The sequence below is a fragment of the Stenotrophomonas aracearum genome (assembly GCF_031834615.1).
Taxonomy (GTDB): Bacteria; Pseudomonadota; Gammaproteobacteria; order Xanthomonadales; family Xanthomonadaceae; genus Stenotrophomonas; species Stenotrophomonas aracearum.
In genome coordinates, this window is sequence record NZ_CP115543.1 from 3232521 (window position 1) to 3290191 (window position 57671).

General features: G+C 65.0%; 39 protein-coding genes and 1 pseudogene (2 of these 40 cut by a window edge). 16 read left to right on the top strand and 24 right to left on the bottom strand.

Features of this window, described 5'->3' with window-relative positions:
- Positions 1-1227: the 3' portion of a glucosylglycerol-phosphate synthase gene (gene ggpS, locus PDM28_RS14705; protein WP_311184703.1), read on the top strand. Its footprint begins 1017 nt before the window's first position; 1227 of the gene's 2244 nt are visible here — the last part of the coding sequence; its start codon lies off the left edge, out of view; it ends in the stop codon at positions 1225-1227.
- Here ggpS and blaL2 read toward each other — a convergent pair whose 3' ends face one another.
- Positions 1228-2127: a L2 family extended-spectrum class A beta-lactamase gene (gene blaL2 / locus PDM28_RS14710; RefSeq protein ID WP_311182597.1), complete on the bottom strand. Its 900-nt coding sequence runs from the start codon at positions 2125-2127 to the stop codon at positions 1228-1230.
- Positions 2128-2419: 292 nt separating this feature from the next.
- Here blaL2 and PDM28_RS14715 point away from each other — a divergent pair, with 292 nt between their 5' ends.
- On the top strand, positions 2420-3286 hold the full coding sequence (locus tag PDM28_RS14715) for a LysR family transcriptional regulator (RefSeq protein WP_311182599.1): 867 nt from the start codon (positions 2420-2422) through the stop codon (positions 3284-3286).
- 25 nt (positions 3287-3311) lie between these two features.
- Here PDM28_RS14715 and PDM28_RS14720 read toward each other — a convergent pair whose 3' ends face one another.
- Complete coding sequence (locus PDM28_RS14720; protein ID WP_311182600.1) at positions 3312-5165, bottom strand: ABC-F family ATP-binding cassette domain-containing protein; 1854 nt, start codon at positions 5163-5165, stop codon at positions 3312-3314.
- A gap of 341 nt (positions 5166-5506) precedes the next feature.
- On the opposite strand from PDM28_RS14720, the gene PDM28_RS14725 reads away from it, so the two are divergent.
- The 4 genes from PDM28_RS14725 (at position 5507) to PDM28_RS14740 (ending at position 14326) form a co-directional block, all read left to right on the top strand.
- A complete protein-coding gene (locus tag PDM28_RS14725; RefSeq protein ID WP_311182601.1) occupies positions 5507-7909 on the top strand; it encodes a TonB-dependent receptor plug domain-containing protein in 2403 nt (800 codons plus the stop codon).
- 87 nt (positions 7910-7996) lie between these two features.
- Positions 7997-9697, top strand: coding sequence for a YbaL family putative K(+) efflux transporter (gene ybaL, locus PDM28_RS14730; protein WP_102945242.1), 1701 nt, complete (start codon positions 7997-7999; stop codon positions 9695-9697).
- Between the two features lie 40 nt (positions 9698-9737).
- The gene (locus PDM28_RS14735; RefSeq protein WP_311182603.1) at positions 9738-11735 is read left to right on the top strand and encodes a M28 family metallopeptidase; all 1998 of its coding nucleotides are present in this window, start codon (positions 9738-9740) and stop codon (positions 11733-11735) included.
- A gap of 119 nt (positions 11736-11854) precedes the next feature.
- Positions 11855-14326 (top strand): M13 family metallopeptidase, encoded by a 2472-nt coding sequence (locus tag PDM28_RS14740; RefSeq protein ID WP_311182604.1) that lies wholly within the window; start codon positions 11855-11857, stop codon positions 14324-14326.
- A 52-nt stretch (positions 14327-14378) separates the two neighbouring features.
- On the opposite strand, the gene clpB is transcribed toward PDM28_RS14740, so the two are convergent.
- A complete protein-coding gene (clpB, locus tag PDM28_RS14745; protein WP_311182605.1) occupies positions 14379-16964 on the bottom strand; it encodes an ATP-dependent chaperone ClpB in 2586 nt (861 codons plus the stop codon).
- Positions 16965-17149: 185 nt separating this feature from the next.
- On the opposite strand from clpB, the gene PDM28_RS14750 reads away from it, so the two are divergent.
- The gene (locus tag PDM28_RS14750; protein ID WP_311182606.1) at positions 17150-17860 is read left to right on the top strand and encodes a glutathione S-transferase; all 711 of its coding nucleotides are present in this window, start codon (positions 17150-17152) and stop codon (positions 17858-17860) included.
- Positions 17861-17956: 96 nt separating this feature from the next.
- Here the strand turns inward: PDM28_RS14750 and PDM28_RS14755 are convergent, their stop codons facing one another.
- From PDM28_RS14755 to PDM28_RS14765, 3 genes are all read right to left on the bottom strand, one after another.
- A complete protein-coding gene (locus tag PDM28_RS14755) occupies positions 17957-19549 on the bottom strand; it encodes a SulP family inorganic anion transporter (protein WP_311182607.1) in 1593 nt (530 codons plus the stop codon).
- A gap of 89 nt (positions 19550-19638) precedes the next feature.
- Positions 19639-21360, bottom strand: coding sequence for a thiamine pyrophosphate-dependent enzyme (locus PDM28_RS14760; protein ID WP_311182608.1), 1722 nt, complete (start codon positions 21358-21360; stop codon positions 19639-19641).
- Positions 21361-21469: 109 nt separating this feature from the next.
- Positions 21470-21958, bottom strand: coding sequence for a DUF3574 domain-containing protein (locus PDM28_RS14765; protein WP_311182609.1), 489 nt, complete (start codon positions 21956-21958; stop codon positions 21470-21472).
- A gap of 192 nt (positions 21959-22150) precedes the next feature.
- Between PDM28_RS14765 and PDM28_RS14770 the strand changes: the two genes are divergently transcribed.
- The 5 genes from PDM28_RS14770 to PDM28_RS14790 all read left to right on the top strand — a co-directional run bounded on the left by PDM28_RS14770 (position 22151) and on the right by PDM28_RS14790 (position 30188).
- Positions 22151-24598 (top strand): TonB-dependent receptor plug domain-containing protein, encoded by a 2448-nt coding sequence (locus PDM28_RS14770; protein WP_311182610.1) that lies wholly within the window; start codon positions 22151-22153, stop codon positions 24596-24598.
- A 100-nt stretch (positions 24599-24698) separates the two neighbouring features.
- A complete protein-coding gene (gene otsB, locus PDM28_RS14775; RefSeq protein ID WP_311182611.1) occupies positions 24699-25454 on the top strand; it encodes a trehalose-phosphatase in 756 nt (251 codons plus the stop codon).
- 26 nt (positions 25455-25480) lie between these two features.
- Entirely contained in the window at positions 25481-27262 is a 1782-nt protein-coding gene (locus PDM28_RS14780) for a glycoside hydrolase family 15 protein (RefSeq protein ID WP_311182612.1), read from the top strand.
- Entirely contained in the window at positions 27259-28626 is a 1368-nt protein-coding gene (otsA, locus tag PDM28_RS14785; RefSeq protein WP_311182613.1) for an alpha,alpha-trehalose-phosphate synthase (UDP-forming), read from the top strand. Before PDM28_RS14780 ends, otsA begins: the two co-directional genes overlap by 4 nt.
- A gap of 299 nt (positions 28627-28925) precedes the next feature.
- On the top strand, positions 28926-30188 hold the full coding sequence (locus PDM28_RS14790; protein ID WP_311182614.1) for an OmpA family protein: 1263 nt from the start codon (positions 28926-28928) through the stop codon (positions 30186-30188).
- Positions 30189-30264: 76 nt separating this feature from the next.
- Here PDM28_RS14790 and pgeF read toward each other — a convergent pair whose 3' ends face one another.
- Both pgeF and rluD read right to left on the bottom strand, forming a co-directional pair.
- A complete protein-coding gene (pgeF, locus tag PDM28_RS14795; protein ID WP_311182615.1) occupies positions 30265-31053 on the bottom strand; it encodes a peptidoglycan editing factor PgeF in 789 nt (262 codons plus the stop codon).
- Positions 31053-32048 carry a 23S rRNA pseudouridine(1911/1915/1917) synthase RluD gene (gene rluD, locus PDM28_RS14800; RefSeq protein WP_311182616.1) on the bottom strand — a complete coding sequence of 332 codons (996 nt, stop codon included), beginning with the start codon at positions 32046-32048 and terminating at the stop codon, positions 31053-31055. Before rluD ends, pgeF begins: the two co-directional genes overlap by 1 nt.
- A gap of 116 nt (positions 32049-32164) precedes the next feature.
- On the opposite strand from rluD, the gene PDM28_RS14805 reads away from it, so the two are divergent.
- Positions 32165-33049: an outer membrane protein assembly factor BamD gene (locus PDM28_RS14805; RefSeq protein WP_102945229.1), complete on the top strand. Its 885-nt coding sequence runs from the start codon at positions 32165-32167 to the stop codon at positions 33047-33049.
- 62 nt (positions 33050-33111) lie between these two features.
- Here the strand turns inward: PDM28_RS14805 and PDM28_RS14810 are convergent, their stop codons facing one another.
- From PDM28_RS14810 to sucC, 4 genes are all read right to left on the bottom strand, one after another.
- Entirely contained in the window at positions 33112-33501 is a 390-nt protein-coding gene (locus PDM28_RS14810; RefSeq protein ID WP_311182617.1) for a hypothetical protein, read from the bottom strand.
- Positions 33502-33569: 68 nt separating this feature from the next.
- A complete protein-coding gene (locus PDM28_RS14815) occupies positions 33570-35204 on the bottom strand; it encodes an NAD+ synthase (protein WP_311182618.1) in 1635 nt (544 codons plus the stop codon).
- A 252-nt stretch (positions 35205-35456) separates the two neighbouring features.
- Complete coding sequence (gene sucD, locus PDM28_RS14820) at positions 35457-36332, bottom strand: succinate--CoA ligase subunit alpha (RefSeq protein WP_017356169.1); 876 nt, start codon at positions 36330-36332, stop codon at positions 35457-35459.
- Positions 36333-36353: 21 nt separating this feature from the next.
- Positions 36354-37523, bottom strand: a complete 1170-nt coding sequence (gene sucC / locus PDM28_RS14825) for an ADP-forming succinate--CoA ligase subunit beta (protein ID WP_070209517.1) — start codon at positions 37521-37523, stop codon at positions 36354-36356.
- Between the two features lie 276 nt (positions 37524-37799).
- On the opposite strand from sucC, the gene PDM28_RS14830 reads away from it, so the two are divergent.
- The 3 genes from PDM28_RS14830 to PDM28_RS14840 all read left to right on the top strand — a co-directional run bounded on the left by PDM28_RS14830 (position 37800) and on the right by PDM28_RS14840 (position 41938).
- Complete coding sequence (locus tag PDM28_RS14830) at positions 37800-39413, top strand: sensor histidine kinase (RefSeq protein WP_311182622.1); 1614 nt, start codon at positions 37800-37802, stop codon at positions 39411-39413.
- 64 nt (positions 39414-39477) lie between these two features.
- On the top strand, positions 39478-40863 hold the full coding sequence (locus PDM28_RS14835; protein WP_102945225.1) for a sigma-54-dependent transcriptional regulator: 1386 nt from the start codon (positions 39478-39480) through the stop codon (positions 40861-40863).
- A 568-nt stretch (positions 40864-41431) separates the two neighbouring features.
- Positions 41432-41938, top strand: coding sequence for a hypothetical protein (locus PDM28_RS14840; RefSeq protein WP_311182623.1), 507 nt, complete (start codon positions 41432-41434; stop codon positions 41936-41938).
- A 1211-nt stretch (positions 41939-43149) separates the two neighbouring features.
- On the opposite strand, the gene PDM28_RS14845 is transcribed toward PDM28_RS14840, so the two are convergent.
- From PDM28_RS14845 to PDM28_RS14900, 12 genes and pseudogenes are all read right to left on the bottom strand, one after another.
- On the bottom strand, positions 43150-43329 hold the full coding sequence (locus tag PDM28_RS14845; protein ID WP_311182624.1) for a hypothetical protein: 180 nt from the start codon (positions 43327-43329) through the stop codon (positions 43150-43152).
- Positions 43330-43374: 45 nt separating this feature from the next.
- Positions 43375-43698, bottom strand: coding sequence for a hypothetical protein (locus PDM28_RS14850; RefSeq protein ID WP_311182625.1), 324 nt, complete (start codon positions 43696-43698; stop codon positions 43375-43377).
- Positions 43699-43757: 59 nt separating this feature from the next.
- On the bottom strand, positions 43758-44111 hold the full coding sequence (locus PDM28_RS14855) for a hypothetical protein (RefSeq protein ID WP_311182626.1): 354 nt from the start codon (positions 44109-44111) through the stop codon (positions 43758-43760).
- 155 nt (positions 44112-44266) lie between these two features.
- On the bottom strand, positions 44267-44992 hold the full coding sequence (locus PDM28_RS14860; RefSeq protein WP_311182627.1) for a hypothetical protein: 726 nt from the start codon (positions 44990-44992) through the stop codon (positions 44267-44269).
- Between the two features lies 1 nt (position 44993).
- On the bottom strand, positions 44994-45449 hold the full coding sequence (locus tag PDM28_RS14865; RefSeq protein WP_311182628.1) for a hypothetical protein: 456 nt from the start codon (positions 45447-45449) through the stop codon (positions 44994-44996).
- 607 nt (positions 45450-46056) lie between these two features.
- Positions 46057-49677, bottom strand: a complete 3621-nt coding sequence (locus PDM28_RS14870) for an RHS repeat-associated core domain-containing protein (protein WP_311182629.1) — start codon at positions 49675-49677, stop codon at positions 46057-46059.
- 467 nt (positions 49678-50144) lie between these two features.
- On the bottom strand, positions 50145-50528 hold the full coding sequence (locus tag PDM28_RS14875) for a DUF6869 domain-containing protein (protein WP_311182630.1): 384 nt from the start codon (positions 50526-50528) through the stop codon (positions 50145-50147).
- The gene (locus tag PDM28_RS14880; protein WP_311182631.1) at positions 50518-50808 is read right to left on the bottom strand and encodes a hypothetical protein; all 291 of its coding nucleotides are present in this window, start codon (positions 50806-50808) and stop codon (positions 50518-50520) included. The genes PDM28_RS14875 and PDM28_RS14880 overlap by 11 nt, the downstream gene beginning before the upstream one ends.
- A 133-nt stretch (positions 50809-50941) precedes the next feature.
- Positions 50942-51598 (bottom strand): hypothetical protein, encoded by a 657-nt coding sequence (locus PDM28_RS14885; protein ID WP_311182632.1) that lies wholly within the window; start codon positions 51596-51598, stop codon positions 50942-50944.
- The gene (locus PDM28_RS14890; RefSeq protein ID WP_311182633.1) at positions 51589-56409 is read right to left on the bottom strand and encodes an RHS repeat-associated core domain-containing protein; all 4821 of its coding nucleotides are present in this window, start codon (positions 56407-56409) and stop codon (positions 51589-51591) included. The genes PDM28_RS14885 and PDM28_RS14890 overlap by 10 nt, the downstream gene beginning before the upstream one ends.
- A 163-nt stretch (positions 56410-56572) precedes the next feature.
- A complete protein-coding gene (locus PDM28_RS14895) occupies positions 56573-56866 on the bottom strand; it encodes a hypothetical protein (RefSeq protein ID WP_311182634.1) in 294 nt (97 codons plus the stop codon).
- Between the two features lie 509 nt (positions 56867-57375).
- Positions 57376-57671: pseudogene (locus tag PDM28_RS14900) on the bottom strand (RHS repeat-associated core domain-containing protein) (its annotated part continues 1928 nt past the right edge of the window); the annotation flags it as partial.

A 57671-nucleotide genomic window follows, 5' to 3' on the forward strand; every position in this document is an offset into this window, starting at 1 on the left:
GAGGTGGACATCTTCTACAAGCGCTTCTCCAAGGAAGCGTTCTGGCCAATGCTGCATGCGTTCTGGGAACGCGCGCGGTTCCGCGAGGACGACTGGCAGGTGTACCTGCAGGTGAACCGCAAGTTCGCCGAAGCGGTTGCCGCCGAAGCCGCGCATGGCGCCACGGTGTGGATCCACGACTACAACCTGTGGATGGTGCCGGGCACGCTGCGCGAACTGCGCCCGGACCTGAAGATCGCCTTCTTCCACCACACCTATTTCCCGTCGGCCGATGTGTTCAACGTGGTGCCGTGGCGCCGCGAGATCATCGGCAGCCTGCTCAGCTGCGACTACATCGGGTTCCACATTCCGCGCCAGGTGGAAAACTTCGTCGACGTGGTGCGCGGCGCGATGCCGGCCGAACGCCTGGCCTGGGAAAGCTGCGCGCCGCGCTTCCTGACCTACGGCTGCGCGGTGGGGCTGGACACCATGACCACGCGGCTGCGCGTGGGCGACCGCGACGTGGCGCTGGGTGCGCACCCGGTCGGCACCGACCTGCGCCGCATCCATGCCGTGCTGGCGCGCGGCGATGTGCGCAACGACATCTTCAAGCTGCGCCGCGAGATCGGCGCGCGCAAGCTGGTGCTGTCGGTGGAGCGGCTGGACTACACCAAGGGCACGCTGGCCAAGCTGGAGGCGTTCGAACGCTTGCTGGAGCAGCATCCGGAGCGGCAGGGCAAGGTCACCCTGCTGATGGTGTGCGTGCCGGCGGCGCGCGAAATGACCGTGTACCGCACGCTGCAGAACCAGATCGAGCAGGCGGTGGGCCGGATCAACGGGCGCTTCTCGCGGCTGGACTGGACCCCGGTGCGGTTCTTCGCGCAGGCGTTGCCGTTCGAAGAAGTGGTGGCGCATTACGCGGCGGCGCAGGTGATGTGGATCACGCCGCTGCGCGATGGCTTGAACCTGGTGGCCAAGGAGTTCGTGGCCACGCAGGGGATCGAAGGCAGCAACGGCGTATTGGTGTTGAGCGAGTTTGCCGGGGCTGCGGCTGAATTGAAGGGCGCGGTGTTGACCAATCCGCATGACCCGGCCGATCTCACCGCCGGGTTGCTGCAGGCGTTGTCGATGCCTGATGAGGAAGCGGGTGGGCGGATGCGGCAGTTGTTCGGCAGCGTGGAGTATTACGACGTGGACCGGTGGGGACGGGAGTTCCTGGAGGCTGTGCGGGATTCGGGGAACGGTTGATCACCCGCGCATCAGCCGCTCCGCGATAACCGCCACCTGCCGCAACACGTCATTGCGCCCGGCATCATCCACGCTGGCACCCTGCAGGTAACTGGTCAGCACCCACGGCGCGCCACCGGCCAGCGGCCACAGGATCGCGATGTCGTTGGTGGTGTCCTCGCCGTTGCTGCCGGTCTTGTCGCCCACCCGCCAGGCGGGCGACACACCGGCACGCAGGCGCGCGTCGCCGGTCTCGTTGTCGATCAGCCAGTCGGCCAGCTGCAGCCGCGACGGCTTGCTGAGCACATCGCCCAGCACGAAGCGCTGCAGGCTGGCCGCCATCGCGGCCGGACTGGTGGTGTCGCGCGGATCGCCCGGCGCGAAATCGTTCATTTCCGGCTCCAGCCGGTCGTTGCGGGTCACCGCGTCGCCGTGCCCGCGCAGGAACGCGGTCACCCCGGCCGGCCCGCCGACCACGCCGAGCAGCAGGTTCGCGGCCGGGTTGTCGCTGGTCACCATGGTGGCGCGGCACAGGTCGCGCACGGTCAGGTCCTTGCCCACATGGCGCCTGGTCACCGGCGCGTGCGAGAGCATGTCCTGCTGGCGCACCGGCAGGCGCCGGTCGAGCGACAGCGTGCCCTTGTCGGCCAGGTGCAGCACGGTGGCCGAGAGCACGAACTTGAAGGTGCTGCACATCGGGAAGCGCTCGTCCTGGCGGTGGCCGACCCGGGCACCGGTGGCGGTGTTGAGCAGGGTCACGCCCAGGCGGCCGCCGCTGGCTTTTTCCAGCGCCGCGAAGTCGCTGGCCTGCGGCCTGGCACCGGCCAGTACGGTCGGCGGGGCCTTGGCCAGGACCGTGGCGGCAAAGGCAGACGCGGCGGCGGCACCGGTCATCTGCAGGAAGTGGCGGCGGGCGAGCATGGGCGGTTCCTTGGTGGGCAGGGCTGCAGTATCGGCATGGGGATGGACCGGGCACCAGCGCGAATTCCGAAGAAGAGGCATTAGTCCTCTTCATGTCTGGACGGCGATCAACGTGGTAGCGCCGGCCGTTGGCCGGCCCAGGCGGTCCTTCAGGCAGACGGATGGACCCAGCCATTGGAATGTGTCCAGCACCGCCTGGGCCGGCCAGCGGCCGGCGCTACCAGATCCACCCGCCACCATGGCATGGTCGGAACAGGTACCATCCGACATCAACATTCCTCACGGCTCGCTGATGCTTCGCCCCCAGCTCCCGCTCAATGCCCTGCGCGCCTTCGAGGCCGCGGCCCGCCACCAGAACTTCACCCGCGCGGCGCTGGAGCTGTGCGTAAGCCAGGCCGCGCTGAGCCATCAGATCCGGGGGCTGGAGGAACGGCTGGGCGCGGTGCTGTTCCATCGCCTTCCTCGCGGGGTGGCGCTCACCGACGAGGGCGCACGCCTGTACCCCGTGCTCAACGAAGCGTTCGACCGCATTGCGGTCAGCCTGGACCGCTTCGTCGGCGGGCATTTCCGCGAGGTGCTCGGGGTCGGCGTGGTGGGCACCTTCGCCACCGGCTGGCTGCTGCCACGGCTGAAGGATTTCAATGCGCGCCACCCGGATATCGAACTGCGCATCCAGACCCACAACAACCGCATCGACCTGGCCGGCGAAGGTTTGGACCTGGCGATCCGCTTCGGCGACGGAGATTGGCAGGGCCAGGTGAGTACACCGGTGCTCGAGGCGCCGTTCGCGCCGGTGTGCGCGCCGGCATTGGCACGCGGGCTGCGCCATCCGCGCGATCTGGCCGGTGTTCCGTTGCTGCGATCGTACCGCAGCGATGAATGGCCGCAGTGGCTGGATGCCGCCGGCGCGCCGGAACTGGAAGCACGCGGCCCGGTGTTCGATTCCTCGCTGACCCTGGCCAGCGCCGCAGCAGCGGGCGCCGGCGTGGCGCTGCTGCCCCTCAAGATGTTCGAGCAGGACCTGGCAGAGGGTCGACTGGTGCAGCCATTCGCAGCGACGCTCGCGCTGGGCAGCTACTGGCTGACCCGCCTGCGCTCACGCCCTGAAAGCGACGCAGCGCGCCGATTCCGCGAATGGCTGCAAACGCAGGACCGGTAGTGCCACGCCCTGCGTGGCAGCCGCGTCACGCCATCAACTCCATCCACGCGGCTTCGGCTTTTTCCAGCTGCTGCGCGGTGGCTTCGCGGTCGCGGCCGATCACCGCCATGCGCGTTGCATCGGCATAGACGGCCGGGTCGGCCAGCTGGCGGTCGAGCTCGGCCAGCGTGTTCTCCAGCTCGTTGACCTTCGCTTCGGCACTGGCCAGCTTGACCGGGTTGACCGCCTTCTTCGCCGGCATCGGCGGGGTCGGCGGCACCGGGTCCGGTGCGGCCGCAGCCATCTTCTGCTTGGTGCCCTGCGCGGCCGGGCGCGAACGCAGCCAGGCGGCGTATTCGTCCAGGTCGCCCGCGAACGGCTCGACCACGCCGTCGGCCACACGCCAGAAGGTGTCGCAGACCAGGCCGATCAGGTGGCGGTCGTGCGAAACCATCACGATCGCGCCTTCGAAGGTCGCCAGCGCTTCGGCCAGCGCTTCGCGCATTTCCAGGTCAAGGTGGTTGGTCGGTTCGTCGAGCAGCAGCACGTTAGGCTGCTGCCAGGCGATCATCGCCAGCGCCAGGCGCGCGCGCTCACCGCCGGAGAAGCCATCCACCGGCTCGAACGCACGGTCGCCGGCGAAGTTCCACTTGCCGAGGAAGTCGCGGAACGCCTGGTTGTTGCCGTCCGGCGAGATCTCGCGGAAGTGGTCCATCGGCGACTGGCCTTCGTGCAGCGACTCCACCGTGTGCTGGGCGAAGTAGCCGATGCGCAAGTCCGGGTGCGCCGAACGCTCGCCGGCCACCGGCGCCAGCTCGCCCACCAGGGTGCGCACCAGCGTGGTCTTACCCGCGCCGTTCGGCCCCAGCAGGCCAATGCGCTGGCCCGCTTCCAGGCCGAAGCCCACGTTGTGCAGGATCACCGCATCCGGGCTGTACCCGGCTTCCACGTCGTTGAGGCGGATCAGCGAGAACGGCAGCTTGGTCGGCGGCGCGAACTCGATGCGGAACTCGCGCTCGGCGCGCACCGCTTCGGTACCGGTCAGCTTGGCCAAACGCTTCATGCGGCTCTGCGCCTGGGTGGCCTTGCTGGCCAGCGCCTTGAAGCGGTCGATGAAGCTCTGCAGGTGGGCGCGCTCGGCCTGTTCCTTTTCATGCGCGATCTGCTGCTGGCGCAGCTGCTCGGCGCGCTGGCGCTCGAAGTCGGTGTAGCCGCCCGGGTACAGCTTGGCGCCGCCACCGTGCAGGTGCAGGGTATGGGTTGCCACGTTGTCCAGGAACTCGCGGTCGTGCGAGATCAGCAGCAGCGTGCCGGGGTACTTCAGCAGCCACTGTTCCAGCCAGAACACCGCGTCCAGATCGAGGTGGTTGGTCGGTTCGTCGAGCAGCAGCAGGTCGCTGGGCATCATCAGCGCGCGCGCCAGGTTCAGTCGCGCGCGCCAGCCGCCGGAGAAGGTGGAAACCGGACGCGAATGGGTGTCGGACGGGAAGCCCAGGCCGTGCAGCAGCTTGCCGGCGCGCGACTCGGCGTCGTAGGCGCCCATCTCGGCCATCTTCTGGTGCGCATTGGCCACCGCTTCCCAGTCTTCGCGCGCGGACGCCTCTGCTTCCTCGCGCAGCACCGCAGCCACTTCGGTGTCGCCTTCCAGCACGAACTGCAGCGCGGGATCGGGCAGCGCCGGAGTTTCCTGGGCCACGCTGGCAATACGGATCTTGCCAGGCAGGTCGACATCGCCCTTGTCCGCCTCCAGCTCGCCCTGCACGGCCGCGAACAGGCTGGACTTGCCGGCCCCATTGCGGCCGACCACGCCCACGCGGTAGCCCGCATGCAGGGTCAGGTCGACGTTGGACAACAGCAGCCGCTCGCCGCGGCGCAAGGCGAAGTTACGAAGGGAGATCATCTGGGGGGTCCATATAACGGAATGGAATGTGCTGGTAAGCACCTTTCCTGCGACGTAATTCTACCGTTAACGAATACTTGACGGGCCCCGGGATGCGCGGCAGGCCTCGTCTCTCTCCCACGATCCTGCCCGCGCCCTCCCCGGGACCCCAACGCCCCGGCAGTCGGATCGACGTAACTTGTTGCTTTTGCAACGGTTTCATCGAAAACGTCTATTTGACAGCCAGTAAAAAAGCCGTTAATCCATTCATTGCGCACCGCAATAACCGCCCTCGCAGACCCGCCTCCCCGCAGTCGTGATGTCGTCCGGTGCCGCCTCGTCCCCACCGGAGCTTCAGCCTGATGAACCGCAAGACCCGTACGCTTGCCGCCGCCGTTGCAGTCGTTCTCGGCACTTCCGCCTTCGCCGCAGCCGCCCAGGACGCCCCTGCCGTACCCGCGCGCAGCGGTGCGCAGACCCTGGACACCGTGATCGTGACCGGCACCCGCGTGGCCGACCGTACCGTCGCCGAGTCGCAGTCACCGATCGACATCATCACCCCTGAGGCGCTGCAGGCCACCGGCACCACCGAGCTGGCCACCGCGCTGGCCCGCGCCCTGCCCTCGCTGAACTTCCCGCGCCCGGCGCTGACCGACGGCACCAGCGGCATCCGCCCGGCGCAGCTGCGCGGCCTGTCCCCCGACCAGGTGCTGGTGCTGGTCAACGGCAAGCGCCGCCACACCTCGGCGCAGATCAACGTCAACGGCAGCATCGGCCGCGGTTCCTCGGCGGTAGACATCAACGCGATTCCGATCGCCTCCATCGAACGCGTGGAAGTGCTGCGTGACGGCGCCTCGGCCCAGTACGGCTCGGACGCCATCGCCGGCGTGATCAACATCGTGCTGAAGGGCTCCAGCTCGGGCGGCAGCCTGGCCCTGGACGCCGGCCAGTACTCGGCCGGCGACGGCAACAAGTACCAGCTCTCCGGCGACACCGGGATCGGCTTCGCCGACGGCCGCGGCAGCGTGCACGTGGCGGGCCAGATCACCCAGCAGGACGAAAGCAACCGCGCCGGCCCCTACCAGGGCACCGCGCCGAACACCGGCAACTTCCCCAGCATCGGCCAGACCACCTTCGTGGTCGGCGATCCGCAGGTGGACGCCACCGCCGCCTCGGCCAACGCCAGCTTCCAGTTCAGCGACCATGTCTCGGCCTACGCCACCGCGCTGGCCAGCAACCGCGACATCACCTCGTTCGCGTTCTACCGCTCGCGCACCAACAGCGGCCAGGGCGCGCTGTTGGCGCAGACCTACCCGGACGGCTTCGTGCCGGAGATCAACCAGTACTCCAAGGACCGCTCGCTGGTGGCCGGGGTCAAGGGCGATACCGACAGTGGCTGGACCTGGGACGTGAGCTACAACCACGGCACCAACAAGATCGACTTCCACACCCGCAACAGCATCAACTACGCGCTGGGCGTGACCAGCCCGCGTTCGTTCTACGCCGGCGCGCTGGAATACACCCAGGACATCGGCAATGTGGACATCACCAAGCAGCTGGACTGGGGCCTGGCCTACCCGGTCACGCTCTCCTTCGGTGGCGAGTACCGCCGCGAGAAGTGGGAGCAGAGCGCCGGTGAGCCGAACTCCTACTTCGGCACCGGTGCGCAGGGCTTCGGCGGCTTCACCCCGCTCAACGCCGTGGACGCCGACCGCGACAACTACGCGGTCTACGCCGGGTTGGAAGCGGACCTGACCGACAAGTTCTCGGCCGGCGTCACCGGCCGCTACGAAGACTATTCGGACTTCGGCGACAAGTTCTCCGGCAAGGTGTCGGCGCGCTATGCCTTCACCGACAAGGTCGCGCTGCGTGCCACCGCCTCGTCCGGCTTCCGCGCCCCGTCGCTGGCCCAGCAGAGCTACCAGGCAGTGACCAGCACGATCGTCAACGGCGTGTTCGTCGAACGCGGCACCTTCCCCACCACCAGCCCGGCCGCGCAGGCACTGGGTGCCAGCCCGCTGAAGGCGGAAAGCTCCACCTCCTACAGCGTCGGCCTGGTGCTGCAGCCGGTGGACCGGCTGTACCTGACCGTGGATGCGTACCAGATCGACATCGACGACCGCATCATCCTGTCCACCAACATCACCACCAACGCGGCCACCAACGCGCTGCTGGGCGGGCTGGGGCTGCCGCAGGTCACTGCGTTCTCGTACTTCACCAATGGCGTGGACACCCGCACCCGCGGCGTGGACGCGGTCTCCAGCTACACCATTCCGTTCAGCGCCAGCTCGCTGGAACTGACCGCGGCGTACAGCTACAACGACACCGACGTGAAGAAGTTCATCGCTTCGCCGGCTGCGTTCGGTGCGCTGGGCCTGACCCAGTCGCTGATCGGCCGTGACGAAGTGGGCCGCATCGAAGACAGCTACCCGCGCGACAAGACCATCCTCAGCGGCACCTGGCGCACCGACCACTGGGACCTGAGCCTGGCCGCGACCCGCTACGGCTCGTTCACGGTGCGCAATTCAGCCACGCCGACCCGCGACCAGACCTATGACGCGTCGTGGGTGCTGGACGCGTCGGTGGCCTACAAGCCGAGCGAGAACTGGACCCTGACCCTGGGTGCGGACAACATCCTGGACCAGTACCCGGATCGTACGGTGGACCTGCAGAACTCCACCTGGGGGATGTTGCCGTACAGCAACTACTCGCCGTACGGCTTCAACGGTGCGTATGTGTATGGGCGCGTCACCTACAAGTGGTAACCGGTTGATCCGGCAAATCGCGACACGGTTTGCCGGATCGGGCCGCATCGGTGAAAATCGGGGCATCCCCCTGTTCTGCGAGCGCCGATGCACCATGACACCGACCTGATCAACATCGTCGCCGTTGGCCTTGGGCTCGCCTTCATCCTGGGTGCGCTGGCCAACAAGCTGCGTTTGTCTCCGCTGGTCGGTTACCTGGTTGCTGGCATCTGTGTAGGACCCTTCACCCCCGGCTTCGTCGCCGACCAGGCGCTGGCCAACCAGCTGGCCGAAATCGGCGTGATGCTGCTGATGTTCGGGGTCGGCCTGCACTTCTCGCTGAAAGACCTGATGGCGGTCAAGGCGATCGCCATTCCCGGCGCCATCGGCCAGATCCTGGTCGCCACCCTGCTCGGCTGGGGCCTGGCCTGGCTGATGGGGTGGCCGGTGATCCACGGCGTGGTGTTCGGCTTCTCGCTGGCCACCGCCAGTACTGTGGTACTGCTGCGCGCGATGGAAGAACGCCGCCTGCTGGAAACCCAGCGCGGCAAGATCGCGGTCGGCTGGCTGATCGTGGAAGACCTGGCCTGCGTACTGGCACTGGTGATGATGCCGGTGCTGGCCGGCGTGTTCGGCCCGGACGCGGCCAACGAAACCCATACCGTCGGCAGCGTGCTGGCCAGCATCGGCTGGACCTTCGTGCAGCTCGGTCTGTTCGTGGCGGTGATGCTGGTGGTCGGGCGCCGGGTCATTCCGTGGATCCTCGAGCGCATCGCCGGCACCGGCTCGCGCGAGCTGTTCACCCTCTCGGTGCTGGCCATCGCGCTGGGCGTGGCGTTCGGCTCGGCCATGCTGTTCGGCGTGTCGTTCGCGCTGGGCGCGTTCTTCGCCGGCATGCTGCTCAACGAATCCGAACTCAGCCACAAGGCGGCCAACGACTCGCTGCCGCTGCGCGACGCCTTCGCGGTGCTGTTCTTCGTCTCGGTCGGCATGTTGTTCAACCCGGCGATCCTGATCGAACACCCGTGGCAGGTGCTGGCCACCGCCGCGATCATCATGTTCGGCAAGTCCGCGGCGGCGTTCTTCATCGTGCGTGCGTTCGGCCATCCCGCCGGTACCGCACTGACCATTTCGGCCAGCCTGGCGCAGATCGGCGAATTCGCCTTCATCATCGCCGGGCTCGGCGTCACGCTGAAGATTCTGCCGCCCACCGGCCAGGCGCTGGTGCTGGCCGGCGCGCTGATCTCGATCATGCTCAATCCGCTGGTGTTCGGCCTGCTCGACCGCTGGTTGCTGAAACACCAGGAAACCGCACCAGCCGCAGTGGAAACGGAGCTGCCACCGGGCCCTTCGCTGGACCTGCACGACCATGCCATCGTGATCGGCTACGGCCGCGTCGGCAGCGCGCTGGCCCAGGTGCTGCGCGACCGTGGCGTGCCGGTGCTGGTGATCGACGACAACAAGGAACACGTGGCCGAAGCGCATGCCGCCGGCCTGCCTGCGATCCGCGGCAGCGCCGCCTCCGACCGGGTGCTGGCCGAAGCCCATCCCGAACGCGCAAAGATCGCGGTGCTGGCCATTCCGCAGCCGCTGGAAGCCGGTGAAACGCTGGCCAAGCTGCGCGCGCTCAATCCCGGCTTGACGCTGCTGGCGCGCGCGCACAGCGACGCCGAAGTCAAGCACCTGCTCGAGCACGGCGCCGACGGCACGGTCATGGCCGAGCGCGAACTGGCGTATTCACTGGCGGAAATGGTCATGTCCACCCCGCCGTACCGCAGCCTCGGCAAGAACGCCATTCCGGTGGTGTAGGCAATCCACAACCAGTCCGATGGGCACGGGCGCAGCTGCCATGCATGCTGCGCCGGACCTGCGCTGCACCCGGCGCGCTGCCATCGACGAGGTTGCCATGCCGCTCGACATACCCCTCAGCCGGCATATCCAGGGGCGATTCACCAGCGATGTCGCCCGCCAGCTGCATCCGCGTGGCATTCCGCCGGCACCGACCCGCCCCAACCGCCCTGCGCCATTGAGCGTGCGCAATGGCCGCGACTGGTTGGTGTCGGCGCTGGCGCTGTCCTCCACCTTGGCCGCCGGTCGCCTCCCATCGCGCACACCTTCGCTCACCGCAGTGCGCGACGGCGCGCGTTCGGTGGCTGCGCCAGCAGCCGCGCCGCTGCCGGTACGGCCGTCACTGCCAGGCGCGTACGCCGTGACCGGCGGCGGCTACGAGGCAGTACCTGTATCGGGCGATCCGCCGACGGCCGTGGCATCGTCGCTGCAGAACATCGCCAATGCGGCGTCGGTAAGCTGCCTTGCAACGCCGCAACGATGCCCGCAGGCGTTGCTGGCCGGTACCGTGGCGGCCATGGCAGTAATCAGCAGCGCTGCGACGGGACTGCTTGTCGGCCGTGCCACTGCACCTGGCTGCGACCGGGCAGATTCCACGACCACGCCACCGAACGGGCTTGCGCAGTCGCTGTATGACCTGCTGCCCGCCGAGTACCGCCATCGCCTTCTGGAGATCGTCAGCGACTGCGGCGCCGATACCGCAGCCTGTACCGGGCCGGCCATCCACGCCCTGCTCGAGGACCTGCCAGCGCCTGACCGCTACCGGATCATGGCCACGCTGGGTGTCGCGCAGCGTCCCGGCACGCACGGCGTGGGCGGCTGGCCGAGTGGCGCCGATGCTGCACCGTTCACCTCACCTCTGGACTGGATGGACTGGGCAGCCGACCTGCTGGCCGCTGCGGCAAGCCCGGCGCAGGCGCGCTTCCAGCTGGACCTGGAGCAGATCACGCGGGCCACGCTGGACGCGCAGGCCGGTCTCAACGGCACCGACCGCGAAACGGCCGCCAACAACGCGCGCTTCGATACGCTGGGCGCGCTGTTCGAAGACGACGGCCACACCCTGCTGCAGCTGCCATTCAACGGCACCGCGCGCGACATCTTCGGTTTCGAACGCCCCTACGTAGGCTGCAACCTGATGGTGGAGTTCAGCGGCGCCGGCACGCCCTCGCGAACCCTGATGCTGCTCGCCCACGGCGACATGATCGGCGCCCATGACGGTTCAAGTGGGGCAAACGACAACGGCAGCAGCCTCGCGGCGCTGCTGGCCTTGGCCCGCACGTTGCGCGACACCCCCTTGCCCCCTGGCATGCGGGTGCAGTTGATGGTCTCGGACATGGAAGAACGTGGCCTGTACGGCAGCAAGGCGTTCGTGCAGCAGTGTCTGGCGCGCGGCACCTGTCCGGACGTGGCGCTCAACCTGGACATGATCGGGCGCGGCGAAGGCATCACCGTAACCGGCTCGGACCGCCACCACCTGTACATGGACGGCGACTCGCGCAGCGTGCTGCCGCCGGCGGCCGAAGTGAGCGCAGCCGAAGCGCAGCTGCGCCAGCAACTGGAACGTGCCGCGGCCGACGTGGGCCTGCAGGTGTTCGACAGCGAGGGCTGGGCCATGCAGTCCGACCACATCGCATTCCAGCGCGAGGGCATCCCGGCGCTGGGCATGAACCTGGCCGATGAGCGTGACATCGCACTCGAACGCGAGGTGCAGCAGGCCCGCGCGCGGCTGTGGGTGGCCAACACGGCGGTGAACTGGACCCGGTTCGAGGAATATCTGCAGGGCACGCTTGACCCCGACGCCACGCGCGAGATGGATGCGAGGCTGGGCGTGATGGACCGGGCGATGCAGGCGTACAAGGCCTTGCCCGAGTCGCCGAGCATGGCGCGCATCCATAACGGGCGGGACCAGCTGCACCAGGTGGACACCGATCGTGCGATGGAAGCGCTGGCCGTGCTCGAACGCACCCTCGACGCGTGGTTGCATTCGCCAGCGCCATGACCCGCGGCCACCATCGGCGCATTTCGTAAAACTCCTATGGGCGCTGCGCACGTGCGCGGCCACCATCGAAGGACGCCTGCATACCGCAGGTACCGTTCGATCGCCATTGGAGGCACTGCATGCCCGTTGATTCCATCCACCACCACCGCCGCAGCCAAGGCGATTTCGCGGACAAACTGAAGGGCTGGCAGCCGCCACAGCAGCATGGCAACACGCAGCGCTTCGGCAGGGCAACGCCGCTGCTGCGCCTCGACAATGCGTCGCGGGCACTCACCGGGATGCTGCTGCTGGGATCGCTGCGGCCCGCGGTGGCGAATGACGCACCGGCATCGCCCACTCCCCCTGCACTGCTGCCCGGCGCGGGCGCTGTGCGTACCGAACCTTACCGCGCCGTGCCCATGCAGGAGATGACCCTGGAACAGATCGGCAACGGCGCCGCCGCCGGCTGCATCGCGCAGCCGCGCCAGTGCGCGAAGATCCTCGGCGGTGCAGCACTGACAGCCCTGGCCAGCAGCGCGATCAGCGGCTGGGTGGGGTGGAAGGCGGGCCTTCAGCGAGGTCGCGAGGAGGCATTCAGCGCCTGCCAGACGGCCTCCACGGCCCAGGCACAGGTGCAGCCGATGAACACGGACGACGGCCTGCCGGCACCGGTGCGTTTCGATCCTGCCGATGTCGCGCCAGAGCACTCGCCCTGCGATTCGCTGTACGCACACGTCAACCACCGTTGGCACCAGCGCACCGTGCTGCCCGCCGACCAGTCGCGCTGGGACATGCTCGCCCTGCTGAAGGACCGCTCGCTGGCGATACAGCGCCGCGTGGCAGAACAGGCGGCCGGCCTTGCCACGCCCACGCATGTGGAGAAGATCATTGCCGACCTGTGGACCACCGGCATGAACCCGCATCGCATCAATGCCGAAGGCATCGCACCGCTGCGCGAGGACCTCGCCGCGATCGACGCGCTGCAGACACCGGAAGCGATTGAAGCGCATCTGCACGCACTCACCGCCGTCGGACGCAATCCCGTCTACCGCATCCTGGTGGACTCGGACATGGACGCCCGCGACACGCAGATCGCCTACGCCATCCAGCGCGGGCTGGGCCTGCCCGACCGCAGCTACTACGTCGGCGACGAGCACGCGGAGGTGCTGGGCACCTACCGTGCACATATCGCCCACATCCTGCGCCTGGCCGGCGATGCACCCGCCGAGGCCGAACGCCAGGCCGACGCGGTGCTGGCGCTGGAGCACCACTTCGCCAACGCATCGGTGCCATGGCAGCAACTCAACGCCGACCTCGTCCAGTACTACAACCCGATGACCGTGACCGAGGCCGATGCGCTGACCCCCGGCTTCCGCTGGAGTGGTCTGTTCCAGGCACTGGGCGTACCCACCCCGGCGCGCTTCTCGCTGGCCACGCCCGGATTCCACCAGGCCGTCGGCACGGCGCTGGCCGAAGCGGACCCGGCCACCTGGCGCGCCTACCTGCGCTTCCACACCCTGGATGCGGCCAGCCCGTACCTGGGCGACGAGTTCGTGCGCGCCCACCACGCCCTGCATGCCACGGCGCTCACCGGCGAGGACACGCTGCCGCCACGCTGGAAGCAGGTACTGGATGCGATCCAGCGGGTGGCCGGCGAAGCGCTCAGTGAGCTGTACGTGGGCGTGGCGTTCCCCGCCGAAACCCGCACGCAGGTCACTGCACTGGTCGGGCAGCTCACCGCCGCGCTGAAGCGACGCCTGCCGCACGTGCAGTGGATGGATGCCGAAACCCGTGCCGCCGCGCTGCGCAGGGCAGACAGCTTCCGCCCACGCATCGGCCACCCGGACCAGTGGCCCGACTGGTCAGGCCTGCACACCGAAACGTGCGGCTACCTCACCAACCTGCGCCGTGCCGAAGCGTTCTCGCAAGCCAGGGCGCTGGCCATGATCGGCGGTCCCGTGGACAACGAACAATGGCGGATGACGGCGCAGGAAGTGGACGCTTACTACGACCTGATGAACGGCGACCTGGCCTTCTCAGCCGCACTGCTGCAACCGCCGTTCTTCGATCCGGATGCAGACGCCCCACTGAACTACGGCGGGATAGGTGCAGTGATCGGCCACGAACTGAGCCACGGATTCTCAGCACAGTCCAGCCAGTTCGGACTGGACGGCACCCTGCAGGGATGGTGGACCGAGGCCGACCATCAACGCTACGCCGCCCTCTCCGAACGCCTGGCCGAACAGTTCGACCAGCAGTGGCTGGGCGGCGTGCAGGTGAACGGCACGCTTACCGAAGGCGAGAACCTGGGCGACCTGGGCGGCCTGACGCTCGCACTGGACGCGATGCAGCACGCAACCCGGAACCAGCCCGACCCGATGATTGACGGGTTGAGCCGCGAACAGCGCTTCTTCCTCGCCTGGGGCATGCAGCACCGCAGCCTGCTCACCGCGCAACGCCTGGAGCAGGACATCAGAACCGACCCGCATGCACCGGGCCCGGCCCGCGCCAATGTCGGCCCGTCCAACCTGCGGGCATTCGCCGACGCCTTCCAGTGCCCGCCCGGCAGCGCCATGACCCGCAGCGACAGCGAACGGGTGGTCTACCTGTAAACAACAAAGGGCGCGCGCCGCATCTGCAGCGCGCGCCCTTCAACAGCCTCACTCAGCCCTTGCTGAAAACCAGCTTGCCGTCGGCCGCATCCACCTGGATCGCGTCGCCGCCGACGAACTCGCCGGACAGGATTTTCTGCGCCAACGGGTTCTCCAACTGCGACTGCACCGCGCGCTTGAGCGGGCGGGCACCGTAGATCGGATCGAAGCCGACGTTGCCCAGCAGTTCGAACGCCGCATCACTCACGTCGATGCGCAGGCCACGCTCGGCCAGCCGCTTCACCAGCCCCTGCATCTGGATGCGCGCGATCTGCTTGATCTGCACCTTGTCCAGCGGGTGGAACACCACGATGTCGTCCAGCCGGTTGATGAACTCCGGACGGAAGTGCGCCTGCACCACGCCCATCACCGCCGCCTTCATCTGCGTATAGGCCTCCGGGCTGTCGTCGCCGGACATGTCCTGGATCTGGTGCGAGCCCAGGTTCGAGGTCATCACGATGACGGTGTTGCGGAAGTCCACGGTGCGGCCCTGGCCGTCGGTCAGGCGACCGTCGTCCAGCACCTGCAGCAGGATGTTGAACACATCGGTATGTGCCTTCTCGACTTCATCGAGCAGGATCAGCGAGTACGGACGGCGGCGCACCGCCTCGGTGAGGTAGCCACCTTCTTCATAGCCCACATAGCCCGGGGGCGCACCGATCAGCCGCGCCACGCTGTGCTTCTCCATGAACTCGCTCATGTCGATGCGGATCATCGCGTCGCTGCTGTCGAACAGGAACTCGGCCAGCGCCTTGCACAGCTCGGTCTTGCCCACGCCGGTCGGGCCCAGGAACAGGAACGAGCCACTCGGCCGGTTCGGGTCGGACAGGCCCGCACGCGAACGACGCACTGCGTCGGAGACGACCTTGATCGCCTCTTCCTGGCCGACCACGCGTTCGTGCAGCATCGCTTCCATGCGCAGCAGCTTGTCGCGCTCGCCTTCCAGCATGCGGTTGACCGGAATACCGGTCCAGCGCGAGACCACTTCGGCGATCTCCTCGGCAGTGACCCGATCCTGGACCAGCTTGAACTCGGTGTTCTCCGCTTCCTGCGCGGCGTGCAGCTGCTTTTCCAGCTGCGGCAGCTGGCCGTACTGCAGTTCGCTCATGCGGCCGAAATCCTGGCGCCGCTGCGCAGCTTCCAATTCCAGCCTGGCCTGCTCGATCTGCTCCTTGATCTTGGTGGTGCCCTGCAGCGCCGCCTTCTCAGACTTCCAGATCTCGTCCAGGTCGGAGAACTCGCGCTCCAGCGCGTCGATGTCGGTCTCCAGGTCGGCCAGGCGCTGCCGCGAGGCGTCGTCCTTTTCCTTCTTCAGCATTTCGCGCTGGATCTTGAGCTGGATCAGCCGGCGTTCCATGCGGTCCAGTTCTTCCGGCTTGGAGTCGATCTCCATGCGGATGCGCGAAGCGGCCTCGTCCATCAGGTCGATGGCCTTGTCCGGCAGCTGGCGGTCGGCGATGTAGCGATGCGACAGCGTGGCTGCCGCCACGATCGCCGGGTCGGTGATCTCCACCCCGTGGTGCACTGCGTACTTTTCCTTCAGTCCGCGCAGGATCGCGATGGTGTCCTCCACACTGGGCTCGCCGACGAACACCTTCTGGAAGCGGCGCTCCAGCGCGGCGTCCTTCTCGATGTACTTGCGGTACTCGTCCAGCGTCGTGGCGCCTACGCAGTGCAGTTCGCCGCGCGCCAGCGCCGGCTTGAGCATGTTGCCGGCATCCATTGCACCGTCGGCCTTGCCCGCGCCCACCATGGTGTGCAGCTCATCGATGAACAGGATGATCTGCCCTTCGCTCTTGGCCAGGTCGTTGAGCACGCCCTTCAGGCGCTCTTCGAACTCGCCGCGGAACTTGGCACCGGCGATCAGCGCGCCCATGTCCAGCGACAGCACGCGCTTGCCACGCAGGCCTTCGGGCACTTCGTCGTTGATGATGCGCTGGGCCAGGCCCTCCACGATCGCGGTCTTGCCCACGCCCGGCTCGCCGATCAGCACCGGATTGTTCTTGGTGCGGCGCTGCAGGACCTGGATGGTGCGGCGGATTTCTTCGTCGCGCCCGATCACCGGGTCGAGCTTGCCGCTCTCGGCGCGCGCGGTCAGGTCGATGGTGTACTTCTCCAGCGCCTGGCGCTGTTCTTCGGCATTTTCAGACTGCACGCTCTCGCCGCCGCGGATCTTGTCGATCGCGGTCTCGATCTTGGCCTTGTCGGCACCGGCGGCGCGCAGCGCCATGCCCAGCGTGCCGGAATCTTCGAGCGCGGCCAGCACGAACCACTCGCTGGCGATGAAGGCATCGCCATGCTGCTGGGCCAGCTTGTCGGTGACGTTGAGCAGCCGGTTGAGGTCATTGCCGATGGACAGGTTGCCGGCCTGGCCGGATACCTTCGGCAACGCATCGAGCGCTTCGGTCAGCCGCTCGCGCAGCACCGGCACGTTGACCCCGGCCTGCGCCAGCAGGGGGCGCGTGCTGCCGCCCTGCTGGTCCATCAGCGCGGTGAGCAGATGTACCGGTTCGATGATGTTGTGGTCGCGGCCCACGGCCAGCGACTGTGCGTCCGCCAGCGCCTGCTGGAAACGCGAGGTGAGCTTGTCCATCCGCATGGGAGTTCCTCGATCAGGTTTTCGCTGGCCAAGCCAGCACTATCTGACAGATGCGGTTACGCAGGTGTGTTTCAAGGGGGAATGAGAACGTATTCAGCCGCCGGACGACGCAGCGGCCACGCTGCCATCACGCCTGCTTGCCGCGCAGATGGCGACGCTGTGGGTTCGTTTCAAGGAGCCTGCGCATGCATTACGAGCTTTACTACTGGACCGGCATCCAGGGCCGCGGCGAGTTCGTCCGGCTGGCACTGGAGGACGCCGGCGCGGCCTACACCGACATGGCGCGCGTGCACGGCGACGAGGTGATGCAGCCGTTCCTGGACGGCGCGCAGGACGGGCTGCGACCGTTCGCGCCGCCATTCCTGGTCAGCGGCCGCCAGGTGATCGCCCAGGTCAGCGCGATCCTCGACCACCTCGGCCCGGAGCTGGGGCTGGTGCCCGAAGCGGCCTCACGGCGCATGCAGGCGCTGCAGTTGCAGCTGACCATCGCCGATCTGGTTGCGGAAGTGCACGACACCCATCATCCGATTTCCGGCGCGAAGTACTACGAGGACCAGAAAGCGGAGGCGAAGGCGCGGGCCGCGTCGATGCGGGACGAGCGCCTGCCGAAGTTCCTGGGCTGGTTCGAAAGCGTGCTGGAGGCCAATGGCGGCCTGCACCCGCTGCGCGAGCATTCGTATGTGGACCTGTCGCTGTTCCAGCTGGTCAGCGGCTTGAGTTACATGTTCCCGCGCCGGATGCAGGCGCTGCGCCCCACCCTGCCCCGGCTGCACGCGCTGCATGACCGCGTGCAACGGCGGCCGAACGTGGCCGCGTACCTGGCGTCTGAGCGCCGGTTGCCGTTCAACACGAACGGTATTTTCCGGCATTACCCGGAGCTGGACGGCGACGCATGATCTGGATTGCCCTGTGCCGCGTAGTGCCGGCCGCCGGCCGGCTCCACGTGGACTTCGGGCACCGCCTGGAGCCGGCCGGCGGCCGGCACTACGCAATCACGCGTTTCGGTGTTCTTTTTGCAGCGACAGCAGCGCCAGCAACCCCGCCAACGCCACGTACGCGCCCGCGAACTGCCACATGATCTGCTTCGGCAGCCCCACCAGCTGCCAGGGCAGGTAGATGCCGCCGCGCGGGTCCACCGAGTGGATCAGGCCGAACAGGGTCAGCGCCGCTGCCACCAGCAGGATGCCCGAGGCGCGCAGCAGCCGCCCGTCGATCATCGCCACCACGGCCGCGATCCACAGCATCGAGGTAATGATGAAGCCATTGCCCAGGGTGAAGATCACCGCCAGTTCCGGCAGCCCATGGCCATCCAGCGTGGTGGTCATCGCCGCCAGCTGCTCCGGCGCGATCCAGCCCGGCGCCTTGATCGCCAGCAGATACGCCACCGAGGGCAGGAAGCCCAGCACCATGGCGCCGGCATGCTCGCGCGGGGTGGCCTGGAAGGCCTGGGTGGTGATGTCGATCGCCACGTACACGATGATCGGCGCCAACACCGCCAGCGGCAGCCACTGCACCAGCCCGGAAATCACCCCAAGCATGCCGCCGATGCCCACGAACAGGCCGGTCAGCAGCGTGTAGCCGCTGCGCGCGCCCATGTGCTTGTACGCCGGCTGGCCGATGTACGGCGTGGTCTGGGCCACGCCGCCGCACAGCCCGGCCACCAGCGTGGCCACCGCTTCCACCAGCAGGATGTCGCGGGTGCGGTAGTCGTCGCCGGCCGCGCGCGCGCTTTCGGAGACGTTGATCCCGCCCACCACCATCAGCAGGCCGAACGGCAGCAGCAGCGGCAGGTAGGTCAGCGCAGTCGGCAGGCCGTCGATGAAGCCCAGCGTCGGCCACGGCAGCACCACCTGCGGCGGGGTCCATTCCGGCACCTTGAAGCCCGGCGCGCCCAGCCCGGCCAGGCCGAGCCCGTAGTACAGGACCGTGCCGAACACGAACGCCACCAGCACGCCGGGCGCGCGGATCGGCAGCTTGCGCTTGGCCACCAGCACATACAGCAGCAGGCCCAGGGTGACGAAGCCGACCACCGGCGAGCGCAGCGTTTCCAGCAGCGGCAGGAAGCCCATCAGCACGATCGCGATGCCGGCGATGGAGCCCAGCAGCGAGGCACGCGGCAGCGCGCGGGTGACCGCTTCGCCGAAGAACGAGAGGATGACCTTGAGCACGCCCATGATGACCAGCGAGGCCATGCCCAGCTGCCAGGTGGCGATGGCCGCGTCATGCGGCGCCAGTCCCTGCGCCTTGAAGGCGATGAAGGCCGGGCCCAATACCAGCAGCGCCATGCCGATGCTGGTTGGCGCGTCCAGGCCGAGCGGCATTGCCGTTACATCGTCGCGCCCGGTGCGTGCGGCCAGCCGCCGCGCCATCCACGTGTAGAGCACGTTGCCGACCAGCACGCCGAAGGCGGTGCCCGGGAACATGCGGCCAAACACCACGTCGGCCGGGAACTGGAAGATGCCCACCAGCGCCATTGCGATGAAGCCCAGGATCGACAGGTTGTCGACCACCAGGCCGAAGAAGCCGTTGAGATCGCCGGCAACGAACCAGCGGGGGCGTGCGGAAACGCCGGGGGAAGAAGGCATGCGGTGGGGGCACGGGTATGGGGGGTACCCGATGGTAGGGCCTGCGGCCCACGGATGACAGATTCATCCGTGGAACACCGGGGCGACCCTTACGGCTTGTTGAGGAAATTGTTCGCCAGCAGGTCCCGCACCTCCCCCACCCGCCCGTGCAGCAGCGCCTTGGCCGCATACAGGGCCGTACCCGCCACCTGCTTGGCCTCCACCTGCGGCGGCATCACCAGTTCGGTCGGGCTGGTGTGCACGTCCAGCAGCGCCGGGCCGGGGTGGGCCAGCACGTCCTGCACCGCCTGCTCCAGGTCTTCGCTGCGGGTCACGGTGCGGCCGTAGAAGCCGACCACCTCGGCCAACCGGCCGAAATCGGGGTTCTTCAGATCGGTGTAGTTGTCCAGCAGGCCCTGCACCTTCTGCTCCAGCTCCACGAAGTTCAGCGAGCTGTTGTTGTAGACCACCACCTTCACCGGCAGGTTCTCCTGCACCGCCGTCAACAGCTCACCCAGCAGCATGGCCAGCCCGCCGTCGCCGGACATCGAGATCACCTGCCGTCCCGGATACGCCTTCTGCAGGCCCAGCGCCTGCGGCAGCGCGTTGGCCATCGTGCCGTGCAGCAAGCTGGTCAGCGTGCGGCGGCGCCCGTTGCTGCGGATGTGGCGCAGCACCCACACCATCGGCGAACCGCAGTCGGCGGTGAACAGCGCATCCTCGTTCGCATGCCGGTCCAGCAGCGCGGTCAGGTGCTGCGGGTGGATCAACGTCCCTTCGCCCGGTTCCTCTTCCTTGGCGCGGGTTTCCAGCGCCGCGTCGCGGTGGCCGATGCACTCGTCCAGGAACGTGCGGTCATGGCGCTCGGGCAGCAGCGGCAGCAGGGCCTCCAACGTCGGCCCGATGTCGCCGACCACGCCCAGCTGCACCGGGTGGCGGCGGCCAAGGTGGCTGCCGTCGCGGTCGACCTGGATCAGCGTGGCCTTGTCCGGGTAGTACTGGCCCCAGGCGAAATCGGCGCCGAGCAGCAGCAGCGTGTCGCAGGCCATCAGCGTGTGGTAACCCGATTCGATGCCGAAGATGCCGGTCATGCCCATGTTGTACGGGTTGTCGTGCTCGACGAAGTCTTTCGCCCGCGAGGTATGCGCGATAGGTGCCTTCAGCCGTGCGCCGAGCGCCACCAGCGCGTCATGCGCGTGTTCGCAGCCTGCACCGGCGTAGATGCCGATGCGCTTGCCCTCCCCGATCAGCGCCGCGATCTGCTGCAGCTCGTCATCGTTCGGGCGCAGCACCGGCTGCGCGTAATGCACGGCGAACGGACGATCGTCCTTGACCTCGGCTTCGCTGATGTCGGCCGGCAGGATCACCACCGCCACCCCGCGCCGGCTGATCGCCGCCTGGCAGGCCAGCGCCACCACGCGGCGCGCCTGTTCCGGGCTGTAGACCTGCTCGCAGAACACGCTGCAGCTGGCGTACACCGCCTTGAAATCCACTTCCTGCGGAAACTCCATTCCAAGCTCGGCGGTGACCACCTGGCTGGCGATCAGCACCATCGGCGCGCGGTTGCGATTGGCGTCGAACACGCCGTTGATGAAGTGCAGCCCGCCCGGGCCACAGGAGCCGGCGCAGGCGGTGAGCTGGCCGCTGACCAGCGAATCGGCTCCGGCCGCGAACGCCGCCGCCTCTTCATGGCGCACGTGCACCCAGTCGATGTCGCTGCGATGGATCGCATCGGTGACATGGTTGAGGGTGTCGCCGACGATGCCGTAGCAATGCCGCACACCGGCGGCCTGGAGGGTGTCGACGACGATATCGGCAACGCGCTTGCTCATGACGGCACTTCCACGTTCAGGGGGAAGTGCCAGCCTAGACCTGCGTGGGTGACACCCGCGTGGGAATCAGCGCCTGTCCGGGCCATACATTGGTGTTAACCGGCGTCGGTCAGAACGAGACTTCGACCGCCTGCTGCGCCCACAGTACCGACTGATGGCCAGTGGCTTGCTTCCACGCCAGGCGGATCGCTTCGATGTCGGCGCGGCGCTGCGGGGTGTTTTCGTGCAGCACCACCAGCACCTTGGTGCGCAGCCGATTGGGCTCCTTGGCGCCACGGAACAGCCACTGGCCGTAGGCGTCGAACACGGTAAGGCCATCGGGGAAGCGCGGGGTGACCTGCTTGTCGAGGAACGCGCGCCACTGGGTTTCGGTGATCGCGTCGGTCTGCTTGCGCTCGGACGCGCCGCTTTCCTCGCCCACGCCGAAGTACAGCTCGCTGCGCACCCAGTTGGCGGCGGCGTCCGGGCGGGCCGCGTCGCCCTGGAGGCTGGCGGTGGTGGAGGCGGTGGTGCCGAGCGGGGTTGCTGTCGGCGTGGTGGTGGTGGCGCAGCCGCTGATGGCCAGGAAGGCGGCTAGCAGCAGGGGGTACGGCTTCATGTTGCGGGGGTCTCCGGGGGTGCGGCGGGAATTACCTGCGGTTATGAGCTGATGCCCGTGGGTACTGGGACTTGCATCACACCGCTCACTCACGCCAAGATAATATATCTCTTCATCCGGATGGAACAATAGTTTCGTTTGGAACAGCCGGGCAGAGCCCGGCGCTACCCCCTCATTTTTGCTGGAGCCTGCATGTCCCGTCCGTCCGCGTCGCGCCTTGGCCTTGCCATCGCGCTGGTCCTCTCCTCTCCCCTGCTGGCCCAGCAGCTGCACGCGCAGGACGCGCCCGCCAACGCCACGACGCTGGACACGGTGATCGTCACCGGTACCCGCGCGGTGGATCGCACGGTGCTGGAGTCGACCTCGCCGGTGGACGTGCTTACCGCCGAAGACATCCGCCGCGCCGGCGTGGTCAACGGTGAGCTGGGCAGCGCGCTGCAGGCGCTGCTGCCGTCGTTCAACTTCCCGCGCCAGTCCAACTCCGGCGGTGCCGACCACGTGCGCGCCGCGCAGCTGCGCGGGCTTTCGCCCGACCAGGTGCTGGTGCTGGTCAACGGCAAGCGCCGCCACACCAGCGCGCTGGTGAACACCGACAGCAAGATCGGCAAGGGCACCACGCCGGTGGACTTCAATTCCATTCCGGTCAGCGCGATCAAGCGCATCGAAGTCCTGCGCGACGGCGCCGGCGCGCTGTACGGCTCCGACGCCGTGGCCGGTGTCATCAACGTGATCCTGGACGACGCCCCGGAAGGCGGCGCCATCGAAGCCAGCTTCGGTGCCCACCACACCGACCTCAAGCCGATCGACCGCACCCTCACCGATGGCCAGACCAGCTTTGCCAGCGCCAAGGTCGGCACCCGACTCGGCGACGACGGCGGCTTCCTGCGCGTGGGCCTGGAACTGAAGAACCGCGAAGGCACCAACCGCGCCGGCTTCGACCAGATTCCGCCGTGGGACCAGAGCGACATCAACCTCGCCCTGCAGGGCCAGCGCAACTACGTGCTCGGCGACGGCAAGACCAAGGACCTCAACGCCTGGATCAACACCGAGCTCCCCTTCGGTGAAACCTCGAAGTTCTACTTCTTCAGCACCTTCAACCAGCGCGACAGCGAAGGCGCCAACTACTTCCGCTACCCCGACAGCGACGCCAACTGGCCCGAGCTTTATCCCAACGGCTACCGCCCGATCTCCGAAGGCGAGAACCGCGACGTGCAGGCCGTGGCCGGCGCACGCGGCCAGTGGGGCGAGTGGAATTACGACGCCAGCCTGGACTACGGCTTCAACGACTTCACCTACCGCCTGCGCAACTCGCTCAACGCCTCGCTCGGCCCGGGCAGCCCCACCCGCTTCAAGACCGGCGACTACCGCAATGAACTCACCGTGGGCAACTTTGACCTGAGCCGGGTGTTCAACCAGGGCGACAACAGCCACACCCTCGGCCTGGGCCTGGAAGCGCGCCGCGACCACTTCCAGACCCGCCCGGGCGACCCGGCCAGTTATGCGGCCGGCCCCTACACCGACCGCCCCACCGGTTCGCAGGCCGGTGGCGGCCTGACCCCGCGGGACGCCACCTCGCTCACGCGCGACGTGACCAGTGCCTATGCCAGCCTGTCCAGCCAGTTCGGCGAGAAGTTCTCCAGCGACCTGGCCGCACGCTACGAGCACAGCGACGACTACGGCGGCGAACTCACCGGCAAGCTCGGCCTGCGCTATGAATTCACCCCGGCGTTCGCGCTGCGCGGCGCGGTGTCCAACAACTTCCGCGCGCCGTCACTGGCGCAGATCGGATACGAGTCCACCTCCACCGGCTACAACGCGGCGGGCCAGCTGGTGCAGGGCCGGACGCTGTCGGTGAACAACCCGATCGCGCGCAGCCTGGGTGCCACTGATCTGAAGCCGGAGAAGTCGCTCAACACCAGCCTGGGCTTCACCAGCCGCATCGGCGAGCACTTCGACCTGTCGCTGGACGTCTACCAGATCGACATCGACGACCGCATCGCGCTTTCGGAAAGCATCACCGGCGACGCGCTCACCGATTTCGTGGACCAGCAGTTCGGCGTCAGCGGCCTGCAGAGCGCCAACTTCTTCGTCAACGCGGCCGACACCCGCACGCGCGGCGCCGAACTGGTCGCCAACTGGCGCCAGGCACTGGGCGATGGCCAGCTGCTGCTGACCGGCACCTACGCCTACAACAAGACCACGCTGAAGAACGTGGTGCCGACCCCGCCGGAGCTGAGCGCACTGGACCCGGCGTACGTGCTTTTCGGGCTGGAAGAGATCAACACGCTCACCGACGCCACCCCGCGCACCCGCGCGCAGCTGGCCGCCACCTGGGCCAATGACCGCTGGACCCTGAGCAGCCGGCTCAGTCGTTACGGCAGCGTGACCCGCGTGTTCGATTTCGGCGACGGATATGTGCCGCGCCAGACGTATGGGGCCGAGTGGCAGCTGGATGCGGAGGTGGAGTACCGGATCACGCCGCAGTGGAGCGTGGCGGTGGGTGGGCAGAACCTGACCGACAACTACTCGGATCTGTCCAATGAGGACATCTATTACTTTGGCAACCTGCCGTATGACGTGTTGTCGCCGATTGGCAGCAATGGTGCGTATTTCTATGGGCGGGTCCGGTACACGTTCTAAAGGCAGCGGGGCAGAGCCCCGCTCTACCGGCTGAATGGAATCTGGTGCGGACCTATTGTCCGCACCGGGATTTCACACCCCCGGTGGCATGTTGGCGCGCATGGCCAACGACTTCCCCCAACGTCCGACGCCACCACCGCTGGACGATGCCTGTGCGTTGTTCCTGGACGTGGATGGCACCCTCATTGAATTTGCGGAAGACCCCGAGGCAGTGGTCCTGCTGCCCGAGGTGCGCGAGGCGATCGGTCGCATCAGCGACCGTCTCGGCGGCGCCGTTGCGCTCATCAGCGGGCGCCCGCTGGCGCAGCTCGACCGCCTGTTCGCCCCGCTCCATCTCCCCGCCGCCGGCCTGCATGGCCACCAGGTGCGTGGCGTGGATGCCCCCGCCCGCAGCACCGAGGCCGACGCCGACACCAGCGAATGGCTGCACGGCGTGCACCAGCACGCCATGAAGTTCGCACATGGCCATCCCGGCGTACTGGTCGAAGACAAGGGCCGCAGCCTTGCCCTGCACTGGCGCAGTGCGCCGCATGCCGCGCAGGACGTGCGCGCCTTCGCCGAACACCATGCCGATGCGCACAGTGGCTATCGCCTGCAGGCCGGCGACCATGTGGTCGAATTCGTGCCCGAAGGCAGCGACAAGGGCCGTGCCCTCCATCAACTGATGCAGCAGCTGCCGTTCCGCGGCCGCGTGCCGGTGTTCCTGGGCGACGACCTCACCGACGAATTCGGCTTCGAGGCCGCCAACACCCTGCACGGCTGGAGCGTGCTGGTGGGGGAGCGCGAGCCCAGTGCCGCCGTGTTCGCCCTGCCCACCGTGCGTGACGTGCATGCCTGGTTGCTGCAGAACGCTTGAACATGACGCCAGAGAGCCCTTCCCCCATGAGTAAACCCAACCTGGACCTCGGCGTGGTCGGCAACGGCAGCTTCGGCGCCCTGATCGACCGCGACGCCCGCGTGGTATGGAGCTGCTTGCCCACCTTCGACGGCGACCCGACCTTCTGCGCACTGCTGCAGCCCAACCAGCAGGTTGGCGGCGACTTCGCCATCGAACTCGAAGACCTGGTCAGCAGCGAACAGGCATACCTGACCAACACCGCGATCCTGCGCACCGTGCTGCACGACAAGCACGGCGGTTCGCTGGAAATCATCGACTTCGCCCCGCGCTGGCGCCAGAACGATCGCTTCTACCGGCCGGTCAGCCTGATCCGCCAGGTGCGCCCGCTCGCCGGCAACCCGCGCATCGTGGTCCGCGCGCGGCCGCTGGCCGACTGGGGCGCACGCGTGCCCGACTCCACCTGGGGCAGCAACCACATCCGCTGGGTGCTGCCCGACCACGTGCTGCGCCTGACCACCGACGTGCCGATCCGCATGGTGCGCGACGAACTGCCGTTCGTGCTCAATCACCCGGTGCACCTGGTGCTGGGCGTTGACGAATCGCTGAACCGCTCGCTCAGTGGTTACGTGCAGGAATCGCTGCAGCGTACCCAGAGCTACTGGCGCGAGTGGGTGCGTTACCTGTCCATCCCCCTGGAATGGCAGGACGCGGTGATCCGCAGCGCCATCACCCTCAAGCTCTGCCAGTACGAAGACAGCGGCGCGATCATCGCCGCGATGACCACCTCCATTCCCGAAGCGCCGGGCAGCATCCGCAACTGGGACTACCGCTACTGCTGGCTGCGCGACGCCGCCTTCGTGGTGCGCGCGCTCAACCGGCTCGGTGCCACCCGCACCATGGAGCAGTTCCTCGGCTACATCTTCAACCTGGCCACCACCGACGGCAGTCTGCAGCCGCTGTACGGCATCGGCTTCGAGGCCAAGCTGGAAGAAAGCGAAGTGGCCTCGCTCGACGGCTACCGTGGCATGGGCCCGGTGCGGCGCGGCAACCTGGCCTGGGTGCAGCGCCAGCACGACGTGTACGGCAGCGTGGTGCTCGCTTCCACCCAGCTGTTCTTCGACCGCCGCCTGCAGGACCCGGGCGATGCCCACACCTTCGCGCGGCTGGAGCCACTGGGCGAACAGGCCTTTGCGCTGCACGACGTGCCCGACGCAGGGCTGTGGGAGTTCCGCGGCCGCACCGAAGTGCACACCTACACCAGCGCGATGTGCTGGGCCGCCTGCGACCGCCTGTGCAAGATCGCGGTGCGCCTGAAGCTGGACCACCGCGCCGAGTACTGGCGCGACCGCGCCAACACCATCCACGCGCGGATCATGGACGAAGCCTGGAGCGACGAGCTCGGCCACTTCACCGACACCTACGGTGGTCACCGCCTGGATGCCTCGCTGCTGCTGCTGGCCGACATCGGCTTCATCAGCGCCGACGATGCGCGCTTCGTCGCCACGGTCGAAGCCATTGGCCGCGATCTCAAGCACGGCAATGCGCTGTACCGCTACGTGGCGCCGGACGATTTCGGCGAGCCGGAAACCAGCTTCACCATCTGCACGTTCTGGTACATCGACGCGCTGGCCGCGATCGGCCGGCTGGACGAAGCGCGCGAGATGTTCGAGATGCTGCTCGAACGCCGCAACCACCTCGGCCTGCTGTCCGAAGACCTGGCCTTCGACAACGGCGAAGCCTGGGGCAACTTCCCGCAGACCTATTCGCACGTGGGCCTGGTCACGGCCGCGATGCGCCTTTCGCGCAGCTGGCAGGAAGCCTCATGAGCCGTCTCGTCGTTGTATCCAATCGTGTTGCCGCGCCCGGCGTGGCTGCCCCCGGCGGACTCGCGGTCGGCCTGCTGGCCGCGCTGAAGGAACGTGGCGGCATGTGGTTCGGGTGGAGCGGCAAATCGGTGAAAGAGCCCAGCGGCGCCGTGCACGAGCAGACCGAGGGTGACATCCGCTACGTCACCCTGGACCTCAACAAGCGCGACGTGGACGGCTACTACAACGGCTTCGCCAACCGCACTCTGTGGCCACTGCTGCACTTCCGCCTGGACCTGGTCGACTACGACCGCGGCACCCGCGAGACCTACCGCCAGGTCAACGCACTGTTCGCCGAAAAGCTGGCGCCGCTGCTGCGCGAAGACGACATCGTGTGGATCCACGACTACCACCTGATTCCGCTGGCCTCGCTGCTGCGCGAGCGCGGCATCGGCTGCCGCATCGGCTTCTTCCTGCACGTGCCGATGCCCTCGGCCGACCTGCTGCAGGCCATGCCCGACCACCTGCGCCTGTTCTCCAGCCTGTACGCCTACGACCTGGTCGGCTTCCAGACCCAGCGCGACGCGGACCGCTTCCAGTCCTACGTGCGCCTGTTCGCCGGCGGCCGCGTGCTGCCCGACGGCATGCTCGAAGCGCCCGGCGGGCGGCGCTTCCGCGCGGCCGCGTTCCCGATCGGCATCGACACCGCACACATCGAACGCCAGGCCAAGGCCGGTGCCAGCAAACCGGCGGTACGCGACCTGCGCAACAGCCTGCGCGACCGCCAGCTGGCCATCGGCGTGGACCGCCTCGACTACTCCAAGGGCCTGCCCGAGCGTTTCCTGGGCTTCGAGCGCTACCTGCAGCGCCACCCGGACCAGCGCGGCAGCCTGACCTACCTGCAGATCGCCCCGGTCTCGCGCGGTGATGTCACCGAATACCGCCAGCTGCGTGGCCAGCTCGAACAGATCGCCGGGCACATCAACGGCGGTTTCGCCGCGCCGGACTGGACCCCGCTGCGCTATGTGAACCAGAACTTCGCACACGCCACCCTCACCGGCTTCTACCGCGCCGCCGCTGTAGGGCTGGTCACGCCACTGCGCGACGGTATGAACCTGGTCGCTAAGGAGTACGTGGCCTCGCAGGACCCGGAGAATCCCGGCGTGCTGGTGCTGTCGCTATTGGCCGGTGCGGCCGACGAGCTGAAGCAGGCCCTGCTGGTCAATCCGCACGACCTGGATGGCGTGGCCGATGCCATCGCCACCGCCGCCACCATGCCGCTGCGCAAGCGGGTGGAACGCTGGCAGGCGATGATGGAGCACCTGCGCACCTACGACATCAACCATTGGCGCCAGTCGTACCTGCAGGCGCTGGAAAACGGCTGATTGCGACAGTTCCGAGGGGGTCAACCGTGTCGTTTTCTGCACGGAATCGCTTTTGGCCTGTGCATCATTCGGTGTGATGCAGAATTTTTAGGAGTGTGTCGTTTTTCGCACACTCTTTGCGCAAGACCGCGCAGGGGTCTGCCCTCGATATCGATAGGCATCCTAAATCACCGAAATCAGGGCCGGATTCGCAACCTTCGGCCCCTGCGACTTTCATTTCGCATTGACAGCGCATCCCGACATTGACGCCCGCAGAGCCCGTGCATGCCGCATGGGTCGTGCATTCGGGAATCAGATTGATGTCACTGCTGGAACGCTTCATCGAAGACACCGCCCTGCACATGGGCCTGGGCCACCGCGCGCGCAGCCTGGTGGACGTGCTGGTCGACTACATCCGCAGCCTGCCGGACGGCGTGCACGGCCTGCGCCGACGCTTCGATGCGGTGGGCTTGGGCTTCCCGGGGGACGGCCGCCCACCGCGCCTGCTGGCCAGCCAGCTGGAAGCGGTGGTGGGCCGCGAGGAACTGGCCGTGCTGGCCCGTCGCGCCGCCTTCCCCACCGGCATGTTCGCGGTGGTGGCCTCGGACCTGCTGCCGGGCCTGCTCGACGTGCTGGAACAGGAGGCACGCAGCCCGCAGGCGCCGCCCAGCGCAGCGCGCCAACCGCGCCACGGCCCCACCCTGCGCCTGGTGCGCGGCACCGCCCTGCGCGGCGTGCTGTGGGTGATGGTGGCCGGCGCCCTGCTGTGCCTGACCGGCTGGATCCACCAGAAGACCCGGGTCAGTGCCGGCGCACCGGTGGCCCACGCCGAACAGAAGACCCCGCCGCGGCTGTCGCTGGCCAACAACGACGGGGTGATCGACGTGCGCGGCCGCCTGCCCGGCGAGGCGGACCGGCGCAAGGTGTGGAGCGCGCTGGTGGCCCAGTACGGCCAGCGCGGGGTCAGCGGCGACATCCTGCGCGACCCGCTGGCCGCCGAGCCGCGCTGGCTGGACCGCCTGGTCAGCCTGGCCCCGGTGCTGCGCCACCCCGGCCTGTCGCTGTCGTTCAACGGCGACACCCTGCACGTGGAGATGGCCCGGCTGCCGGAGCAGGACCGCATCGCGGTCTCCACCACGTTGCGCCGCGGCTTCGGCCACATGCAGGTCACCGGCCTGTGGGACGCCGGACGGGTGGCGCTCTCGCAGCTCCCGGCGCGGCCCGAGCCGGCGGAACTGGTGGCGGCACTGAACCAGGGCAAGGTGAAGTTCGAACACAAGTCGCCCACCCTGCGTGCCGACGGCCACGACATGCTGCGCGCCAGCGCGCAGGCGATTTTGGCGGCCGACCCGGGCGTGAAGCTGGAGGTGGGCAGCCACACCGACAGCCTGGGCAGCGCCGAAACCAACCAGCACCTGAGCCAGCAGCGCGCGGAAATGGTGGTGGCCGAACTGCAGGCGCAGGGCGTGCCGCTGGGGATGCTGGTGCCGCGGGGTTATGGCGAAGAACAGCCGGTGGCCGACAACCGGTGGGAATCGGGGCGGGACCGCAACCGGCGGATCGAGTATTCGATTTTGCGGTGAGTGGGTTGGGGTTGCCACGCAGGGCGTGGCACTACCGGGGTCTGGACGGTAGCGCCACGCCCTGCGTGGCTGCTCTTCACGACGCGATCCAAGCCAACGTGGCCATGCGCCCCGTCCGCCGATCCCGCCGATGCGAATAGAACCGCCCCGGCTCGGCGATGGTGCACAACTGCCCGCCACTGATCGCGGCCGGGTCCACCCCCGCCGCCACCAGCCGGCGCCGTGCCAGCGCGTACAGGTCCACCTTCCAGTGTCCTGGACGGGTCGCAACGAATGCCCCCGCCGCACCCGCATCGCGCTCCACGAACGCGTTGAACACGTCTTCGCCAATCTCATACTCGGCCGGCCCGGCTGCGGGCCCCAGCCAGGCCTGCAGCGCACCCGGCGCCGTCTGCATCGCCGCCACGGTCGCCTCCAGCATGCCGTCGGCCAACCCGCGCCACCCGGCGTGGGCAGCACCGATCTCGCGACCATCGCGCGCCGCCAGCACCACCGGCAGACAGTCCGCCGTGAGGATGGCCAGGACCACGCCCGGCACCGAGGTCACCGCCGCGTCAGCGGTCGGCTCAAACTCAAGCCCCTCTCCAGCAGGCGCCGCCTCGAACCGCAGCACCGCCGTCCCGTGCACCTGGCGCAGCCAATGCGGCGCCGAGGGCAACCGAAGCCCCGCCGCCAGCAGCGCGCGGTTGCGCGCCACCTGGGCCGGATCATCGCCGTCGGCGGCGGTGCGGTTGCCCATGTTGAACTGGTCGAACGGCGCCACCGAGCCCCCCGCGCCATAGCGCAGGGTGGTCAGCGCATGGACGCCGGGCGCCGCCGGCCAGTCGGCCGCCAGCACCGGCAGCGGAGCAGACGGCGTGGCCATCAGCGGCGCCCGCGTTCCAGCTCGGCGATGCGCTTGGTGTCCTCGCGCAGCGCGTCCATCAGCGCCACCATGTCGGCCGGCACCGGCGCGCTGTTGCGGATCGGCTCACCGGTGATCGGGTGGGCGAACTCCAGCGTTTCCGCATGCAGCGCCTGGCGCTTGAAGCCGCGCAGCTGGGCCACCAGCTCGTCGCTGGCGCCCTTGGGCAGCTTCAGCGCGCCGCCGTACAGCGAATCGCCCACGATGGCGTGCTTGAGGTGCGCCATGTGTACGCGGATCTGGTGGGTACGCCCGGTTTCCAGGCGGCATTCCAGCGCCGTGTGCGCGCGGAAGCGCTCACGCAGGCGGTAGTGGGTCACCGCGTCCTTGCCGTCTTCGCGCACCGCCATGCGGATGCGGTCGCGCGGGTGGCGGTCGATCGGCGCATCGGCGGTACCGCCGGAGACCAGCGCGCCCACCACCACCGCCAGATATTGGCGGTGCACGTTGCGCGCGGCCAGCTGCTCCACCAACGCGGTCTGCGCCTGGATCGTGCGGGCCACCACCATCACCCCGCTGGTGTCCTTGTCCAGGCGGTGCACGATGCCCGCACGCGGCAGCACCGACAGGCCCGGGTCGCGGAACAGCAGCGCGTTGACCAGGGTGCCGCTCGGGTTGCCGGCGCCCGGGTGGACCACCAGCCCGACCGGCTTGTTGATCACGTAAACGTGTTCATCCTCGTACAGGATGTCCAGCGGGATGTCCTCGGGCTCGGCGTGGGTCTGGGTGTCGAGCACGACATGCAGGCTGGCCACCTCGCCGCCGCGCACCGGGTCGCGGCCGCGCACCGGGTTGCCGTCCAGCAGGACGTCGCCGGACTTGATCCACTCGGTCAGCTTGGACCGGGAAAACTCCGGGAACAGTTCGGCCAGCACGGCGTCGAAACGCCGCCCGGCGGCGGTATCAGGCACGGTGGCCTGGCGGTTGGAGTCGGTTTCAGAAGCGTTATCGGACATGGGGAGCACACCGCAGGAAGACAATTTTGGGGTCCGGGCGACCACTTTCAGTCGCAGGACAGGCCACTAGGCTATCATCGACCCTTCGTATTCCAGCCGCGTCCCGCCCTGACCCCATGATCCGACGCTCTTCCCTGCTGTCCGCGCCCGTCCGCACCGCGGCCCTGATGCTGGTCCTGGCCCTTGTTTCCACCGGCTGCCACCGTGGCGCCAAGGGTGACAACCCGGAAGAAGGCCAGCCGGTCGAAACGATCTACGAAAAGAGCCACGGCCTGATGGAGAAAGGCAACTGGAGCGGGGCCGAGGCCACCTTCCGCCGCCTGATCGCCCAGTACCCGTATGGTCCGTACACCGAGCAGGCGATGATCGAAACCGCCTACGCCCAGTACAAGGCCGGCAAGCACGACGACGCGGTGTCCAGCATCGACCGCTTCATCCGTACCTATCCGACCCACCGCAACATCGCCTACATGTACTACCTGCGTGGCCTGGCCAACAGCAACCGCAACACGGTGTTCCTGCGCCGCGTGTGGTCGCTGGACCCGAGCCGCCGCGACCTGTCCACCCCGCGCCAGGCCTACTCCGACTTCAACATCGTGGTCGAGCGCTACCCCAACAGCCGCTACGCCGCCGACGCGCGCAGCCGCATGCTGGAGCTGCGCGACGTGTTCGCCCAGCACGAGCTGGACAACGCCCTGTATTACCTGCGCCGCGAGGCCTACGTCTCGGCCGCCGGCCGCGCCAACTACCTGCTGGAAACCTACCCCCAGAGCGCGTTCCAGTACGACGCCGTGGCCGCCCTCGGTGAGGCCTACACCCACCTGGGCAACAAGACCCTGGCCGACGACGCGCGCCGCGTGCTGGAGCTGAACCAGCCGGAGCACCCGTGGCTGCAGGGCAACTGGCCGAAGTACCCGTGGATGGTGCGCAAGCTGAACCCGTTCGCCGGCGAGAAGTCCGCCAGCACCGGCCAGCGCAACGCGACCATGAACCGCCGTTGATTCCAGCGGCCGGTTGAAACGAAGAAGGGTCCCTTGCGGGACCCTTTTTTGTTGCATGGGAATCAGTGGGCGAAACTGCCTGGCCCATCTTCGGTGCGCGTGATGATCGAGCTCACCCGCCCCTGGTCGTCCATCTGCGTCGAGAACGGTGCCAGCATCACGTGCCGGGGCCATTCCAGCTCGTAGTCCGGCCGGGGCTCGGCCTGCCTCAGGATGCCTCCCCCGGCGACAACCGTGAATGGCAAACGCGATCCGGTGGAGTAGTCGGCCGGAGGAATCACCGCCGGTGCGTGCCAGGCAGGCACGTTGGTCACCGACACCGGGACTGGCGTGGAAAAGGACACGAGAAATCGACCGTGCCGGGTTGAACCCTCGATAGGCAGGTGTCCGGTCTCGACAAACTGCTTCGGGGATACGGGGCGCGGGTTCGCCGGGACGTCGGAAACGGGCATGCAGCAGGCTCCAGTGAGAGGAACCCCTGACTTTATCCAGCCTCCGCCGAGCCGCTTTCGCGTTTCGCTCAGCCCTTGTAGCCGTTGGTGATCGGATAGCGCCGCTCACGCCCAAACGCGCGGCGCGAGACCTTCGGCCCCGGTGCGGCCTGGTGGCGCTTCCACTCGCTGGTGCGTACCAGGCGCAGCACGCGGTCGACCACCTCGGCGGCATAGCCTGCGGCCACGATTTCCTCGCGCGACTGCTCCTGGTCCACATAACGGTACAGAATGCCGTCCAGCACGTCGTAGGCCGGCAGCGAGTCCTGGTCGGTCTGGTTGGCACGCAGCTCGGCCGATGGCGGGCGCGAGATCACCGCCGGCGGAATCACCGGGGCGCCGCCGACCGTGTTGCGCCACTTGGACAGGCCGAATACTTCCGTCTTGTACAGGTCCTTCAACGGCGCGTAGCCACCGCACATGTCGCCGTAGATGGTGGCGTAACCCACCGCGTACTCGCTCTTGTTGCCGGTGGTCAGCAGCAGCCCGCCGAACTTGTTGGACAGCGCCATCAGGATCACGCCGCGCGCGCGCGACTGCAGGTTCTCTTCGGTAACATCCGCTGCCTGGCCTTCGAACATCGGGCCCAGCGCGGTCATCAGGCCTTCGAAGACCGGCTCGATCGACACCGCTTCCAGCTTCACGCCCAGCGCGCGGCACTGCTCGGCGGCCAGGTCGTTGGACATGTCCGCCGTGTAGCGCGACGGCAGCCGCACCGCCGTGACGTTGTCCGCGCCCAGCGCATCCACCGCCATCGCCAGCACCAGCGCCGAGTCGATGCCGCCGGACAGGCCCAGCCACACCTTCTTGAAACCATTCTTGCCGCAGTAATCGCGAATGCCCCGGGTGACCGCGCGCCAAGCCAGCGCGTCCATGCTTTCGTCGCCGTCGTCCATCCACTCGCGCGGCAGGAAGCGGCGGCTCTCGGCGTCGTAGTCCACTACCAGCCACTGGTCGGTAAAGGCCGCCGCCGCCGGGTGCACGGTGCCGTCGCCATCGGCCACGACCGAGGCGCCGTCGAAGGTCAGCGCATCCTGCCCGCCCACCATGTTCACGTACAGCAGCGCCGCACCGCTTTCGCGGGTTCGCTCGGCCAGCAGCGCATCGCGCTGGGCGTGCTTGCCGCGCTCATAGGGCGAGGCGTTGGGAATCACCACCAGCTCGGCGCCATTGCGCACGGTGTCGGCCAGCGGTTCGGGGAACCACAGGTCCTCGCAGACCAGCACGCCCACCGGCACGCCCTTCAGCTCGAACACGCAGCTGCCGCCATCCGGGTCGATGTCGAAGTAGCGGCGCTCGTCGAATACCGCGTAGTTGGGCAGCTCGCGCTTGCGGTAGGTGTGCAGCACCTTGCCGTCGCGCAGCACGCTGGCCGCGTTGTACACCACCGCCCCGGTGGCCTCGGGCCAGCCGACCACCGCGGTGATGCCCTTGGTGCTGGCCGCAATGCGGGCCATGGCCTGCTGGCAGTCGTACAGGAAGCGCGGGCGCAGCAGCAGGTCTTCCGGCGGGTAGCCGCTGATCGCCAGTTCCGGGAACACCACCAGCTCCGCCCCGAACTCATCGCGCGCCTCGGCGATCATCTCGATGATGGTGTCGGTATTGCGCTCGACCGCCCCCACCGGGAAATCGAACTGAGCCATCGCAATGCGGATCGAGGTCATGGGTGCGGCCTGTGGATGCAGTGACCCATTGTAACGCTGGTGGTTTAACCGGGACGAACGGTGTCGGACCGCCTGGGTCGGCCAACGGCCGACGCTACCAGCGCACAGGGACCATCGCCGTAGGCCGGGCCAAACAGGAATCATCGGTAGCGCCGGCCGTTGGCCGGCCCAGGCGGTGCCGGCCGCAGAAAGCAAAACGCCGCCCGAAGGCGGCGTTTTGCGCGGTACCAGCCGACGACAGTCGGCGCTACCTTATTTCACCAGCTTTGCGATGGCGGCGCCCAGGTCGCCCGGGGAGCGGACGGTGACAACACCGGCGGCTTCCATGGCGGCGAACTTGCCTTCTGCCGTGCCCTTGCCGCCCGATGCGATCGCACCGGCGTGGCCCATGCGCTTGCCGGCCGGAGCCGAGGCGCCCGCGATGAAACCGACAACCGGCTTCTTCACGTGGTTCTTGATGTACTCGGCACCGGCTTCTTCAGCGTCGCCGCCGATTTCGCCAACCATGATGATGCCTTCGGTCTGCGGGTCTTCGTTGAACAGCTTGAGGCAGTCAACGAAGTTCAGGCCGTTGATCGGGTCGCCGCCGATACCGATGCAGGTCGACTGGCCCAGGCCCACTTCCGTGGTCTGCTTGACCGCTTCATAGGTCAGGGTGCCCGAACGCGACACGATGCCGATCTTGCCCGGCTTGTGGATGTGGCCCGGCATGATGCCGATCTTGCACTCGCCCGGGGTGATCACGCCGGGGCAGTTCGGCCCGATCAGCACGGTGTCCGGATGCGAACGGGTCAGCACGTTCTTCACGCGCAGCATGTCCAGCACCGGAATGCCTTCGGTGATGCACACGATGACCTTGATGCCGGCAGCCGCAGCTTCCAGGATCGCGTCAGCCGCGTACGGCGGCGGGACGTAGATGACCGACGCATTGGCGCCGGTGCTCTGCACCGCATCGGCCACGGTGTTGAACACCGGCAGGTCGATATGGGTGGTGCCGCCCTTGCCCGGCGTCACGCCGCCAACGACCTGGGTGCCGTACTCGATCATCTGAGTGGCGTGGAAGGTGCCCTGCTGGCCGGTGAAGCCCTGCACGATCACCTTGGTGTTCTTATTGATCAAAACAGACATTGTTTTTCCTTCGGTGTCGGATCAGGCGGCGTTCTTGACAGCTTCGACGACCTTCTTGGCACCGTCGTTGATGTTGTCAGCCGGGATGATGGCCATGCCGCTGTCGCGCAGCAGCTGCTTGCCTTCTTCCACGTTGGTGCCTTCCAGGCGCACCACGACCGGAACCTTGACGCCCACTTCCTTGACCGCGGCGATGATGCCTTCGGCGATCATGTCGCAGCGGACGATGCCGCCGAAGATGTTGACGAAGATGCCTTCGACCTTGTCCGAGGACAGGATCAGCTTGAACGCTTCAATGACGCGCTGCTTGTTCGCACCGCCGCCCACGTCCAGGAAGTTCGCCGGCTCGCCGCCGTTGAGCTTGATCACGTCCATGGTGGCCATGGCCAGGCCTGCGCCGTTGACCATGCAGCCGATGTTGCCGTCCATGGTGACGTAGTTGATGTCCAGCTCCGAAGCGGTCACTTCGGTTTCGTCTTCCTGGGTCTTGTCGCGCATGGCGACCAGGGCCTTCTGACGGAACGCGGCGTTGTCGTCGCTGTCGAACTTGCCATCCAGCGCGTACAGGTTGCCGTCGTCCAGGATGGCCAGCGGGTTGATTTCAACCAGCGCCAGGTCCTTTTCGTTGAACAGGCGGTACAGGTTCACCATGATGCTGGCGAACTGGCCGGCCTGCTTGGCGGTCAGGCCGAGCTTGAAGCCGAAATCGCGGCCGTGGTAACCCTGCACGCCTTCAACGAAATCAACGTTGAGCGAGTGGATCAGCTCCGGGGTTTCAGCAGCAACCTGCTCGATCTCCACGCCGCCTTCCGAAGAGGCGATGTAGGTGATGGTCTTGGTGCCACGGTCGACCAGCACCGACAGGTACAGTTCCTTGACGATCTCACCGGCGGTGGTCACCAGCACCAGGTTGACCGGCAGTTCAACGCCCGCGGTCTGGTAGGTGGCCATCTTGGTGCCGAGCATCTTGGCCGCAGCGGCCTTGACGTCGTCGGTGGTCTTGCAGAACTTGACGCCGCCAGCCTTGCCGCGACCGCCCGCATGGATCTGCGCCTTCACCATCCAGGGGCCCTGGCCCAGGGAGTTGGCCGCTTCGACCGCTTCATCGGGAGTCGCTGCGACCTTGCCGGCCGGGACCGGAATGCCGTACTCGGCAAGCAGCTGTTTTGACTGGTATTCGTGGAAATTCATGCGTCACCGTGGGAATAGGAACGACCGCACGCACGGACCGCGGCGGGCCCACTATTGTGGACGACCCAGCCGCGTGGCGCAAAGACACGGGCCCCCAGCAGCCGCCCCGGCCAGTTTTCCAACGCCATTCAGGCAGTTGCGAGGCCCACCCGGGCCGCCCCCCGGGGTCGTGAATGGGCAAACTGCGCAGGAACCGGCCATACTGGCCAAACCATCGGTAGAGCCGGGCCCTGCCCGGCTGGACCACCACCCGACAGCCAGAAGGGGAGTTCCGGCGTGTCACCCAGCGCTTCACTGATCGACCGCATCGAGTCCCTGCCGAAGCGGGAGCTGTACTTCTTCGCCCTGTACCGGGTGCTGATCGCCGCGGTCATCGCCGCGCTGCTGTTCAGCCCGTTGAGCGGCCTGGTGGGCGAGTCCAGCCATCCGGAACTGGCCGGCGTGGTCAGCGTGGGCTATCTGGTGGTCTCCCTGCTGATCCTCATGGTCGGCCGCAACGATCGCTGGCTGCGCCGCACCGTGGTCACCAGCCTGCTCATCGACATCGTCGCCACCGTGCTGCTGGCCCATGCCCTGCCCGGCGCCAGCGCCGGCCTGTCCATGGCCTTGCTGTTCAACATCGCCGCCGCCGCCACCCTGCTGCCGCTGTCCTGGGGCATGGGACTGGCCTTCATTGCCGGTGCGGCCACCGCCGGCGGCTACGTCTGGAACCTGCTGGAAACCGGCGAGCCCACCCGCACCTTGGCCGAGCTGGCCATGTTCATCACCAGCTTCCTGGCCCTGGCCTTCGTCAGCTACCAGGTGGGCAACCGCGCCCGCCGCAACCAGCAGCTGGCCAACCAGCGCGGCGACGAAGTGGCCAACCTGTTCCAGATCAACGAGCTGATCATCCGCCGCATGCGCACCGGCGTGCTGGTGGTGGACGCGGCCAACCGCATCACCCTGGCCAACGAAGCGGCCTCCACCCTGATTGGCGACAACGAAGGCAACAGCGGCACCGGCCAGCTCGAGCTGGGCAGCGCCGCCCCCGACCTCAGCCGCCGCCTGCAGCGCTGGCGCAACGGCTGGAGCAACGAAGAAACCCCGCTGCAGCTCTCGCCCGACCAGCCCGAAGTGCAGCCCCGCTTCGCCCGCCTGCTGGCCGGCAGCGACCTCACCATCATCTTCCTGGACGACTCCAGCGTGGTCTCGCGGCGCGCCGAGTCGCTCACCCTCTCGGCCATGGGCCGGTTCTCGGCCAGCCTGGCCCATGAGATCCGCAACCCGCTGGCCGCGATCAACTACGCCGCCCAGCTGCTGGAAGAGTCCACCGCCATCGGCGACACCGACCGCCGCCTGCTGCAGATCATCCACCAGCAGTGCCAGCGCACCAACGGCATCGTCGAAAGCGTGCTCGGCCTGGCCCGGCGCGAGCGGGCCAACCCGGAAAACCTGGACCTGGCCGCCTTCGTGCGCCGCTTCGTACTGGAGTACAAGCAGAGCCTGACCCTGGAAACGGACAGCATCGAACCGATCATCAACGAATCGTCCGTGCATGGCCTGGTCGACCCGCGCCACCTGCACCAGATCCTCACCGTGCTGGTCCACAACGCCCTCAAGTACGGCCGCACCGGCCAGGATCCGGCCCGGGTGCGCCTGCGCGTGGCCCGCCAGGACCGCTCGGCGGTGATCGACGTGATGGACCGCGGCCCGGGCATTCCTGAAAGCGTGGCCCAGCAGCTGTTCCGGCCGTTCTTCACCACCTCCGAACACGGCACCGGGCTGGGCCTCTACATCGCGCGCGAACTGTGCCGCGCCAACCAGGCCAGCCTGGAATATGTGTCCGTCCCGGCCGGCGGCGCGTGCTTCCGGCTGGTTCTGCTGGGCCCGCACACAATGCTGCCGCAATGACGCGCTACCCTGCAGGCGTCAAGTATTTGTCGTTATCAACCGCTCTCGGCTATCTTCCCCCCATATGAACGAAAACCGCAGCGCCCTGGTCGTAGACGACGAACGCGACATCCGCGAACTGCTGGTACTGACCCTGGGCCGCATGGGCCTGCGCATCAGCACCGCAGCCAACCTCGCCGAAGCGCGCGAGCTGCTGGCCAGCAACCCCTACGACCTGTGCATCACCGACATGCGGCTGCCCGACGGCAACGGCATCGAGCTGGTCACCGAGATCGCCCAGAACTACCCGCGCACCCCGGTGGCCATGATCACCGCCTTCGGCAGCATGGACCTCGCGGTGGAAGCACTGAAGGCCGGCGCGTTCGACTTTGTCAGCAAGCCGGTGGACATCGCCGTGCTGCGCGGTCTGGTCAAGCACGCGCTGGAACTCAACAACACCGAACGCCCCGCCCCGCCGCCGCTCACCAGCGACACCACTGCCCGCCTGCTCGGCGAATCGATCGCAATGGACGGCCTGCGCGCCACCATCAGCAAGGTCGCGCGCAGCCAGGCGCCGGTCTACATCCTGGGCGAATCGGGCGTGGGCAAGGAACTGGTGGCACGCACCATCCACGACCAGAGCGCACGCGCCTCCGGCCCGTTCGTGCCGGTCAACTGCGGCGCCATTCCGTCCGAGCTGATGGAAAGCGAGTTCTTCGGCCACAAGAAGGGCAGCTTCAGCGGCGCGCATGCCGACAAGCCCGGCCTGTTCCAGGCCGCGCACGGCGGCACGTTGTTCCTGGACGAAGTAGCCGAACTGCCGCTGCAGATGCAGGTGAAGCTGCTGCGCGCGATCCAGGAAAAGTCGATCCGCCCGGTGGGTTCGGCGACGGAAGTGGCGGTGGATGTGCGCATTCTTTCGGCCACGCACAAGGACCTGGGCGACCTGGTGGAAGACGGGCGCTTCCGGCATGACCTGTATTACCGCATCAATGTGATTGAGCTGCGGGTGCCGCCGCTGCGCGAGCGCCGTAGTGATCTGCCGCAGTTGGCCGCTTCGATTCTTGCCCGCTTGGCGCGTACGCATGGCCGCCCTACCCCGCTGCTGGCGCCATCGGCGCTGGAAGCGATGGGCACGTATCACTTCCCCGGCAACGTGCGCGAGCTGGAGAACATTCTGGAGCGTGCGCTTGCCTTGGCCGAGGGCGACAGTATTGGCGCGGGCGACCTGCGCCTGCCGCAGCCGGGCGCTGCGCGGCAGACCGGTGCGGCGGTTGCGCACCATGAAGAGGCCGTGGTGGATCTACCTGCGGGCAGTGGTGCGCTGCCTTCGTACATCGAGCAGATGGAACGCACTGCGATCCAGAAGGCACTGGAAGAGAACCGCTGGAACAAGACCAAGACGGCCGCGCAGCTGGGGATTACGTTCCGGGCGCTGCGGTACAAGTTGAAGAAGTTGGGGATGGATTGAGGGAAGCGGTGGAGTGTTGCGCCGCTTAGCACCGCGCATGACACGCGTGGCGTGTCACTACCCCTGCCACGGTCGAACCGCGTAGCGACACGCCATGCGTGTCCCGCGCAATGCCCGATTCCGCGCAAACGAACCGCCATCGCACCACCTGACACCCCGCTGGACACGCGCGGCGTGTCCCTACGCAACAAACCGCATGACGTGTACAACCCGTCCTGACCGCAACTCCGTCGCACTTTCGCAAAAACCCGTGCTGCTTGCGTCACGTGTTAGGCAATGCCTATCGAAACCCGCAAAACCAACAGAAACAATCAACTAGTCATCCAACGCATCGCCGCGCAAGGTGTGCCACGGAGCTTCAAATCTCCTAGTGGATGCAAAATTATGGAAGTCCCATGTCGGGAGGGTGGCTAATACAAGACCCCTCAACGGGGGAAATACTCCACGCCGCATGCATCCACGCGGATTTGAACCTCCCGGCTCCCTTGCCCTACCGGCAAGGGAGATTTCCCCTTGGAGGACCGCCATGCACATATCACGCCACACCCCCATGTTTCCCGAGCTCGGCATGCCCACGGCCGAACAACCGCGCCACTACACCGTACGTGCGCACACCTACCCCTGGATGGACACCTTCGACGGCGGCCTCGTGCCCTGCATCGCCGCGCACGGCAGCTGGTTGTACAACGCGGGGTTCAAGCCTGGTGCAAGGGTAACCGTACAAGCAGTTGAGGGCCGGCTTATCTTCGACCTGGTGGACCCACCCAAAGAGCCCCGCCTGCGCCGCTGCAACGCGTTCGAAAAATACATCGCGGACCGCTACGAACCCAAGCCGGGACATGCAATTCACTACGAACACCCGGGTGTGCTTGTCCGCGAGCACATCCTCGCCCCCATGGGCGCCTCAACCCAAGACTTCGCCCATGCCATCGGCGTATCACAGGACCTGGCCGAATGCTTCCTGGCCGGCGACTACGACGTAGACATGGACCTGGCCGAGCGGCTAGCCCCCTTCGCCAGCACCTCGCAGTGGTTCTGGTGGGAGCTGCAGCAGAAGTACCTCGCCCCCCGGTAACGTCGGGCTCAACCGGTCACAGCAGTCCCGCGCCGTACCCCGCGAGGTAGAGCCGGGCTCTGCCCGGCTGATCACCAAGGCCAGCTACGCTGCGTTCTTCTCCCCAAGAAACAGGCTTGCCGCCTCCCTAACCTTAGCCCAGGAGGGATGGAAGAGCTCGCTCGCATCGCTCCCCTCCCACGCCTCACTCGGAAGCGCGGTAGCTACGACGACCAGTCGCTCTATCCGACGCTGCAAAGCCTCCGAACCTCCGCTCCAGCCAAGGAGTGATACACCAATAAGAATCTCTTGCCTAAGCTCCCAAGCCGTTGCGAAGTGTCCTTTGAACTGCCGCACGGCAAGCTCAGGACCGGCAGCGAGCGTTCTTGCGGCATCTTCAAAGCAGAAAAGGCACTTTTGCAATGAATCGTCAAGGTCAATCTGATCCGCATCTTCCACAGCATCCTCCTAACCCGCCTTTCCCTGGAGAAACCATCACCAGACAAGGTAACCGGCATAGCGTCGATGCCCGTGGTACAGCCGGGCCCTGCCCGGCTGCCACTAAAGCCCGAACTGCAAAGGGCGCCGACAAAGAAAGCGAGCACCCTTCACCTTCCCCTCAGATACGCCTGCTGCTTCCTTGAAACGATGCATCTGTGATGCGACGTTCTTCATGGCAGCCCCAATGCGCAACGTATGGCATTAATCGCCGAGGGCAAACGTGGCAGCAGCGTCACCACAGAACGTCTATCCACGACTTATGAAAACAAGGTCTTGATCGGAAGCAGGAAAATGAACTAGACCCGCTTCAGGCGAGGCCACCAATGCCCCCGTCAGGAGATATGACCAGTCTTCGACCAGGTAACCCTGTGAGTACTCCCCGGTATCGATTACCGCAACGACACTCCCTGCCATTCCTCCCCCAAGACTGACATGATCTCCGAGTAAGACTTCTTGGCCGTCGTGATACTTCATACAAACTCCTCAAATGGCAAGGTGACTGATCGGAATCACTCCGCAGGTGGCGAAAAGCCATAAGTGCCATCTGAGGCACCAGCTGGCTGCCATGAGCACCGACGACTGCTTCGCTCCTGATGCGAATGGCGCTCGGAAGGCGCCGGCAGTAGCGAGACTGACCTGGCGGAAGACCACAGCGCGATAGAGCCGGGCTCCACCCGGCTCCCCTACCGCAGCCTGCGTACCACCACAGAGCCCGCCAGCCATGTACCCATCTAACGGGTCATGAACTTGCCGCAAACAATCAACGCTATCAACCACGCAACGACGGGGTAGACTCCGCTCCAGACTTCATCCGCTGCATCGAGACCTGCGACTGCCAGCACAACAAGGAAGGCAATCAAGAGAGCAGCAAATGCCATGGCGCTCGCCGCAAACACCACGACCGAGAACACCTAGTTTCGCCACGTGGCTCCGGACACGCTCCACATCCCCCCCTTTCAATCAGCGCCGAGAAAATGCTGAATCAAAGGCACAAATCCGATCGCAAGCAACAGCAGGATGAAAACTGCGAGCGAAGCCACGTGAACGAAAGAAACCACCGTGATCAGCTTCGAAGCACCTCGCTCTTTCATCACGGCAATGCACCCATGGAAGCCATCCCGCGACACTGTCAAATCGCGCGTCGGCATGACGGGAAGTGAAGCCAGCAACGCCTCCCCCGCCGTGCGGTCTAACTCTCGCTTCGCCAGGAGAACCACCCATGATCTACTGACCATGTGGACCAGCATGGCGTAGAAAAGTCCGGGTACGAGTTCGTCCATGGCCATCAGTATTCTTTGAAGGTTTTCTCAGTTGAAGCTAGAGGTTCTTAGCAGGCCAGCTACTCTGCACCCTTTTCAGCAAGAAACACGCTTGCCGCCCCTCTGACATCAGCCCAAGCAGGATGAAAGAGCTCGTTCGCGTCGCTGCCCTCCCATGCCTCAATTGGAAGGTTGGTAGCTAGGGCAACTAGTAGTTCTATCCGATACTGCAAAGCCTCCGAAACGCCACTCCAGCCCAGGAGCGACGCACCAATCAGAATCTCTTGCCTAAGCTCCCAGGCCGTTGCGAAGTGACCCTTGAACTGCCGCACGGCATGTTCAGGACCCGCAGCGAGGGTTCTTGCAGCATCTTCAAAATAGAAGAGGCAATTTTGCAGTGAATCGTCAAGGTCAATCTGATCAGCATCTTCCACTGCACCCTCCTTGCCCACCTTTCCCTGGAGAAGCCATTACCAGACAACGCAGCCGGCATAGCGTCGATGGCCTTGGTAGAGCCGGGCCCTGCCTGGCTACCACTGTATCCCGGACTGCAAAGGTTGCCGACAAAGAGGGAGAGAGAGAGCATCCTTTACCCTGCCCTCCTCAGCACCACCTGATCAGCAACCACCTCAACGAACCCTTCCGAACAATACATCCAGACGGTCCGGCTCCTCACGCTCATGCGCAGGGACCGAAGGCTTCCAAACCTGGCCGGCGCCTTCATGGCCGCAACGTCCAGCTTAAGACTGCAAGACTTCACGCCGGTGAACGATAGAACCGCAGGCACAAGCTCAGACGAAGGATCAGCAACGCGCATCAGAACATGAGCAGTGATCGCGCCGAGCGTTGGCGACACGCTGAGATGTTCCAGAAAACCAAAATCGAAGTCAACGGCATACAACGCCTGATATCCGGAAATCACAACGTGCGCCCCTTCACCGGGAGCCTCGTGCTCCAACGGAGCCGAATCACCGAGCGTCAGGGCAGCGGCACCCGCCTCCAGCATCCCTCCTGTCAAGTAGACACGAAAGATGCCGTTCTCATGATAGCGACCATCCTGCACGTTGCCTGGCCAGTCGTTGTCCAGCATCTCCGCCAAATTGAACGAAGCGAAGAACGAGTGCAGACCTTGGCAGGTGATCACCACCCGCTCGCCCTCTGCCATCTGGCCGCCAGATCCCTCAACCTCAACCGTGCACATCAGCCGATCAAGCGCAAGTTCCACAGACGTCAGCGCCGTGTCATGGAGCGCTACATCCTTCAGCGGATTCCCAGCTTTCGCGTCAACAACGTAGTCGGGACGACTAGGGCGCATATCACTCAGTCCACCAAAAATCACAATTGACGTTGTCTATAAGCACCCGACGTCCGGTACGTTGATCCAGGGCACGGACAATGCCGTAGTCAATGTAGCCGTAGTGGCTCCAATCGAAGAATTCAATGAACTCGATCTGATCCAGTTCTTCGACAGGAACAAGCTTGGGACTGTCCCAATAGGAATTTCCGTCCGCCGCGGTGGTTCCGAACTTTATCGGGACCTCGGTGGATGGAAGCCTTGGTCTAACCCTCAACCCTGCAACGGGCCCCTCTCCGTAGGTATCTGCGGCATCGCTTCCGTCGAGCACAATGCTCCGAAGCAGCTCTCGCTCGATGCGGAGAAACGACTCCTCCACAGCGACATCCAGGACATACTCGCCCGGCATCAGGTACAGGTTCCAGATATGCCTGCTTGCCTCTTTGAATCGGTGCATCTCGGGCGTTACGTTACGCATACCTGCTCCCTTGCACTGTGCACTCGATTACAGCTCATTCGCTCTGTGCTTGAGCCGGAGCCGCCGAATAATCCTGCTCGTTGACAACTCGCGCAACAGCAAGCAGCTTCGGGAATTTTGCGAAGATCAGTCCTGCGGACATTGGCAATTATTGAAGTTTGACCGATAGCTCATCGCTGCTCCAAATGCATCCTACCAGCGGGGCACTTAAACGTTCTTGTTGTAACGTACTCAGTTCAACCCTACCCATCAATCGAATCTAGCAGGATCGGCCTTTACCGAACGTCGCAATACCGATAGTGAGCGCGACAATCGAGATTGCGGTGAAAACTGCAGCCGAGGCAACGTACAGCGTGCCCGACCCATCCGCACTACTCAAGACCCATACTTGACTTAGCCGATCAAGTAGCGCGACAACGAACCCAAGGCACGCGATAACCCCGGCGACTCCAGAATATCGAGCAGCGGCATGAAGCCTCGTCCTCCCCTTGGAGCCCACACGTATAACCCACACGTTTGTTGCCAATAGAAATGGCACCAAGAAGAGTAGTGCAACTTGCCAAGTCATTGCCGGGATCTCCTAGCTAAATTTCCACCTGTGTGAGCGCTACTTGCAGCTCGGCTCCGGACACCAGTCATACCCGAAGCCCCCTCTGCCGAAGTACTTGTCATAGGTCTTCCCGCCAAACACCTCGCCTGCCCCGTGACGCTTGAAGACCTGCTCGTGAAACCTGCCTATGTCACTCCAACGGTCAAGCCTTCTTGGGCTGTCTGGAGTGGCACCGAGTGCTCGCAGGGCGTCTGCGTGAGATCTTGCCAAGTCTATTCGAACTCTCTCCATTCTTCGCTGCATCTCCGCATTGGCAGCATCGCAATCTGGCTCTCGAATTCCGTCAAGTATTGAGCTGCCGAGTCTGGTATTGGTGATCGCAGACAGCAAGCCTTGATTGAGTGCCACTTCACGGGCCCGACATGCATACAGATCACCTCCAGTACACGCGGCCTGATAGTAAAGCCCATAGTTGCCCGCATCTGCGCATGCCTGTTCAGCGGGCGTGACCCAGCAACCTCGTTGATCGCACGCAAGCCCCTTACGGTCCGAAAGACTAAGCGGACTTCCCAGCACATAGGAGTATGTTGATGAGCCTGCAGCAAGTCCAACCGGGTCACTCTGAGCGTACCGGCCGATCTCAGGTTCATAGTCACGGAAATAGTTGTAGTTCAATCCCAACAGCGGGTCGAATTGCTGACCGGGAAAGCGAAGGTCTAGCCTCTGGATTACGCCGTCTTGATCCACGTCCTCTGATGGTTGCCCGGAGCCGAATGCCTCCCCGACTAAACTCCAACTCCACACCGATCTATCCCGATGCGGATGGATGATTGCGCGTGGCGAGCCCAAGTGATCGACCTCAATATAGAGAATGTGCCCCGCCTGGATCAGGCCCACTGGCCGGGATCCCAGCCAAACCACTTGCTGGGAGGGACTATTAGCAGCGTCGTACGACCCCAGCCACTCACCTCCCTCGCCATACAGAGATAGTCTTGCTTGATCTCCCGCTTTCCGCATGACTCGCTGACCAGCGCCATTGTGTCGGTAGCTTGTCTGCTGTGAGCCAGATTGAGTCGCAATACTGAGTCGACCAGCAAGGTCGTAGGAGTATCGCCACTCGCTTCCGATAGTCAGTGTGTTGCCCGCTGCATCGTAACTTCGCTCCGCAGAATCCACCGACATCAGCCGATGGCTATCGGCCGCGTATGTATAGGCCAGGACACCATCCGAATTGCCAAAGCTCAGCCGATTCCCGGTAGCGTCATAGCTGTACTCCTCAATCGCCACCCCAGTCTGCGCGTCCTTGAAAGCAGTCAAGCGCCCCAGTGCGTCATAGTCCAGCGTCGCACCCTGCCCTTGCTGACCCACATCGGTCAGCGAGGTGATGTTGCCCACCGGATCGAACCCAAACGCGACATTCAGCCCATCGCGCGCGTCGCTGATGGCGACCGGGCGGTAGTCCTGGTCGTAGCTGCGATCCAGCCGGCGACCATTGCCGAAAGTCCAGGTCGTCACCGGGCCGAAAGGCAGCGTCTTCAGGCCCTGCAGCAGTATTTCGCGGCTACCACCGGCCGGGGTGACCCCCATGCTGATAACCTGGCCAAGCGCATCGTAGCCATAGTCGACCAGACTGCCGTCCGGGTAGGTCATGGACTGCAGTCGGCCAGAGGCCTCGTAGGCATAACGCAGCGTCAACGCCTGCCCGTCCGTTACCTGCACCCGGCGGACCAGATCGCCCATGAGGTTGTAGCAGTAGTCCGTGCGACCGCTGGGGTCGATCATGCTGGAAAGGCGCCCTGCCCCGGCACGTTCGCCAGCCGGGCACTGGCCCGACGGCTGGTCGTAGACGTACTGGATGTCTGCTGCCGGATCGGCGAAGCGAACGGCGGTGGTGCGCCCCACGGCGTCGTACTCGTACTGCGCGGTTACACCCCGTGCGTCGGTGCGGGTCAGCGTGTTGCCGAGGCGGTCGTAGGTGAACTGGGTGATTCCGCTGTCCGGGCTGGTCTGGATAACGACCTGGCCGAAGCCATCGTAGGCATAGGTCGTTGCCAACCCCTTGGGATCGACTATCCGCTCGACCTGCCCATTGCCGGCGTACTCGTAGCGCACCTCGGCGTTGATGCCGCCCAGATCGTCAATCTGCTGGAGGGGCCGCCCCACCCCGTCGTAGGTAGTCTTGGACACCGTACCTGCCGGGTTCTCCGTTTCCAGCAGGTTGCCCACGGCGTCGTAGCGCATCTGGGTCGCTTGACCATCTGCCCCGGTCACGCGGGTCATGCGGCTTGCGGTGTCGAACAGGCGGTTTAGCGAGCGCCGCAGTACGCCCGCGCTGTCGCGCACTTCCTCGCGCAGCCGGTTGCCTGCGCCGTCCAGCACGTAGTTGATGCGGTTGCCGGTTGCGTCTTCCACGCTAGTGAGGCGGTCGGCGGTGTCGTAGTGAATCCGGGTCCAGACGCCGTCGGGGCCTGTGGTGCGGGTCAGCTTGCCGGTGGAGTTGTACTCATTGAGCGTGATGCGGTCGTTGGCTGGCACGTCGCCTTTGAGCGTCTCTGCCAGGATGCGCCCGCTAGTGTCGAACAGGCGCTCCACCACGGTCCCGTCGATCCCCTTGATCTGCACAGGGTTGCCGAGGGCGTCGTACTCCAGGTACTCGGTGCGGCGGCCGAGTGCATCCACTTCGGACTTTAGGTCGCCTTTGCGGTACTGGCAACTTCCGCCTGCGTCGCAACCGGCGTCATTGGCGGCGTAGTACTCGAATTGGGTTGGAGCGCCGATAGGGTTGATGGTGGAGAGCTGAAGGCCCGGCAGCGGGCACTGGGAGGGCTTGCCGGCTGCGTCGGCGTCTGAGCAGTAGGTGTTCTGGGTTTGCCGTACGTTGGATGGAGCTAGCGCAAGCGAGCCGCAGACGTAGTCGGTGCTCTCGCTGACGTCGTACTGGCAGGAGAATCGGAGACGACCTTGGGGGTCGTAGACTTTGCGGCTCAGTGAGGTGAGTTGTTCGCCAGCGGCGGTTTGCTTGCTGACGCGCTGCTCGACTACGCGATTGTTCGCGTCACGTGTGGTGCGGCTGATTCTGCCGACGGAGACGTCAGTGCGCGTAACCGTCTGGGATATCGGGCCACTGTACGAATCTACGTACGAGACCGTAGTCTGGCGCCCGGCAGCGTCGACACTGGAGGTGAGGCGGCCGTCGTCATTGAAGGCAAAGGAACGCGAACCAAGTCCATCCGTGGTCTTGGTAATGGCACTGAACCTTCGTCCGCCAACCACATGTTGCTTCACATCCCCAAGGTTATTGACGGAGGTCGCCGTACCATCGGCGTTGTAGGCAATGCTTGTGACGTCGACGGGCAATCCCTCAGCGTGCAGACGGCTGCCCGTGACCATACCTTCTTCGTCGTAAGAGAATGTCGCACAGCGGAAGCCGCCCTCTACGATACCGGTCATGAGGTTGGGGATTGCCCCCGGCGCAAGACCTGGTTCCGCGTAGAGGTAGGTGCGCACACTACCGTCAGGCCTGAAGACTTGAACGAGGTTCCCATGAACATCGTAGGTGTACTTCGCCTCTGCGCCATCGGGCAAGGTTATCGTCGATAGACGTTTGTTCTCGTAACCAAAACGAAATGCGCAACGCATGGCATCAAACGCCGAGGGCAGACGTGACAGCAGCGTCACCAGAGAACGTCTATCCACGACTTATGAGAACAAGGTCTTGATCGGAAGCAGGAAAATGAATTAGACCCGCTTCAGGCGAGACTACCAATGCCCCCGTCAGCAGATATGACCAGTCTTCGACCAGGTAACCTTGTGAGTACCGCCCGGTATCGATTACCGCAACAACACTTCCTGCCATCCCTCCCCCAAGACTGACATGATCTCCGAGTAAGACTTCTTGGCCGTCCTGATACTTCATACAAACCCCTCAAATGGCAAAGTGACTGATCGGAATCACTCCGTAGCTGGCAAAAAGCCATAAGTACCATCCAAGGCACCAGTTGACTGCCAGAAGCACCGACGCCTACTCCGCTTCTCATGCGAGTGTCGCTAGGCGGGGGCCGGCATCAGAAACCATTCCTTCGAAAGTGCGTGAGACCGTAAAGAGAGCGTGCCAACCACCTTCGTAGCGACGGCAGACATATCTCCTACCAAGACGGTGCAGCAATCGCCTTGATCCTCGCCCATAAGGCGTCCGCCATATCGTTCTGCCAGGTCGCCCCGAGTAGCCGTTTAAGTTGCTGGTCACGCCCGCAGGCGGCTTCGATGCGCTCGATAAGCTGCTCACCGTGGGCAACCAGCAGGTCCTCAAGTGGCCCAGCAGCCAGGTTGGAAAGAATCAGGTCACTTCCATCCAGGCGCCGGATCTCCTCAATCATCGCCCACCCCTTCTCCGGATCCTCGATGACCAGCTCATGGGCACTGCAGAATGCCCAGAACAACGCTTCGCGCTCAGGAGACTCCTCTGCAAGGCGGTGAAGCGCTATCCAGGAAGCAGCGATCTCGCCAATGCCCCGCTCTTCAATGGCCATGCTCGCCCTGGTCATCGTCATCAAGTCCTACGCCCGCTCGGGCAACGAATTCAATTTCATCATCTTCCTCCGGGTAATGGACCATACCAGCGCCCGCGGTTTCGATCATAACGCCGCTCGACAGAAAGCCACCGCCTACCAGTTCTTTCTTGGTAAGCCAGCCTTCGTAGCCGCTCAGGCACTCCCACTTTTCGTAATCGCAGATCACGACGCCCTTGTCACCCTCAAGAAGAACGGAGTCTCCGACGCGAATCCTGCGTCCATTGCTCACGTAGCTCACAGTACCCTCCAAGCAACTGAGACGTGCATCCACAGGGCGCACCGACTTCCATCCATTACGGAATTGACGCCACTCCAAATGGACCTCGAACGAGAAGACACTCTGTTCACAGCTGGAACGTAGCAGCCGAACGTCACACGTATGGATCAAAGTCCAACGATGCACCGCACGACGCAATAGCTTTAATCAGTTCAGCGGGAAGATAGAGGGCTGCATGGATGCCGCGTTCACTGGAGAGGCGAACGCCAACCTGCGGGTCCCACAATGCAATGTCTTCCCCCACCTGTTGAGTCGCGCCGGCGATTGCCTCAGCTACAGTGGCTTGTAGATCGTCTAGCGTGTACCACTGACGACTCAAACGAGAGAGGACAACCTCCTTTCCAGAGGTAGGCGAGTCGCCAACAAAAACTACGACGAGTTCCGGCCGTGCTACGGACTCCCCTCGATATGCTTCTTGTGCCTCGTCTTGCTCGACTATTGTGGCAACGGAGCAATGGTCGAAGTCCAAGGAGGCGGAGGCGTACGCTATCTGACCAATCCTCGCTGCGGAAAGGTTAAGGCAAGGCCTGAGCCCCTCGTCGCTCCGGACACGAACTTTAAGGCGTGGGCTAAGCGTTCGCAGCCCGTCTGCCAGAGTTGCGACAGCGTTCCCAAGTACACACCCAACCAACGACGCCACATTCTCAATCGTGTATTTGTCGCTGTCCATCTGGGCGATGATTACTTCCTGATCACTAGCTGGATGAGTCCCGAGTAACTCTACGAGCACCTCATGACTATTCACTTCCATCGGTAGTTTGTCTCCTCGACTACAGGTCCCCTACATCCCATACGCTTGACAACTATACGCCCGTCGTCGCAACCACATAGATCGTAGAAGGAGATACCCTTGTTGGTCCCGAGCCAATCCTCTTTAACCGCGTGCCCATCAATTCCTGCACGCCGCAGCAATGCCGTATCAAGCTTTTTGTCGCACCGCTCACCATCCTCCGGGCAGAAGGCTTCACCAGCGGCTCTTCCGGCCTTCTGACCTGCAATTCCCCCGACGAATCCACCCGCTGCAGCCCCCGAAAGTCCGCCTGCACCCGCACAAACCAAGGCGCCAGGCCCGGTGACACTACATGCGGCGCCACCACCTGCGGCACCGAGATTGCCACCAAGAACTGCTCCTCCGAGTGTCCCGCAGACCACACCTACAACCTCTGCCGCAACTACGCACCGCTTGTTTTTCTCGAGTCCGAGCGGATCAGCGAAGCTCAGCGGGGCTGAGCCAACGTATGCATATGTACTCGGGCCACCTTGCAAGCCAATGGGATCACTTTGTGAATAGCGCCCCGACTTGGCCTCGTAGTCTCTGAAATAGTTGTAGCTCAGCCCTGACGTCAACTCGTATCGCTGCCCAGGAAAGCGAAGGTCGAACGTCACCGCCATTCCATTCTGATCAGGATCCTCGGAGGGGGCGGCTGATCCGAACGCCTCAGCCAGCATGCTCCAACTCCAAACTGCCACATCACGCTGCGGATCGATTACAGCGCGTGGCGAACCCAGATGGTCGGATTCGATGTAGAAGATTCTTCCGGCTTGTAACAGCCCCACCGGCCGCGATCCGAGCCATACGACCTGCTGGGCAGGGGCACCGCTCTCTGCATATCTGCCCAACCACTCACCACCCTGCCCATGCAGGTGCAGCGCTCTTTCAGCGCCCGCCTGCTGCAGGACACGCTGTCTAGCGGCGTTGTGACGGTAGGTGGCCTGCACGGAAGCCGCATCGGTCGAACTACTCAGCTGACCAGCAAGGTCATAGGCGTACTGCCACTCACTCCCGATTGTCAGGGTATTGCCCGCTGTATCGTACGTGCGAGTAGCTCCATGCACTGACGTTAAGCGGTGACTATCAGCCGCGTAGACATACGACTGGGTTCCCGCCGAGTTTGCAAAGCTCAGCCGATTGCCAGTAGCGTCATAGCTGTACTGCTCAATCGCCACCCCAGTCTGCGCGTCTTTGAACGCAGTCAGGCGCCCCAGTGCGTCGTAGTCCAGCGTCGCACCCTGCCCTTGCTGACCCACATCGGTCAGCGAGGCCATGTTGCCCACCGGATCGAACCCAAACGCAACATTCAGCCCATCGCGCGCGTCGCTGATGGCGACCGGGCGATAGTCCTGGTCGTAGCTACGGTCCAGCCGGCGACCATTGCCGAACGTCCAGGTATTCACCGGGCCGAAGGGCAGCGTCTTCAGGCCCTGCAGGAGCACTTCCCGGACGCCACCAGCCGGGGTGACCCCAATGCTTGTAACCTGGCCAAGCGCATCGTAGCCATAGTCGACCAAGCTGCCGTCCGGGTAGGTCATGGACTGCAGTCGGCCAGAGGCCTCGTAGGCATAGCGCAGCGTCAACGCCTGACCGTCCGTTACCTGCACGCGGCGGACAAGATCGCCCATGAGGTTGTAGCAGTAGTCCGTGCGACCGCTGGGGTCGATCATGCTGGCGAGCCGGCCCACGCCTGCACGCTCGCCTTCGGCGCATTGACTGGAAGGCTGGTCGTAGACGTAGTGGATGTCGGCTTCAGGGTCGATGAACGTAACCGCCGTGGCGCGTCCCAGTGCGTCATAGCTGTAGTTCGCCGTTACCCCGCGCGCATCCGTCCGGGTCAGCACGTTGCCCGCGCTGTCGTAGGTGAAGGTTGTCGTTCCGGTGTCTGGGCTGACCTGGGTCAGGACGTCGCCGAATCCGTTTCGGGCGTAGGTCGTCTTCAATCCCTTGGGGTCGATGACTTCGGTCAGATTATCCAGCGGGTCGTACTTGAACTGGCTTTGGGCGCCTATTCCACCCACGTCCTGGCGGGAGCGTGCGACACGATTCAGCGCGTCGTACGCATAGTCAGTGACGCGACCCAGTGCATCTGTGACCGAAACTTTGTTGCCGTTCCCATCGTAGGCAAAGTCTATGGGGTTGGCGGAAGCGTCTGCCTGAGTCGCCAGCTCGCCGCGCTGATTGAAGATTCGACTCTGGGTTCGGGTAAGCACGCCGGCGGCATCATGGGTGTTCTCGGCAACGCGATTGCCTGCGTTGTCCAGCACGTACTCGATGCTGTTGCCTACGTTGTCGATCACCTCGATCAGCCGGTGGGCAGCGTCATAGCGGTAGCTGACAAAGCTGCCATCAGGCTGGGTGACACGCTTGGTCAAGCCCGTAGGCCAGTACTCGGTGTGGGTTGTACGGTCAGAACCGCCGCCGGCACCCTGCACGCGAGCGGTCGTCATCCAGCCACGATGGTTGTACTCGAAGCTGGTGATCAGACCATCCGCGCCCTTCTGCGAGGTGACGCGTCCTGCGCTGTCATAGCCCAGATACTCTACCGCTTGACCCACCGGGTTGATCACCTTCCAGAGGTCACCCTTCCGATGGGTGCAGTTGCCGGAGGTCAACGAGCATGTGGGTGCGTCCGTTGGATAGTACTGGTACTGGGTGGTATCAGACGCGTCTGTACGCGGACCGTCGACGGAGCTCACCAGGCCAACGAAGGGGCAGTAGCCGGCACCGACGTCCGCACTCTCGCAGTATGCCGTTGTCGAAATACGCTCGGCTCCCGTTGTCGGGTCTTCCTGGATCAGCTGGGAAAGTTGGCCACGAGCGTTGTAGGTCGAGCGTGACCTGCTCGCGACGACGCCCTGGGCGTCCAGCGTACGTTTCTCAAGGGGCAAACTCAGTGCACCATCCCAGTCGCTCTGGTTCGTGCGCTGCTCGGATTTGCCACTGGCGCTGATTGTGGAGGTGAGGAAGGCGCCGCTGTACCCAAACTGGGTAATGGCGCCCCTACGATCTGCCCTCTGTAGCAGACGGCCCTGAGAATCGTAGGTTGTCGCGTCCATACCCCCGGAGTCCGTGACGGACAGTGGTGTACGGTAGAAATCACCGGCGAACACATACTGCCTGATCTCACCGGAGGCGGTCTTGACGGAAACGTGCTGGTCGTCCTGATAGGAAAGGTAAGTTCCTTCGACCTTACCCACGTTCCCATGCAGCTCGCTGGAAATGACCCTGCTCCAGCGGTCGTAGCCAAAGCTGGCATAGCGCGCACCGTCCTCAGACGTTATGCCGGTCAGCAGGTAAGGATTGAGGGTCGGCGTCAAACCCGACTCGCCCCAGTGATAGCGCTTCACATGGCCCGCGCCATAGTCAACAGCCAGCAGCGAACCCAGCTCATCCTGCGTGTAGAGGATCAGGTTGCCGTCCGGCAGCCTGATCCATTTCAACCGACCGTCTTCGTACTCGAAGTCTACAGTGCGGCCAGTGACATCGCGGATGCTGGCGATGCGCGCCAGCTGCGGGATGTTGGCCACAGGCTCATACGCTATGTAAACATCGTTGGAAGGGTTGTTCAGATCCTGCACCCTCACCAACTTGCCGTCACCGTCGAAGCTGCGGACCTCGCCCCTTGCATCGCGCAGCACGTAGAGTGAATCGGATACGCGCGTCAGGATGGTTCCGGTCGCCTTGCCAACGGAATACACATCCGTCGCGACCTGGGTCAGCTTCGCGTAATAGCCCTCATCAGAGATCAGGTACTTGTACGGGAATTGGAGGCGGCTGCTGTAGGTGAAGGTCCAGCCCACAGGGAACTGGTGCGGCAGATTTACCTGGCGAAGGGAGTGGTAATAGCGGTTGAACACCCGGCCGGCGAACTCGAAATCCGGCTCAACGCGCGATTTATCGCCATTGTCAGGGTGACATGGATTCTTGTTAGCGGCGCAGGAAGCGGTCTGTGTGATCTTGCGGAGCGTGATGTACGGAATCGAGCGGTTCGGCGCACACACGCGGTCCATCGACGGCGTAAGAGAGTTCTCGCCCTGGAAGCCCTCTGGGCAAACATAGGACTGGAACTTCGCGAGCTCGATGCTACGGTGATCTGGCGGCACATTGCCCCAGCCCTCACAGTACAGGTCCCATTCCAGGGTCCTGTTCGGCGGCACATAGTTGACGTAACCGGAGGTACCCGGCGTATTGGCAACATGCCATACGGGTGTAGGGCTGTAGTCGCCTGCGACGCGGATGTTGGTGTAGGTACACTGCGCCGTGTTGACCAGATAGGTAGCCTTGTACTGCTCAATTGCCGGCGCCTCGGCAAGGCACAACAATGGAAAGTATGGATCACCCGTCGCCTCAAGGCCGGGACACATTGGCGTGGAGTTCTGCCAGCCCGCGATACGGTAAGCGGGCGGATACAGAATACGGGGCGCCTGGTTGTCCACCCGATAGTTGATGCGGAGAGAGTCCGGACCGTATTTCCCGGCTTCAGTCTTGTCCTGGCGCAACAGCCCACGGTAAACGGGCACAGCGTCTTCCATAGCCTGCTCTGCTTCACGCAGACTCTTGAAGCAACCACATGTCGAGGCGCAGTAGTTGTCGACCGTAGGCGCGCTGGATGGAGGAAGGTCGGCCGCTACGGCAAATCCCGACGCCCCCATCAAAATTGCGACGAACACACCCCAGCCACTCGCACTGAACGTGCGGACCCCGTTGCGCATGTGTAATCCCCTGACCACCGCCAATAACCTCGCTCCATTGGCGGCTGTCGGGCGCTGCGGCGTCAGACCATCCATGGGGCACCAACTGTGGAGACTAGCGGCGCTGCCCGCGCCTCCGCAAGGGACTTGTCGATCTTAGGAGACATCCCCTGGGCAGTATGGAACCTACCTCACAGTTCCAAAGGCTTGCCATCCAGTCGCAGCCCGTCTGCACACCTGCGGCAGGTCGGCGTACTGATCAGTAAACATCAACAAAGTACCGCCCCTGCACTTCAAGCCTCCTGGCTAGCGTCTCCGCTGATATGCGCCCTTCGGCCAAATGATCCTCAAGCATCAACGTTGCAAAACTGTCTACCTTCGGTGGAAGTACTGAGTTAACCCTTAGTGCCAACCCAGCACCGGCTTCGCTTTCTTCCAGCAAAGCAATCAGTGTGCCTGGTGTTGCTGAGCCAGGCGTCTCGATGTAACCGGTGACACACCCGTATGCCTGCGTGGGTGAGTAGAACAGGGAAAAATCGAATCTATACTTCATCATCGCCCCCAAGGGTGGTCTGGCACCAGTATTCCAGTGACCATCGCCTCCTCCTCTCTCATGTCGCACCCCATGCTAATTCCAAGCGCAATCATTTCTTTGATTGTTGAGATTCGCCATTTCAGGTCATCAGCATGACCGAGCCAGGTGGTCGACGTTCCGGTGACGGCGGGATTTCTGGTGGAATACGCATAATCGTACAGCTTTCTGTCGCTCAGCATGTTGTTTTGTTTTTCCCGCGCCTGCGAAATGGCCGTCTGCGTCACTCGCTTTAATTCAGCACAAGGGTCGTCCTGCCCTTCGCAGTATCGGTCACAGAGTGATTCCTGCTTGCCCTTCAGTCCTCTTGGCCGCGCACCCTTTTGGATGCAACCAGTTGCCCAGCACCATGACGAGGCGACAAGTCCTGACCCTAAAATAGGAGGAGCAAGTCTCGGACCGATCGAACCGGCCTCCCTACACGGCCCCGCACCATATTTTAGACAGAACTGTTCAGGTGTTGTTGTCTGCAAGCCGAACGGATCAGTTCCAGAAAACGGATCGGAGCGCACGTAGCCGTATGTACTTACCCCTCCGTTTAGACCAATTGGGTCGCTTTGCACGTAACGGCCAATGGCGGAATCATAGTCGCGATAGTAGTTCTGACTCAGTCCGCTCCCTTCATCGAAGAGCTGGCCCGGAAAGCGCAAGTCGAACTTCTGATCTTTACCATCTAGATCCGGATCGTTGGAGGGCGCGTTTGTTCCAAACGCCTCCTCAAGAAGGCTCCAACTCCATACAGTGACATCTCGTTGAGGCTCGATAA

Coding starts and splice junctions, on each gene's coding strand:
- blaL2 (WP_311182597.1), bottom strand. CDS start 2,127: ATGCTCGCCCGCCGCCACTTCCTGCAGATGACCGGTGCCGCCGCCGCG.
- PDM28_RS14715 (WP_311182599.1), top strand. CDS start 2,420: ATGCTTCGCCCCCAGCTCCCGCTCAATGCCCTGCGCGCCTTCGAGGCC.
- PDM28_RS14720 (WP_311182600.1), bottom strand. CDS start 5,165: ATGATCTCCCTTCGTAACTTCGCCTTGCGCCGCGGCGAGCGGCTGCTG.
- PDM28_RS14725 (WP_311182601.1), top strand. CDS start 5,507: ATGAACCGCAAGACCCGTACGCTTGCCGCCGCCGTTGCAGTCGTTCTC.
- ybaL (WP_102945242.1), top strand. CDS start 7,997: ATGCACCATGACACCGACCTGATCAACATCGTCGCCGTTGGCCTTGGG.
- PDM28_RS14735 (WP_311182603.1), top strand. CDS start 9,738: ATGCATGCTGCGCCGGACCTGCGCTGCACCCGGCGCGCTGCCATCGAC.
- PDM28_RS14740 (WP_311182604.1), top strand. CDS start 11,855: ATGCCCGTTGATTCCATCCACCACCACCGCCGCAGCCAAGGCGATTTC.
- clpB (WP_311182605.1), bottom strand. CDS start 16,964: ATGCGGATGGACAAGCTCACCTCGCGTTTCCAGCAGGCGCTGGCGGAC.
- PDM28_RS14750 (WP_311182606.1), top strand. CDS start 17,150: ATGCATTACGAGCTTTACTACTGGACCGGCATCCAGGGCCGCGGCGAG.
- PDM28_RS14755 (WP_311182607.1), bottom strand. CDS start 19,549: ATGCCTTCTTCCCCCGGCGTTTCCGCACGCCCCCGCTGGTTCGTTGCC.
- PDM28_RS14760 (WP_311182608.1), bottom strand. CDS start 21,360: ATGAGCAAGCGCGTTGCCGATATCGTCGTCGACACCCTCCAGGCCGCC.
- PDM28_RS14765 (WP_311182609.1), bottom strand. CDS start 21,958: ATGAAGCCGTACCCCCTGCTGCTAGCCGCCTTCCTGGCCATCAGCGGC.
- PDM28_RS14770 (WP_311182610.1), top strand. CDS start 22,151: ATGTCCCGTCCGTCCGCGTCGCGCCTTGGCCTTGCCATCGCGCTGGTC.
- otsB (WP_311182611.1), top strand. CDS start 24,699: ATGGCCAACGACTTCCCCCAACGTCCGACGCCACCACCGCTGGACGAT.
- PDM28_RS14780 (WP_311182612.1), top strand. CDS start 25,481: ATGAGTAAACCCAACCTGGACCTCGGCGTGGTCGGCAACGGCAGCTTC.
- otsA (WP_311182613.1), top strand. CDS start 27,259: ATGAGCCGTCTCGTCGTTGTATCCAATCGTGTTGCCGCGCCCGGCGTG.
- PDM28_RS14790 (WP_311182614.1), top strand. CDS start 28,926: ATGTCACTGCTGGAACGCTTCATCGAAGACACCGCCCTGCACATGGGC.
- pgeF (WP_311182615.1), bottom strand. CDS start 31,053: ATGGCCACGCCGTCTGCTCCGCTGCCGGTGCTGGCGGCCGACTGGCCG.
- rluD (WP_311182616.1), bottom strand. CDS start 32,048: ATGTCCGATAACGCTTCTGAAACCGACTCCAACCGCCAGGCCACCGTG.
- PDM28_RS14805 (WP_102945229.1), top strand. CDS start 32,165: ATGATCCGACGCTCTTCCCTGCTGTCCGCGCCCGTCCGCACCGCGGCC.
- PDM28_RS14810 (WP_311182617.1), bottom strand. CDS start 33,501: ATGCCCGTTTCCGACGTCCCGGCGAACCCGCGCCCCGTATCCCCGAAG.
- PDM28_RS14815 (WP_311182618.1), bottom strand. CDS start 35,204: ATGACCTCGATCCGCATTGCGATGGCTCAGTTCGATTTCCCGGTGGGG.
- sucD (WP_017356169.1), bottom strand. CDS start 36,332: ATGTCTGTTTTGATCAATAAGAACACCAAGGTGATCGTGCAGGGCTTC.
- sucC (WP_070209517.1), bottom strand. CDS start 37,523: ATGAATTTCCACGAATACCAGTCAAAACAGCTGCTTGCCGAGTACGGC.
- PDM28_RS14835 (WP_102945225.1), top strand. CDS start 39,478: ATGAACGAAAACCGCAGCGCCCTGGTCGTAGACGACGAACGCGACATC.
- PDM28_RS14840 (WP_311182623.1), top strand. CDS start 41,432: ATGCCCACGGCCGAACAACCGCGCCACTACACCGTACGTGCGCACACC.
- PDM28_RS14850 (WP_311182625.1), bottom strand. CDS start 43,698: ATGGACGAACTCGTACCCGGACTTTTCTACGCCATGCTGGTCCACATG.
- PDM28_RS14860 (WP_311182627.1), bottom strand. CDS start 44,992: ATGCGCCCTAGTCGTCCCGACTACGTTGTTGACGCGAAAGCTGGGAAT.
- PDM28_RS14865 (WP_311182628.1), bottom strand. CDS start 45,449: ATGCGTAACGTAACGCCCGAGATGCACCGATTCAAAGAGGCAAGCAGG.
- PDM28_RS14875 (WP_311182630.1), bottom strand. CDS start 50,528: ATGGCCATTGAAGAGCGGGGCATTGGCGAGATCGCTGCTTCCTGGATA.
- PDM28_RS14885 (WP_311182632.1), bottom strand. CDS start 51,598: ATGGAAGTGAATAGTCATGAGGTGCTCGTAGAGTTACTCGGGACTCAT.
- PDM28_RS14890 (WP_311182633.1), bottom strand. CDS start 56,409: ATGGATGGTCTGACGCCGCAGCGCCCGACAGCCGCCAATGGAGCGAGG.
- PDM28_RS14895 (WP_311182634.1), bottom strand. CDS start 56,866: ATGAAGTATAGATTCGATTTTTCCCTGTTCTACTCACCCACGCAGGCA.